Annotated in this window: 32 protein-coding genes (1 of these 32 running past the window's edge); 7 read left to right on the forward strand and 25 right to left on the reverse strand. The window is 71.0% G+C overall.

From position 1 onward, the window contains the following. The 5 genes from ABZ822_RS24445 to ABZ822_RS24465 form a co-directional block, all read right to left on the reverse strand. Positions 1-10,045, reverse strand: a 10,045-nt coding sequence (locus ABZ822_RS24445) for a type I polyketide synthase (RefSeq protein ID WP_360858073.1), incomplete at its 3' end; no start/stop codon positions are given. 393 nt (positions 10,046-10,438) lie between these two features. Then, positions 10,439-12,160, reverse strand: a complete 1,722-nt coding sequence (locus ABZ822_RS24450; RefSeq protein WP_360858076.1) for a bifunctional 3-(3-hydroxy-phenyl)propionate/3-hydroxycinnamic acid hydroxylase — start codon at positions 12,158-12,160, stop codon at positions 10,439-10,441. A 13-nt stretch (positions 12,161-12,173) separates the two neighbouring features. Then, positions 12,174-13,094, reverse strand: a complete 921-nt coding sequence (locus ABZ822_RS24455; protein ID WP_360858079.1) for a VOC family protein — start codon at positions 13,092-13,094, stop codon at positions 12,174-12,176. Between the two features lie 71 nt (positions 13,095-13,165). Further along, positions 13,166-14,041, reverse strand: a complete 876-nt coding sequence (locus ABZ822_RS24460; RefSeq protein WP_360858082.1) for a fumarylacetoacetate hydrolase family protein — start codon at positions 14,039-14,041, stop codon at positions 13,166-13,168. A gap of 561 nt (positions 14,042-14,602) precedes the next feature. Beyond that, the gene (locus ABZ822_RS24465) at positions 14,603-15,028 is read right to left on the reverse strand and encodes a YciI family protein (protein ID WP_360858085.1); all 426 of its coding nucleotides are present in this window, start codon (positions 15,026-15,028) and stop codon (positions 14,603-14,605) included. Positions 15,029-15,218: 190 nt separating this feature from the next. On the opposite strand from ABZ822_RS24465, the gene ABZ822_RS24470 reads away from it, so the two are divergent. Then, positions 15,219-16,037 carry an SAM-dependent methyltransferase gene (locus ABZ822_RS24470; protein WP_360858087.1) on the forward strand — a complete coding sequence of 273 codons (819 nt, stop codon included), beginning with the start codon at positions 15,219-15,221 and terminating at the stop codon, positions 16,035-16,037. 22 nt (positions 16,038-16,059) lie between these two features. Here the strand turns inward: ABZ822_RS24470 and ABZ822_RS24475 are convergent, their stop codons facing one another. The 3 genes from ABZ822_RS24475 to ABZ822_RS24485 all read right to left on the reverse strand — a co-directional run bounded on the left by ABZ822_RS24475 (position 16,060) and on the right by ABZ822_RS24485 (position 19,743). Continuing rightward, the gene (locus tag ABZ822_RS24475) at positions 16,060-16,506 is read right to left on the reverse strand and encodes a PaaI family thioesterase (RefSeq protein WP_360858089.1); all 447 of its coding nucleotides are present in this window, start codon (positions 16,504-16,506) and stop codon (positions 16,060-16,062) included. A gap of 232 nt (positions 16,507-16,738) precedes the next feature. Further along, on the reverse strand, positions 16,739-17,887 hold the full coding sequence (locus ABZ822_RS24480) for an IPT/TIG domain-containing protein (RefSeq protein ID WP_360858091.1): 1,149 nt from the start codon (positions 17,885-17,887) through the stop codon (positions 16,739-16,741). Positions 17,888-18,318: 431 nt separating this feature from the next. Next, positions 18,319-19,743, reverse strand: coding sequence for an amino acid permease (locus tag ABZ822_RS24485; protein WP_360858094.1), 1,425 nt, complete (start codon positions 19,741-19,743; stop codon positions 18,319-18,321). 235 nt (positions 19,744-19,978) lie between these two features. On the opposite strand from ABZ822_RS24485, the gene ABZ822_RS24490 reads away from it, so the two are divergent. Next, positions 19,979-21,121, forward strand: a complete 1,143-nt coding sequence (locus ABZ822_RS24490; protein ID WP_360858097.1) for a C45 family peptidase — start codon at positions 19,979-19,981, stop codon at positions 21,119-21,121. Positions 21,122-21,165: 44 nt separating this feature from the next. After that, positions 21,166-22,131, forward strand: coding sequence for a MurR/RpiR family transcriptional regulator (locus ABZ822_RS24495; RefSeq protein WP_360858100.1), 966 nt, complete (start codon positions 21,166-21,168; stop codon positions 22,129-22,131). 184 nt (positions 22,132-22,315) lie between these two features. Here the strand turns inward: ABZ822_RS24495 and ABZ822_RS24500 are convergent, their stop codons facing one another. Both ABZ822_RS24500 and ABZ822_RS24505 read right to left on the reverse strand, forming a co-directional pair. Next, entirely contained in the window at positions 22,316-23,569 is a 1,254-nt protein-coding gene (locus tag ABZ822_RS24500; protein WP_360858103.1) for an aminotransferase class I/II-fold pyridoxal phosphate-dependent enzyme, read from the reverse strand. A 336-nt stretch (positions 23,570-23,905) separates the two neighbouring features. Beyond that, positions 23,906-24,517, reverse strand: a complete 612-nt coding sequence (locus ABZ822_RS24505; RefSeq protein ID WP_360858425.1) for a PAS domain-containing protein — start codon at positions 24,515-24,517, stop codon at positions 23,906-23,908. A gap of 2,068 nt (positions 24,518-26,585) precedes the next feature. Here ABZ822_RS24505 and ABZ822_RS24510 point away from each other — a divergent pair. The 3 genes from ABZ822_RS24510 (at position 26,586) to ABZ822_RS24520 (ending at position 34,625) form a co-directional block, all read left to right on the forward strand. After that, the gene (locus tag ABZ822_RS24510) at positions 26,586-29,474 is read left to right on the forward strand and encodes an AAA family ATPase (protein ID WP_360858106.1); all 2,889 of its coding nucleotides are present in this window, start codon (positions 26,586-26,588) and stop codon (positions 29,472-29,474) included. A gap of 1,037 nt (positions 29,475-30,511) precedes the next feature. Then, a complete protein-coding gene (locus ABZ822_RS24515) occupies positions 30,512-31,249 on the forward strand; it encodes a PAS domain-containing protein (protein WP_360858109.1) in 738 nt (245 codons plus the stop codon). Between the two features lie 427 nt (positions 31,250-31,676). Then, positions 31,677-34,625, forward strand: coding sequence for an AAA family ATPase (locus ABZ822_RS24520; protein ID WP_360858113.1), 2,949 nt, complete (start codon positions 31,677-31,679; stop codon positions 34,623-34,625). Here the strand turns inward: ABZ822_RS24520 and ABZ822_RS24525 are convergent. From ABZ822_RS24525 to ABZ822_RS24590, 14 genes are all read right to left on the reverse strand, one after another. Further along, a complete protein-coding gene (locus ABZ822_RS24525; protein ID WP_360858116.1) occupies positions 34,574-35,368 on the reverse strand; it encodes a 4'-phosphopantetheinyl transferase superfamily protein in 795 nt (264 codons plus the stop codon). The two genes, ABZ822_RS24520 and ABZ822_RS24525, sit on opposite strands and share 52 nt — an antisense overlap. 30 nt (positions 35,369-35,398) lie before the next feature. Next, complete coding sequence (locus ABZ822_RS24530; RefSeq protein ID WP_360858119.1) at positions 35,399-37,126, reverse strand: 3-hydroxyacyl-CoA dehydrogenase family protein; 1,728 nt, start codon at positions 37,124-37,126, stop codon at positions 35,399-35,401. 260 nt (positions 37,127-37,386) lie between these two features. Next, on the reverse strand, positions 37,387-40,221 hold the full coding sequence (locus tag ABZ822_RS24535) for an AAA family ATPase (RefSeq protein WP_360858122.1): 2,835 nt from the start codon (positions 40,219-40,221) through the stop codon (positions 37,387-37,389). Between the two features lie 298 nt (positions 40,222-40,519). Then, on the reverse strand, positions 40,520-41,542 hold the full coding sequence (locus ABZ822_RS24540) for an ATP-dependent DNA ligase (RefSeq protein ID WP_360858125.1): 1,023 nt from the start codon (positions 41,540-41,542) through the stop codon (positions 40,520-40,522). An 87-nt stretch (positions 41,543-41,629) separates the two neighbouring features. Then, complete coding sequence (locus ABZ822_RS24545; protein WP_360858128.1) at positions 41,630-42,676, reverse strand: LacI family DNA-binding transcriptional regulator; 1,047 nt, start codon at positions 42,674-42,676, stop codon at positions 41,630-41,632. 215 nt (positions 42,677-42,891) lie between these two features. Beyond that, positions 42,892-44,217 carry a sugar ABC transporter substrate-binding protein gene (locus ABZ822_RS24550; protein WP_360858131.1) on the reverse strand — a complete coding sequence of 442 codons (1,326 nt, stop codon included), beginning with the start codon at positions 44,215-44,217 and terminating at the stop codon, positions 42,892-42,894. A 386-nt stretch (positions 44,218-44,603) separates the two neighbouring features. Beyond that, positions 44,604-46,085: a hypothetical protein gene (locus ABZ822_RS24555; protein WP_360858134.1), complete on the reverse strand. Its 1,482-nt coding sequence runs from the start codon at positions 46,083-46,085 to the stop codon at positions 44,604-44,606. A gap of 204 nt (positions 46,086-46,289) precedes the next feature. Further along, positions 46,290-47,114: a DUF427 domain-containing protein gene (locus tag ABZ822_RS24560; RefSeq protein WP_360858137.1), complete on the reverse strand. Its 825-nt coding sequence runs from the start codon at positions 47,112-47,114 to the stop codon at positions 46,290-46,292. Positions 47,115-47,417: 303 nt separating this feature from the next. After that, complete coding sequence (locus tag ABZ822_RS24565) at positions 47,418-48,815, reverse strand: glycoside hydrolase family 32 protein (protein WP_360858140.1); 1,398 nt, start codon at positions 48,813-48,815, stop codon at positions 47,418-47,420. A gap of 41 nt (positions 48,816-48,856) precedes the next feature. Then, positions 48,857-49,720: a carbohydrate ABC transporter permease gene (locus ABZ822_RS24570; protein WP_360858143.1), complete on the reverse strand. Its 864-nt coding sequence runs from the start codon at positions 49,718-49,720 to the stop codon at positions 48,857-48,859. Further along, positions 49,717-50,586: a sugar ABC transporter permease gene (locus tag ABZ822_RS24575; protein ID WP_360858146.1), complete on the reverse strand. Its 870-nt coding sequence runs from the start codon at positions 50,584-50,586 to the stop codon at positions 49,717-49,719. Before ABZ822_RS24575 ends, ABZ822_RS24570 begins: the two co-directional genes overlap by 4 nt. A gap of 209 nt (positions 50,587-50,795) precedes the next feature. After that, positions 50,796-52,130: a sugar ABC transporter substrate-binding protein gene (locus tag ABZ822_RS24580; protein ID WP_360858149.1), complete on the reverse strand. Its 1,335-nt coding sequence runs from the start codon at positions 52,128-52,130 to the stop codon at positions 50,796-50,798. Positions 52,131-52,261: 131 nt separating this feature from the next. Beyond that, positions 52,262-53,296, reverse strand: a complete 1,035-nt coding sequence (locus tag ABZ822_RS24585; RefSeq protein ID WP_360858152.1) for a LacI family DNA-binding transcriptional regulator — start codon at positions 53,294-53,296, stop codon at positions 52,262-52,264. Positions 53,297-53,604: 308 nt separating this feature from the next. Beyond that, on the reverse strand, positions 53,605-55,827 hold the full coding sequence (locus tag ABZ822_RS24590; RefSeq protein ID WP_360858155.1) for a family 2 encapsulin nanocompartment cargo protein terpene cyclase: 2,223 nt from the start codon (positions 55,825-55,827) through the stop codon (positions 53,605-53,607). A gap of 235 nt (positions 55,828-56,062) precedes the next feature. On the opposite strand from ABZ822_RS24590, the gene ABZ822_RS24595 reads away from it, so the two are divergent. After that, a complete protein-coding gene (locus tag ABZ822_RS24595) occupies positions 56,063-57,367 on the forward strand; it encodes an MFS transporter (protein ID WP_360858158.1) in 1,305 nt (434 codons plus the stop codon). A gap of 47 nt (positions 57,368-57,414) precedes the next feature. On the opposite strand, the gene ABZ822_RS24600 is transcribed toward ABZ822_RS24595, so the two are convergent. Then, positions 57,415-57,671: the 3' portion of a class I SAM-dependent methyltransferase gene (locus ABZ822_RS24600; protein WP_360858161.1), read on the reverse strand. It continues 625 nt past the right edge of the window; the window shows 257 of its 882 coding nt (coding positions 626-882); the start codon falls outside the window, past its right edge — the gene reads right to left on this strand; the stop codon is at positions 57,415-57,417.

A 57,671-nucleotide genomic window follows, 5' to 3' on the forward strand; every position in this document is an offset into this window, starting at 1 on the left:
CATCGGCCAACTCTGCCTCGATCTCCTCCACATGCCGGGTGTGCGAGGCGTAGTCCACCGGAACACGACGCGCCCGGATCTCCTCCGCCTCACAATGCGCCATCAACTCATCCAGCGCATCCGCGTCCCCGGCCACCACCACCGAACCCGGACCATTCACCGCAGCGACATCGATCCGGCCCACCCAACCGGACAGCAACTCCTCAACCGCAACAAGCGGAAGAGCGAGGGAGACCATGCCCCCACGCCCCGCAATCGCCCGGATCGCCTTCGAACGCAGCGCCACCACCCGCGCCCCGTCCTCCAACGACAAACCACCCGCCACCACCGCAGCCGCGATCTCCCCCTGCGAATGCCCCACCACCACCGACGGCCGCACACCACACGCACGCCACACCGCAGCCAGCGACACCATCACCGCCCACGTCACCGGCTGCACCACATCAACATCCGCCAACTCAGCCCCGTCGCGAACGACATCACTCAACGACCAGTCGACAAACGGACTCAGCGCCCGCTCACACGCCTCCATCGACTCCGCGAAGACCGGTGAGACATCCCAGAGCTCCCGGCCCATCCCCACCCACTGCGCACCCTGACCCGGAAAGACGAAACCCACCCGAACCCCGCTACCGGCCACCACACCGCGCACCACACTCCCCACACTCACGTCATCGGATGTCAATCCCCCTAGCTGTTCGGCGAGTTCACTCGGCTCTACGCCCAGGACGACCGCTCGGTCCTCGAAGGCCGTCCGTGTCGCCGCCAACGACCAGCCCACGTCCACCGGCCGCACGTCCGCACCGGCAGTGCCCACGTACGACGCCAACCGGCCCGCCTGACCGGCCAAACCGGACCCGCCACGCCCCGACACCACCCACGGCACCGGCCCCCCGGCCACGAACACCGGGGCGACGACGTCGCCGGTGGCCCCCGGCTCCGGCTCAACCTCCGGCCCAACCGGTGGCGCCTCCTCCAGCACCACATGCGCGTTCGTCCCGCTGATGCCGAACGACGACACACCGGCCCGACGCACACGCCCCTCGGAACCGGGCCACTCCACCGGCTCCGTCACCACCTGCACCGCACCGGCCGACCAATCGACGTGGGTGGAAGGCGCGTCCACGTGCAGCGTGCCGGGCACCTGCCCGTGCCGCATCGCGAGCACCATCTTCATCACGCCGGCCATGCCGGACGCGGTCTGGGTGTGCCCGATGTTGGACTTGACCGAGCCGATGAGCAGCGACCGGTCGGCCGTACGGTCCTGCCCGTACGTCGCCAGCAGGGCCTGCGCCTCGATGGGGTCGCCCAGCCGGGTGCCCGTACCGTGCGCCTCGACGACGTCCACGTCACCGCCGGTGAGGCGGGCGTCCGCCAGGGCGGCCCGGATCACCCGCTGCTGCGAAGGACCGTTGGGCGCGGTGAGACCATTGCTCGCGCCGTCCTGATTGATCGCCGAACCCCGCACCACCGCCAGTACGGGATGACCGTTGCGTCGTGCTTCCGACAGCCGCTCCAGCAGCAGCACCCCCACACCTTCCGCGAGGGAGAATCCGTCGGCGGCCTCGGCGAAGGGCTTGCAGCGGCCGTCCGGCGCGAGCCCCCGCTGCCGGCTGAATCCGACGAACGGCGCCGGGTCGGCCATGACCATCGCGGCACCGGCCAGGGCCATCGAGCATTCGCCGGACCGCAGTGCTCGTACGGCGAGGTGCAGCGCGACCAGCGACGACGAGCATGCCGTGTCGACGGTGACCGCCGGTCCCTCCAGGCCGAGCACATACGAGACGCGGCCCGATGCGACGGCCGTCGAGGCACCCGTGACGAGATAGCCCTCGGTGCCGTCGGTGCCGCACCCGAGGAGCGTGCCGTAGTTCTGGTCGGTGATGCCGGTGAAGACACCGGTGTTGCTGCCGTGCAGGGTCTTCGGGTCGATTCCGGCCCGCTCGAACGCCTCCCAGGAGGTCTCCAGCAACAGCCGCTGCTGCGGGTCCATCGCCGCCGCCTCGCGCGGGGATATCCCGAAAAAGGCCGCGTCGAACTCCCCGGCGTCGTGCAGGAATCCGCCGTGCCGGACGTAGCTGGTTCCGTGCCGGTCGGGGTCGGGGTCGTAGAGCCGCGTCGTGTCCCAGCCGCGGTCGGTGGGGAAGCCGGTGATGACGTCATCCCCGGCAGTGATCACACGCCACAGATCGTCGGGGGACGCGATGCCGCCCGGGTAGCGGCATCCCATGGCGACGATGGCGACGGGGTCGTCGTCGGCGGCATGCCCGGGTGAACCGGCCGCGGCTACGGGCAGGTTCGTGGGGTGCTGCGGCGACGTGCCGTCTCCCAGGGCCAGTTCGCGGAGACGGGAGGCGAGGGCGGCCGACGTGGGGTGGTCGAAGACCACGGTCGTCGGGATCCTGAGTCCCGTACGGGAGGTGAGGCGGTTGCGCAGCTCGACCGCCCTCACCGAGTCGAAGCCCAGCTCCTTGAAGGCATAGGCGGCGTCGACGTCATCGGCGGAGTCATGGCCGAGGACGGCGGCCGCCTCGGATCGTACGAGGTCCAGTACGAAGCGGTCGTGCTCGGCGGCCGGCAGACCGGCGAGCCGCTGGGCGAGCGTCGACACCGCTCCCCCACCCTGACCGCCCGGGCCTACGGCATGGGCCGCCCCGCCGCTCGGCCTCGGTTCCAGATCGGCGATGAGCGGGGCGGGGCGAACGGCGGTGAAGACCGGCACGAACCGGGCCCAGTCGACGTCCGCAACGGCCACGACCGTGTCGTCGTGGTCGAGGGCCGTCTGCAGGGCCACCATGGCCGGTTCCGGGTCGATGACGGGGATTCCGCGGCGGCTCAGCGGATCACGCATGTCCTCCGCGATCATGCCGCCGCCGCCCCACGGTCCCCAGGCCACCGAGAGCGCCCGCAGCCCGTGCGTCCGGCGGACACGCTCGGCGAGTGCGTCCAGGGTGGCGTTCGCCGCGGCGTACGCCGCATGGTCGGCGACGCCCCACACCCCGGAGATGGAGGAGAAGAAGATCAGCGCGTCGGTCTCGGCCGGGTCGAGGACATCGGCGAGGTGCCACGCGCCGGCGACCTTGCCGGCCGTGACCTCGGCGAATTCCGCGAGGTCAAGGCGGTCCAGCTCCCCGAGGTCGCTGACCCCGGCGGCGTGCACCACCGTCCGTACGCTCCGACCCTCCGCACGGAGAGAACCCAGCAACTCCACGAGCGCGTCGCGGTCGGCGACATCGCAGGCGGCGACCGTCAACCGGGCGCCCAGTGCGGCGACGTCGGCCTCCAGCTCCGCCAGCGCCGGGTCGTCCGTGGCACCGCGGCGACTGACCAGGACCACGTCCTCCGCCCCGCCGCGCGCCAGCCACCGGGCGACGTGTGCACCGAGCGCACCCGTACCGCCGGTCACGAGCGCGGTGCCGCGCGGCGTCCAGCGCCGCCCGGAAGACGTGCCGTCGGACGGACCCGCCGTGCCCGACAGTGCGGCCGGAACGAGCCGCCGTACGAATGTGGTGCGGGCGCGCAGGGCCACCTGATCCTCCGTGCCGCCACCGGGCGACGCCAGCACGGCGCAGAGAGCGACCGCATCCCGGCTCTCGAACCGCTCGGGAAGGTCGATCAGCCCGCCCCAGCGCTCCGGGAACTCCAGGGCGGCGACCCTCCCCAGCCCCCAGATCGCCGCCTGGGCCGGGTGGGCAACCGCCTCCTGGTCCCCGACGGCCACGGCACCCCGAGTGGCACACCACAGAGGGGCGCTCACCTCGGCCCGGCCGAGCGCCTGCACGAGGGACACGGTGAGTGCGGCACCGGTGGGCAGCACGGGATGATCGGGCAAGGGGGTCTCGTCCAGCCCGATCAGCGACAGCACACCGCTGACGGGGGCCGAAGGGTCGGCCAACGTCTCGTTGAGCGCGGCCTCCAGGACTTCGGCGTCGGCGTGGCGATGCGTGAGTTCGAGTACGCGGACGTCGGCGCCTTGGAGGGCGAGCGCGTCGGCACAGACCGTGACGAGGTCGGTGGTGCTGTGCTCGTGGGGGGTGACGAGCAGCCAGGTACCGGTGAGAGCCGTGGTCCGCGCCTCGCGGCCGACCGGCTTCCACACCACCTTGTACCGCCACCCGTCCACCGCGGAACGGGCCACCTCCCCCTTCCGCCAACTCGACAACGCGGGAAGGACACCGGCCAGTTGCTCGCTCTCCGGCAACCGCAACGTCTCCACCAGAGACTGAAGATCCCCGCGCTCGACCGCCTCCCAGAAACGCGCATCCACCTCCCCACCCGACCCCACAGCGGATCGGGCAGGCACGGTCCGCTCCAACCAGTAACGACGGCGCTGAAACGCGTAGGTGGGAAGGGCGACGGTACGGGCGCCCTGGCCCGCGAGGACCTTCGTCCAGTCGACCGGGATGCCCCGCACCCACGCCTCGGACAGCGACGTCAGGAAACGTTCCGCACCACCATCGTCACGACGGATGCTGCCCACCACCACGGCATCCGGGGCAGCCTCCTGCACGGCCATCCCCAGCACCGGATGCGAACTCACCTCGACAAAGGCGCCGTAACCCAGGCCGATCAGCCCCTGGACAGCCTCACCGAAACGCACCCGCTGACGCAGATTCCTGTACCAATACCCACCATCCAACGTGGTGGTGTCGACCAACTCCGCCTCAGTCGTCGAGAAGAACGGCACCTCACCCATGCGAGGAACAACCGGCGCCAAAGCATCGGCCAACTCTGCCTCGATCTCCTCCACATGCCGGGTGTGCGAGGCGTAGTCCACCGGAACACGACGCGCCCGGATCTCCTCCGCCTCACAACGCGCCACCAACTCATCCAGCGCATCCGCATCCCCCGCCACCACCACCGAACCCGGACCATTCACCGCAGCAACATCGATCCGACCCACCCAACCGGACAGCAACTCCTCAACCTCAACAAGCGGGAGCGCCACCGAAACCATGCCGCCACGACCGGCAATCGCCCGGATCGCCTTCGAACGCAGCGCAACCACCCGCGCCCCGTCCTCCAACGACAAACCACCCGCCACCACCGCAGCCGCGATCTCACCCTGCGAGTGACCGACCACCACCGACGGCCGCACACCACACGCACGCCACACCGCAGCCAGCGACACCATCACCGCCCACGTCACCGGCTGCACCACATCAACATCCGCCAACTCAGCCCCGTCGCGAACGACATCACTCAACGACCAGTCGACGAACGCACTCAGCGCCCGCTCACACGCCTCCATCGACTCCGCGAAAACCGGCGAGACATCCCAGAGCTCCCGCCCCATCCCCACCCACTGCGCACCCTGACCCGGAAAGACGAAACCCACCCGAACCCCGCTACCGGCCACCACACCGCGCACCACACTCCCCACACTCACGTCATCGGAAGCCAACTGCTCCAGATCCGCGCCGAGACGGCTCAGCTCCCCGCCCAGGACGACCGCACGGTTCTCCAACGCCGCACGCGTCGCCGCCAGCGACCACGCAACATCCACCGGCCGGACGCCCTCGGGAACCGACTTCACGTACGACGCCAACCGGCCGGCCTGACCGACCAGCCCGTCACCACCGCGCCCGGACACCACCCACGGCACGAGCCCTTCGGCCGTGAGCACCGGAGTGGGCATGTGCTCGGCCCCGGGCTCACACTCCAACTCGGCGTCGGGCTCAGGCGCGGGCTCAGGGGGAGGCTCTTCCAGCACCACGTGCGCGTTCGTGCCACTGATGCCGAACGACGACACACCGGCCCGACGCACACGCCCCTCGGAACCGGGCCACTCCACCGCTTCCGTCAGCAGCGACACCGCACCCGCCGACCAGTCGACGTGCGGAGTCGGCTCATCCACATGCAGCGTCCGCGGAAGAAGACCGTGCCGCATCGCCAGCACCATCTTCATCACACCCGCGACACCGGCCGCCGCCTGCGTATGCCCCACATTCGACTTCAACGACCCCAACCACAACGGCCGTTCACGATCCCGACCGTACGTGGCCAACAGAGCCTGCGCCTCGATCGGATCACCCAACGTCGTCCCCGTACCATGCGCCTCCACCGCATCCACATCCGCCGGAGACAATCCCCCGTTGCCCAGAGCCGCCCGGATCACGCGCTCCTGCGAAGGACCGTTCGGGGCCGTGAGACCGTTGCTCGCACCGTCCTGATTGATCGCCGAACCCCGCACCACCGCCAGTACCGGATGCCCATGGCGCCGCGCATCCGACAACCGCTCCAGCAGCAGCACCCCCACACCCTCGCCCCACCCCGTACCGTCAGCACCCGCCGCGAACGGCTTGCACCGACCATCAGGCGCCAACCCCCGCTGCCGACTGAACTCCACGAAGATGCCGGGCTCCGCCATCACGGTCGCCCCTCCGGCCAGCGCGAACGAGCACTCGCCGGAGCGCAGCGCCTGGACGGCCAGGTGCAGAGCGACCAGGGACGACGAGCATGCCGTGTCCACCGTGACCGCCTGTCCACGGAGACCGAGGCTGTACGCGATGCGCCCGCTGGCGACACTGCAGGAGGTGCCCGTCAGCAGAAATCCCTCGACCGATTCGGGGGCATGCTGCAGTCCGGGGCCGTACTCCTGCTGCATCAGACCGAGGAAGACTCCGGCGTCGCCGTCACGCAGAGACTCCGGGTCGATCCCGGCCCGCTCCAGCGCTTCCCAGGAGGTCTCCAGCAGCAGACGCTGCTGCGGGTCCATGGCGATGGCCTCGCGCGGCGAAATGCCGAAGAAGCCGGGATCGAAGTCCCCCGCGTCGTAGAGGAACGAGCCGGACTGCGCGTACGTCGTGCCGTGGTGCTCGGGATCGGGGTGGTACAGGTTGTCCAGATCCCAGCCGCGGTCCGCGGGGAAGGCCGAGGTCGTGTCGCCCTCCGTGGAGAGGAGTTCCCACAGCTCCTCCGGCGTGCGAACACCGCCGGGAAGACGACAGCCCATGGCCACGATGGCGATGGGGTCCGCATCGGTCGCCGGCCCCGGACCCGCAACCATCCCGGGATCCGCCCCGGTGCCGCCATTGAGCAGGCCACGCACATGACGAGCGAGTGCCTGGGGAGTGGGGTGATCGAAAAGAACGGACGCGGAGAGGGAGAGTCCGGTCTCCGCGACCAGCCGGTTCCGCAGATCGACCGAGGTCGCGGAATCGAAGCCCAGGGCCTTGAACGTGAGCGTCGCGCCGACGTCACCCGGCGAGGCGTGACCCAGGATGACGGCCGCGTGCGCACGGATCCGCTGCTCCAGGTCGTCATACAGCCCCCGGGCAACGTCCGGCCCGGCGTCGCCGCCCGTCTCGACGGGTACGGGCAAAGGGGCGGAACGACGGGAGGTACCGGCGCCGAACCAGTGACGCCGCCGCTGGAAGGCGTAGGTGGGAAGGGCGACGGTACGAGCGCCCTGGCCCGCGAGGACCTTCGTCCAGTCGACCGGGATACCGCGCACCCACGCCTCGGACAGCGACGTCAGGAAACGTTCCGCACCACCATCGTCACGGCGGATGCTGCCCACCACCACTGCATCGGGGGCGGCCTCCTGCACGGCCATCCCCAGCACCGGATGCGAACTCACCTCGACAAAGGCGCCGTAACCCCGGTCGATCAGCCCCTGGACAGCCTCACCGAAACGCACCCGCTGACGCAGATTCCTGTACCAATACCCACCATCCAACGTGGTGGTGTCGACCAACTCCGCCTCAGTCGTCGAGAAGAACGGCACCTCACCCATGCGAGGAACAACCGGCGCCAAAGCATCGGCCAACTCTGCCTCGATCTCCTCCACATGCCGGGTGTGCGAGGCGTAGTCCACCGGAACACGACGCGCCCGGACCTCCTCCGCCTCACAACGCGCCACCAACTCATCCAGCGCATCCGCATCCCCCGCCACCACCACCGAACCCGGACCATTCACCGCAGCAACATCGATCCGACCCACCCAACCGGACAGCAACTCCTCAACCTCAACAAGCGGGAGCGCCACCGAAACCATGCCGCCACGACCGGCAATCGCCCGGATCGCCTTCGAACGCAGCGCCACCACCCGCGCCCCGTCCTCCAACGACAGACCACCCGCCACCACCGCAGCCGCGATCTCCCCCTGCGAATGCCCCACCACCACCGACGGCCGCACACCACACGCACGCCACACCGCAGCCAGCGACACCATCACCGCCCACGTCACCGGCTGCACCACATCAACATCCGCCAACTCAGCCCCATCGCGAACGACTTCGCTCAGCGACCAGTCGACGAACGCACTCAGCGCCCGCTCACACGCCTCCATCGACTCCGCAAAGACCGGCGAGACATCCCAGAGCTCCCGCCCCATCCCCACCCACTGCGCACCCTGACCCGGGAACACGAACACGGCCCGACCCACATCACCGGCCACCACACCACGCACCACACCCGCGGCACTCACACCACCGGACGCCAACACACCCAGCCCGCCCGCGAGTTCACTCACGTCACAGCCGAGAACCACGGCCCGGTTCTCCAAGGCCGTACGCGTCGCCGCCAGCGACCACGCAACATCCACCGGCCGCACGCCCTCACCGGCCGACTCCACGTACGACGCCAACCGGCCCGCCTGACCCACCAGCCCCTCACCACCACGCCCCGACACCACCCACGGCACGAGCCCCCCGGCCACGAACACCGGGGCGACGACGTCGCCGGTGGCCCCCGGCTCCGGCTCAACCTCCGGCCCAACCGGTGGCGCCTCCTCCAGCACCACATGCGCATTCGTCCCGCCCATCCCGAAGGAACTCACGCCGGCGACAAGAGGCGCGTCGGAGCGGGGCCAGGGGCCGAGGTCGTCCTGCACGCGCAGGCGCAGCGTGTCGAGGGGGATCCCGGGATGAGGTGTCGCGTAGTTGAGACTCGGCGGAAGTTCGCGGTGCTGGAGCGAGAGCACCGCCTTGAGAAGCCCGGCGATTCCCGCCGCGCCTTCCAGGTGGCCCACGTTGGTCTTCACCGAACCGACGCGCAGCGGCTCGTCGTCGGCCCGTCCGGAGCCCAGAACCGCGCCGAGGGCGGTGGCCTCCACCGGGTCCCCGACCGGCGTACCGGTTCCGTGGAGTTCGACGTACTGGATGTCGTGCGGAGCCGCCCCGGCATTGCGCACGGCGCGGCGGATGACGTCTTCCTGGGCGCGAGGGTCCGGCGCGGTGAGGGTGTCACCCCCGCCGTCGTTGTTGACGGCGCTTCCGCGGATGACGGCCCGGATGGGGTCGCCGTCGGCGAGAGCCCGGTCCAGGGGCTTCAGTACGACGAGCCCGCCACCCTCGCCGCGCACATAGCCGTTGGCGCGGGCGTCGAAGGTGTAGCAGCGGCCGTCCGGTGAGAGCGCGCCGAAACGGTGGGGATAGAAGCTGCTCTCGGGCGCGAGTTGCAGGTTGACACCCCCTGCGACGGCGATGTCGCTGTCGCCGCCACGCAGGCTCTCGCAGGCGAGGTGGAGCGCGACGAGGGACGACGACTGGGCCGAGTCCAGGGTGAGGCTGGGGCCGCGCAGGCCGAGGAGGTAGGAGAGCCGGTTGGCGATCAGGGCGCGGTGGACGCCGGTGAAGGACTGGTGGGTGACGCTCTCCGGGCCGAGCGCGTGGTGCAGGGTGGCGTAGTCGTCGTGCGCGGCACCGATGAACACGCCCGTGCAGCTGTCCCCGAGCTGTCCGGGGACGATACGGGCATCCTCCAAGGCCTCCCAGGCGAGTTCCAGGACCAGCCGCTGCTGCGGGTCCATGGTGTCGGCCTCGCGGGGCGATATGCGGAAGAAACCGGCGTCGAAACCGTCGACCTCGTCGAGGAACCCACCCCAGCGGGGTGCGTCACCGGGCGAGCTCTCGGCGGATGATCCGGCAAGTCGTAGGCGGTCGGCAGGGGTTGGGCGTACGGCACTGTCCCCGGCGCGCAGGAGGCGCCACAGGGCGTCGGGGTCCGATGCCCCGGGCAGGCGGCAGGCGAGTCCGATGACGGCGATCGCGGGCTGGGGCGCGGCGCTGAGCCCATGCGGACTGCGTACTGACTCGCTCATTCCACTCCACCAGCTTGTCGGACCAGCACGCACGGACCGCTGACGTCAGGTGCGGCGTGCGTGCGGCGTACGGCACAGGTGGCGGTCCGCACCGGCCGGTCACGGGTCGGGCAGCAGAATGCGGGGCCGCCGGGCTCATCACGCTATGGGGGCATGGACTAGGGCGGCCCCTAGATCACGTCCGCGACGATGCGCAGGGCGGCGGGAGGCGTGGTCAAGGGCGTGGCCCCCCGGGGTCCGGCAGCGGCGGGGGCAGGTGTCCGCGAGAGCGCGCCGCTCGGCGCCGGAGAGCCGGAGAGCCGGAGATGATCATGGTGGCTGTGTCGCCCGGTACAGGACGTGTGGGGTGTACGAGGTGATCCTCGGGTGGGCTCCGGGAGCCGCCACCTGCCGTCAGCCCCGCAGGTGGAGCTGCGCGCGGAGGGAGGCGAGGAGCCGGGGCAGGTCCTCGAGAAGCGGTACACCGCCGAAGACGTAGTGGTCAGGGCGCACGAGGACGGCCTGCTGGCAGAGGTCCGCCAGAAAGGACCGGCAGATGCCGTCGAGGTCCTCGACTTCGTGGGGCCCGGGCGTCGTACCGGCAGGCACGACGTGGAGGAGGCGGATGCCGAGGCGCTCGCAGAAGCGCAGGTCGTCGGGGCCGAGCACGGTGCGCGGGTCCTCCATGGCCAGCAGGGTGAAGCCGGTGCCCACGAGTTGGTCCAGCAGGCCCGTACGGCCCGCATGGCGCACCCGCCCCTGGCGGCCCAGCTGCCCGGCGGGCGGAACGGGTACACCGGGTACACCCCCGCCGCCGTCACCACCACCATCGCCCCCGGCGCGGCTGTCACCCGCACCGTGCCCCCCGCCGCCCCCGTAGGACAGCACTCCCCCGGTGAGCGTCTGCGGCGGCATGCCCTTCAGGGGCTCGCCGCCTGCCCGCCGATCGGCCAGCATGCGCCGGTCACGCTCGGCGGCGGCCTCGGGGTCGGGTTCGCAGATGATCTTTCCCAGGTGTACGGACAGGGAGATCGCGTGCTGCAGATGTTGCGAGCGCTCCGTGGTGTAGCTGTCCAGGAGCCTGGGGTGGGCGGCTCCCGAGAGGACGAGGTCGAGTCTCCAGCCGAGACCGGCCGCGTCCCGGAGGCCGGAGCACAGGCCCTGTCCGGCGAACGGGGGCATCTGGTGCGCCGCATCGCCCGCGAGGAGCAGGCGTCCGTCGCGCCAGCGGTCGGCCCACCGCGCCTGGAAGGTGTAGACGGTGTTCCGCTCCAGCGTGGCGTTGTCAGGGGTCAGTCCCCATGGACGCAGGAGAGCCCAGGCCGTCTCCACCCGGTTGAGTTCCGCGATCGGTTCCCCCGGCAGGCGCATGAACTCCCAGCGGCGGCGGCCCGGTCCGCCCGAGACGGCCGTCGTCGGCCGGGCGGGATCGCAGATCTGTGCGTTGCGGGGGGACCACACGCGGCCGGTGTCGTGAGGGATGACGTCGAGGACCAACCAGTCGAAGAAGAAGCCGAGATCGGTCATGGAGGTGTTCATGCGCGACCGTACGAAGCTGCTCGCTCCGTCGCAGCCCACCACGTACTGCGCCGTGATCGTGCGGTGCTCATGGACACCGCCGCGGACACCGTCGTGCGACACCGGCCGCTCCCCCGCCGCTTCGGCGACCGTCAGCCGGGTGGCCTCCGGTTCCTGGACGAGTCCGGTGGCCTCCCAGCCGCGGAGGATGTCGATGCCGGGGACCTCGCGGGCGCGCTCCTCCAGTGCGGCCTCCAGGTGGGGCTGGGTGAAGATGTTCATGTGCGGCCAGCCGGAGTGGCTGGTGTCGTCGAAGGCGAGTCGCAGCAGGGTCTCGCCGTGGCCGTTGAGCCACTCGTAGTCGCGGGCCGGTTCGCTGATCCGCTCCAGGACGTCGGCGAGTCCCATGGCGGCAAGGATGCGGGCCGCCTCATGGTCGAACACGACGGCGCGCGGCAACGGGTAGGGACGCGGCCACCGTTCGACGACCGCGACGCGCCTGCCGCGGGTGCCGAGTTGGATCGCCGTGGCCAGCCCGACGGGGCCCGCGCCGACGACGAGGACGTCGTACGCGTCGTGCGGCGACTCCGCGTTGCGCGCCGTCCGGGGTCCGTCCATCGCCCGCTCCTCCTCAGCCCGCGTCATGGGCGCCGGTCATGAGCGCGGCGAGGTCTTCGGGTTCGAGGAACGAAGGCGGCACGGGAGGGCCCCAGGCGTAGAGGGCTCGTATGTCCTCCCAGACGCGCGGGGTCCACAGGTGGTCGTCGACGATGCAGTCCATGTCGGCGAAGTACTCGGAGAAGTTGCCCGCCGGATCCTTCAGGTACCAGAAGAAGTTCGATCCGAGATGGTGGCGGCCCAGCCCCCACACGTGGCGCTCCGGGTGCCCCTCCAGCATGCGGGTCGCTCCCCTGCCCACCTCGTCGACGTCGTCGACCTCCCATGAGGAGTGGTGCAGGAACGGGACGGGAGCGCGCTGCACCAGGACGTTGTGGTGGTCGGTCGAACAGCGCAGAAAGGCGGCGCCTGGGACGAGATCGCTGACCTGGAAGCCCAGCCCGTCCGTGAAGAAGCGCTGCGACGCCTCCTGGTCGGTGGAGCCGATGACGACGTGTCCGAGCCTCCGCGGACGTACGGGCTCCTCGCGCAGCACGCCGGGAGCCCTGCTGCCGGGTCGGCCGGTGAGACCGGGGCCGTTGAGAGGTACGGGCGGGGCCGGGTGCTGGGCGATACGGGTCCGGACCTCGACGGTGACGGCGACCTGCGTTCCGGCGTCGGTCGACCGCAGGCGGTTCCCGTCCCGGGTGAACGGCACGTCGAGCCGGTTGAGCGCGGCGGCGATGCGGCCGATGTCGTCGGGGTCGTCAGCGGCGACCACCAGCTCGTGGAGGCGCCGGCGGTCCGCGTGGACGATGCGCAGCTGCTCTCCCCCGTCGGCCGAGGAGAAACGGCCGGGGCCGAGGGCGGTGAGTCCGAAGTCGGCGTAGTACGCGTGCGTCGCGTCGACGTCGGGCACGCCCATCGTGATGCGGGCAAGGCGGTGCAAGGGCATGGTCTGCTCCTGGTGGTGGGGAGACTCCCGGTGGGACCGCTGGTTCGACGCGGTCCGGCGGCGCGTTGCGGTCAGGCGTCCGGGCCGTGGGGGTGGGTGATGCCGGCGGTCAGCGCGGTGTCGAGCGTTCCGATGCCCTCGATCCAGCTGTGCAGCACCTCGCCCGGTGCGAGGAACCGGCGCGGTTCCCGCGCTCCGCCGACGCCTGCCGGAGTTCCGGTGAAGACGAGGTCCCCGGGCAGGAGGGGGCAGACCGCCGAGATCCGGGAGATCTGGTCGGGGACGGAGAAGATCATGCGGCCGGTACGGGACTCCTGCATCGTTTCGCCGCTCACCGCACAGCCGATGGCCAGGTCGTCGGGATCCTCGACCTCGTCGGGCGTGACGAGGAAGGGCCCGGTCGGGCTGAAGCCGGGGAAGGACTTGCCCAGAGAGAACTGCGGTGCGTGCCCGCGTAGTTGAAGGCGGCGCTCGGAGAGGTCCTGACCGACGGTCAGGCCCGCGATGTGCGACCAGGCGTCCCGCACCGCCACCCGGTGGGCGCGGCGACCGATCACTGCGACCAGTTCCACCTCCCAGTCCACGAGGCGGCTGGGGAGTTCCACGGTGTCGTACGGGCCGGTGACGGAGGCGGGGAACTTGGTGAAGACCGAGAGGTGTTCAGGGATCTCGAACCCCGACTCACCGATGTGGTCGGCGTAGTTGAGCGCCACGGCGAAGATCTGGCGGGGCCGCGGCACGGGAGCCCTCAACTTCCGCTCGTCGAAGGGCACTCCGTCCTCCGATCGTGCCGCGGCTGTCGACGCCCAGTCCGTGAACGCGTCCCAGCGTTCGAAGACCGCCTGCGGATCGGAGGAGAAGAGGCGGCCCGAAGCCTTCTCCACGTCCACCGCCGTGCCGTCGTCGCGCACGAGAACGAGTCGGTCGTCGAGATTGGCTGTGCGCATGACGCACCACCTCCAGGCAGTCGGGGGTTTCCGGTTCCGGTCCGGCCACGGCCGGCGCGTACCGGTGGCCTGATGCCGCCGGTCCGCGCTCGGACCCGGTGGATCGCCGGGTGACGTCCACGCGTTCCGAGTCAACCGGGGCGACCCTGTCCCGCTCTCGGGCTCCGGGCGCAAAGAAGGGACCGGCGACTGCGCTCCCGGCCAGGCGCGGCTGCGCCGCCTGAGCGCATGGCCGAGCGGGGACGGCCTCCGGCTTGCGTCGCATGCACAGAGCGCGCGATACGAGCCCGGGCCGGTCCCGGTCCGCCGTGCGCGGAAGCCCCCGGCGGGCGAGGAGCGCGGCCGCGGCCCTCACGCACCGCCGTCCGCCAGGCGCCCCCGCTGGTGCGGCGCGTTCAGAGGCGCCGGGGCCGAGGCGCCCCGCGGTCGGCCGCGAGCGCGCCCGGCTCCCGGCCGTCCCCCAGCTCAGCGAGGCCCCTGCCGACCATGCGGAGGGCCGGGGGCCTGTGGCGGTGTCCGCGCATCAGGCCCCCGGCTCGTCGTGACGGATCTTCCGCCCGCTCAGACCTCGCATCCCGCTTCGTCGGGCTCCCCGACAGGCCGGACGATCACCGGCGGGTTGTCCGTGGTGCCTTCCGGCACGGGGCACCGGTAGGCGCGCGCCGCGATCTCGTAGGCGCGCTCGGGGCTCTTGACGTCCACGAGCCAGTACCCGGCCAGCACCTCCTTGGCCTCGCCGTAGGGGCCGTCGGAGACGACCGGCGTACCGTCCACCGCCGCGGTGACGAGCCTGGCCTGCTTCGGCTCCGCCAGGCCCTGGCCGTCCACGAGCTCGCCCCGAGCGGTGAGGTCGTCGTTGAGGGCACCCATGTGCTCGAACATCGCCTTGAGGTCACTCTCGGTCCACACGGGAGAACCCTCGGTGGCCTTGCCGTTCATGGCGTCGTAGTCGGACTGCTTACCGGTCAGCATGATGATGAACTTCATCGTCCTCACTCCCTTCACCTGAGACATCGGAACGGGACGGGCTTTCTCGACATCCGTCGGAGGGCTTTTCCCGGGTACCCAGGACCGGGGGCACCAGTGGCGCGGGGTGGCCGAAGTGCCGGGCAGGCCGCCGACCTGCCGCCCTACAATGACCGACCACACAACACTGCGGTCAGCAAGGGGAGTTGCCATGACAGACGCTGGGGTAGTGGACCCGGACAAGCCCAGCATTGCCCGCGTCTACGACTACCTTCTCGGCGGTAAGGACAACTACGAGGTCGACCGCCACATAGGTGACAAGTTCAAGCACGAACTTCCCGGCTCCGTGGTCATCGCCCACTCCAACCGTCAGGTCCTCGGTCGCGCGGTGCGGGCCATCGCCCGGGACACCGGAGTGCAGCAGTTCATCGACATGGGCAGCGGGCTGCCCACGGCCGACAACGTCCACCAGATCGCCCAGCGCCATACGCCGTCGTCACGCGTGGTCTACATCGACAACGACCCGATCGTCCTCGCTCATGGCCGGGCCCTGCTGGCGGAGAACGAGAACACCCGCGTCATCCAGGCCGACGTCCGCACGCCCGACGCCATCCGCAACCATCCCGACACCACGGCACTCATCGACTTCGACCGGCCGGTCGCCGTGATCCTCAGCGCGATCCTCCACCACATCAACGACGACGAGGACCCCATGGCCGTCGTCCGCTACTGGCAGGATCTCGTGCCGAGCGGGAGCTATGTGTTCATCTCGCACTTCCGCAGCGGCCACAACGAGGAGACCGCCGAGGCGGAGGCGATTCTCCAGCAGACCTTCGGCCGGGGGCGGTGGCGCAGCGACGACGAGATTCGCGCCCTGTTCGGGGACATGGAACTCCTGGACCCCGGCGTCGTACCGACCTCGCTGTGGCGGCCGGAGCAGAGCCCGACCGTGTTCGGCGAGGACGGCGGAACCCGGGAACTCACCGTATGGGAGCAGCTGATCGTCGCCGGGCTCGCCCGGAAGCCGTGACCGCGGCGGCGCCGCGCGGACTCTAGGGCGCGCTTGCCGCCTCGCTGAGCGGAATGACGCGGGCGGTGGCGGATGCGGTCGCGATGATCGCTTCGCCCGGGTCCAGGAGGACGCCCTCGAGGTACGCCAGATCCCCTGCGCGGTGCACCACGCGCCCCTTGCCGGTGATCCGGCCGGGGCGTGTGGAACGAAGGAAGCTGACCTTCATCTCCAACGTGGACTGGAACTCGTCGGGCGCGAGCGTGGCCAGCAGTGCCGGGCCGACGGTGTCGTAGAGCATCGCGGAGAGAAAGGCACCCAGTACGTTGCCGAGAGGATTGGTGAAGTCCTCGGTTGCCGCGAACGCGAGCTCGATCGTGGCGTTCTCCGTGTCCGCGGCGATGAACTCCAGCCCCAGCGTGGCCGCGGCAGGGGGAATGGGTGCTCGCCCCTCGACCCCGTCCCAGAACGGCCCCGATCGTGCGCCCATGCCCGGTCTCCTCTCCGCTGCCCGTACGGACTCCTGGTCATCATGCGGCAAGGGGCCGGGGTGGGAGGGGAGCGGCGGGGCGGGGCGGGCGAGGAAGCGGTAACGGGTGTCTGCGAAAGGCGCCGCGGCCGGGGACGGGCGAGGGCCCGGACAGGTTTCCGTGTCCGGGCCCTCGCGCCGGGCGGGGAGGGAATGCACCGAGGCGCATCCCCTCCGGCCGACCGGGCGACCGTCAGACGTAGGTGTAGCCGCCGGCCACGGTGGTGCTGCCACCGAGGGTGGTGACGGCGACCGTCGCGGGTCCGGCCATGCCTGCCGGGGTGAAGCCGATGATGGCCGTGCCCGCCGGATTGACCGACAGACCGGTGGCCGCGACCCCGTTGAACGTCACCGACGCACCGTTCAGGTTCGACCCGGTGATCACGAACGCCGTACCGCCCGCGGCGGTCCCCGAGGTCGGCGTGATCGCGGTGGCCACCGGCAGAGGCGGCGCGGTGTAGGTGTAGCCGCCGGGGACGGTGGCCGTGCCGAACGCAGTGGTGACGACCACCGTCGCGAGCCCGACCGCACCCGCCGGGGTGAAGCCGACGAGGGCTGTGCCCGCCGGATTGACCGACACACCGGTCGCCGCGACCCCGTTGAACGTCACCGACGCACCGTTCAGGTTCGACCCGGTGATCACGAACGCCGTACCGCCCGCGGCGGTCCCCGAGGTCGGCGTGATCGCGGTGGCCACGGGCAGCGGCGGAGGCGCCACATAGGTGAAGCCACCGGCGACGGTCGTACTGCCGAGGGGGGTGGTGACGACGACCGGGACGTTCCCGGCAGGTCCGGCCGGCGTGGTGCCGGTCAGGACCGTGCCCGTCCCGTTGATCGACACGCCGGTGGCCGAGACCCCGTTGAAGGTGACGGACGCGCCGGTGAGGTTGGTGCCGATGATGGCGAAGGCCGTGCCGCCGGCCGTGGGACCGGTGTTCGGCACGAGAGCGCTGACGGTCGGACCCACCGGCACGGCGATGTAGGTGTAGCTCAGCGCGTTGGTGGTGCCGTACGGGGTGGTGGCGACGACCGACACGGCGCCCGCGGCGTGCGGGGGCGCGGTGACCGTGACCGAGTTCCCGTACTGATTCGGAGTCACATTGGTGGCGGGGGTGCCTCCGAAGGTGACCTGGAAGGTGCCCTGCAGGTTCGCCCCGGTGAGCACCACGGTGTTGCCACCGGCCGTCGACCCCGAGTTCGGGTTGATGTCGTAGAGCCGGGGATTCCTGGGCCAGTTACCCCCTCCGTCCCCCGGCCAGTCCCCGGGCCAGTCCCCCTGTGCCGCGGTCAGCGCATTTCCCGCGGACGCCATGCTTCCTTGCTGCTGTACTGCTCCGGACATGGTTTCTCCTTGAGACAGCAGTCCCCCCGTTCGGGGCCTTGGCTGTCACCGTCATGGTTGCTGGATGAATGTGACGGTAGGGTCCGCATGAGACCGGAAGAAGGCGCATACACAGTGCCGATGATGCTTCCGTAACCAAAATGACCATATGTAAATGAGCGGTCGCCAAATGCCAGCCCCCGGCGTACGCCGGGTTCTGCTGTCGAGCCGGCTGCGGAACGCCGCGCCGAAATGCATAACTGACTGAGCATCATATTCTTTTGCTGCACCGGGAATTGATGGAACTCGTCGGTCCGGGCGCTCCGGGGTCCGTCCGTGATCCTGGCGTAGGTCATCTCGAAGCCCGGGTTCCCGCCATCAGGCCGTCGGCCGACCGGACGACGCAGCGCGACATCCGGTCGGCAGGCGCGGTGACGCCAGGGCCGTAACTCCTAGTCGGTGGAGGGGACTTCGGCCTTCGAGACGGGTTGGACCGCCACGGTCGCGCGCGACCGCTGCCGGAGGACCCCGGCGACGACGGCGACCGCGGTGACCAGCAGGGTCAGGACCAGCGAGCGGCGGCTGTCGCTGCCGGCGGCCATCCCGCCGATGACTGCGAGCAGGACGACGAGCACCGCGACATCGAGGTAGGGGTACGCCCACATCCTGACGGTCCGGTTCTCGAAGCCACCGCGGTCCAGCCGTGCGCGGCCGCGCAGATGGGTCACGACGATGCAGAGGTAGACGACGACAGCGATGGCTCCCGAGGAGTCGAGGAGGAACTCGTACACGGCCGTCGTCGGAAGGAAGTAGTTGGCGACGACGGTGAGCAGGCCGACGCTGGAGGCGGCGACGACCGCGGCTGTCGGGACGCCGGAGCGGTTGGTACGAGCCAGCAGCTTCGGGGCTTCCCCGCGCCGGGCCAGGGAGTGCAGCATCCGGGAAGAGGAGTAGATCCCGGAGTTCAGGCAGGACAGCACCGCGGTGAGCACGATGAAGTCCATGATCGTGGCGGCGTTGGGGACGCCGAGGTGGTCGAGGACGGCCGAGTACGGGCTCTGGGTGACGGCGGTGGCGTTCCACGGGAGCAGCGTGACCACGAGGGCGATCGATCCGATGTAGAAGAGCAGGATGCGCCAGACCACGCTGTTGACGCCGCGTCGGACGGCGTGGGCCGGGTCCTTGGCTTCACCCGCGGCCACGGTGACGACCTCGGTGCCGAAGAACGAGAAGAAGACGACGAGGGAAGCCTGAAGGACGGGCAGCCAGCCGTTCGGGGCGACCCCTCCCTCGCCGGTGAGGTTGGACGAGCCCGGAGCGGTCGCGCCCGGAACGGTCCCCAGGACAGCGGCCAGCCCGATGAGGAGGAAGGCCACGATCGCGGCCACCTTGATCATGGCGAACCAGAACTCGAACGTACCGAAGGACTCGACGCGCGCGAAGTTGACGGAGATCAGGGCGATCATCAGGACGAGAGCGGCGATCCAGGTGGGGATAGCCGGCAGCAGGTGGTGGGTGATGGCCGCTCCTGCGACGGCCTCGAAGCCGACGGTGATGCACCACTGATAGGCGTAGAGCCAGCCCACCGTGAGCCCGGCCCAGGGGCCCAGCTCGCGGCCGGCGTAGCTGGAGAAGGAGCCGGTCTCGGGCTGGGCCACGGCCATCTCGGCGAGCATCCGCATCACCAGCACGACCAGGGCGCCGATCGCGGCGTAGGCGACCAGGACGGCCGGGCCGGCCTGCTGGATGGCGCTGCCGCTGCCGACGAAGAGACCGGCTCCGATGACACCGCCGATCGCGATCATCGACATCTGCCGGTTGCCCAGAGCCGGGCGCAGGACGACCGACTCGTCTCTGGCCCTCGGGGACGTGTTCATGGACAGCTCCTGACCGTGACGGGGAGGGGGCGGGCGCGTGCGGGCGGACCACGTGCCGCCGGCACACGCCGACCAGGCACGCGGAGTCAGCCGCACGGGCGGCTCGCGCAATCGGGGCTCGCACGACGACCCGCGATGCAACTAGACTTGCACTCACTATTAAGCTTGCAATCTCCTTGGCGTCAAGAGGTTCGTGCGGCAGGGTTGATGACGGCGAAGGACATGGAGGGCTCGGATGACTGCGGTGGTGCGTGAACAGCGGCTGGCCGGACTGCGCTGGATCGTCGTGGGCGGAGGCCGCCGCGAGGTGTTCCGGGCCCTGGGCGAGACCGCGCGCGAGGACATCCGGGCCGTGCAGGAAGCGATGCCGGAACGCGACGCCCTGCGCCGCTGGGTGAGCACTGCCGAAGGCGGCGCCCGCCTGCAACAGGTGTTGCAGGCCACCCGGACTCGCTACGCCGCGGAGGTCGCCGAACTGGAGGCCCTCGCCGAGGGCGCGGGTGCCGACGTCGACGACCTGCTGCTCGCCAATCTGCGCGGCGACCTCGGAACGGACGACGGCACCGGCTGTACGGACCTGGCCTGGCGCCGCAGCCGGTCCTTCGTGGCCCACAACGAGGACGGCGCCCCCGCGCTGGACGGCCGCCTCATGCTGCTGACTCTGGTGATCGACGGCCTACCGCCCGTGACCGTCCAGTGGTATCCGGGCTTCCTTCCCGCCAACACGTTCACGGCCACCGGCCTCGGGCTGGTCTGGGGGATCAACCACGTGCAGGTCGTCAGGCCGTCCCCCGCAGGCGCGGGCCGCCACTTCGTGGCGCGGGCGCTGCAGTGCGCCCCCACCCTGGACGCCGCCGCGGAACACCTCAGGACGCATCCCAGCGCGGGCGGGTTCGCGTACACGATCGGCGAGCGCGGCAGCGGGCGGGTCGCGGTCGTGGAATCCGCTGCCGGCCGTGTCGCTGCGGTCGAGGCGACCGCCGAGGAACCCCTGCACTGGCACGCCAACCACCTGCGCCACCTCCGCGACGCTCCGGACGTCCCCCCGGCCCCGCGCCCCGGGTGCGAAAGCGGGCATGCGACCGCGGATCTCGGCCAGTACGAGGAGAGCCTCAGCCGTGGGCGAGCGCTGGAGAAGATGCACCTCGGCCCACGGGAGCCGTCCGGCGACTGGTTCCTGGAGGCCCTCACCTCGGCGCCGCTGCCCCATGGCGTTCACCGCACCGCCGCGGGCCCCGATCCGCTGATGACCCTCTGCACGGTCGTCGCCGACCTGACCGGCGACCGGCTGACCGTACGCGGCGCCTCGGGAGAGACGGCCGTGCTCCCGCTGACCGACTTCTCCCGGGGCATCGCGACGTCCGCGAGGGCAATCTGACCCCGGTCCGCCCCGGATCCCCCCGGAAGCGAGAGGATCAGGGCATGGCATCGGCATCACAGCGGGCCCAGCGGACGAAGAAGCCCGAGCAGGCTCCGGACACCTTCGACGCGCTCGTGGCCCTCCTCCACGAGCGCTTCGCCACGCTCACGCCCTCGCAGCGTCTGCTCGCCGACCGGGTCATGGCCGACCCCGAGGGCGTCGCGTTCATGACCGTCTCGGAGCTTGCGACAGCCGTCGGCGTCAACGAGGCCACCGTCGTCAGGTTCGCGACGGGCCTCGGACTCGGGGGCTACCCGGGGCTGACCCGCCTGTGCCGGGAGAGGCTGCGCGAACAGGCCCAGTTGCTGCGCCGGTACGACAACCTGGAGCAACTCGGCGAGGAAGGCGGCGACTTGATCGAGCGGGCCGTCGCCCAGGACCGGGCCAACATCTCCCGCACCTTCGCCCGTATCGACACCGCGAGCTGGGACACCGCGGTGCGAGCTCTGGCCGAGGCACCGCGGGTGCACGTCCTCGGCCTGCGCAAGTGTCACGCCCCGGCCTATCTCCTCGGCTACCTGCTGCGCATGGTGCGCGAGGACGTCGAGATCGTGGCCGGAGGCGCCGGCACCCTCACCGACGACCTCCGCCGGGTCCGCAGCGGCGACGCCTTCGTCGCCGTCTCCATCCACCGCTACACGGCGGAGACCGTGCGCGCCTTCGACTGGGCACGCGCCCGCGGGGCCCGGTGCATCGCGCTCACCGACAACCCGGGATCGCCGCTGGCGCCCCTGGCCGCGCAGGCATTCTTCGTGGATGCCTCCGGGCCCTCGGTGCTGCGCTCCATGACCGCGTTCACCTCACTGGTCCAGGCACTGGCCGCGGGAGTCGCGCGCGTACGGGGACACGAGGTGCGGTCGACCCTTCTGCAGGAGGAGGAACTGCTGGAGGACTTCGGCGTCTACACCGCCGAGGGTTCACGCGGCGCACCGCCCGCCCCGGACGATGCCACCCCGGAATCCGGCTGACCCGGCCAGCCACCGGCGAACGGGACAGCGGTCCGGGCCCTCCTCGCGGCGCGAGACGGCACGGCCGAGCGCAGCACGACCAGGCACACCGCGGTCGCGACCGGCGCGTCCAGGCACGAGTGTCGCGACCGGTCCGAGCACCAGTACGGCCGGGCCGCGGGCCTCGGGAGGATCCGCGGCTCGGTCAGATCCGAGGGGTCAACACGGCCAGCGCGTCGCGCAGATGGTCCAGCGACGCCGAGATCCACGGCAGAGCGGCCGGGTCATCGCTGCGCAGCGCCTCCCAGCGCTCCTGCGCGGTCTCCCCGTAGAGCAGGCTCGTGGCCACCCGGGCGCGCAGCCCACCGGCCGTGTCGCCGAAGGCCTCACCGGCCAGGACGCCCACACCGTGCCGCTCCAGCAGTGCCGAGGCCAGTTCCGCCCCGGTGGTGATGTCCTGACGGGCCAGATACGGGCGCACGGGTTCGAAGTCGGGGTAGAGGTAGAAACCCGCCTCGGGGGCACGGCACACCGCTCCGGCTCGTACGAACTCGCCGTGCACCGCGCGCGCGACGGCCGCGTGCAGCCGCCGCGCGGCAGCGATGTGTGCGGTCACGTCCGGTGGGTCCTGGAGGACGTACGCGGCCGCGGCCTGCATGGGTGCGGCGAGGCTGGACCACACCTCGCTGGCGACGCCGACCAGTTCGCGCATCAGGCGGACGCCCCACGCGTTGCCCGGCACCCGGGCGAGTCCGATCCGCCAGCCGCCCAGGGCCATGGATTTACTGAGCCCACTGGTCACCACGGTCCGCTCCGGCAGGAACGCCGCCGGGCAGGGAGCGGGCCGGCCGTTGTGACACAACTCGGCATAGATCTCGTCGGCGACGACCGCGAGGCCGTGCCGGTCGGCGATGGCGCACACCTCGCGGAGATCCTCCGGCCGGGCGACCGTTCCGGTGGGGTTGTCCGGCACCGTCAGGAGCAGCACACCGGGATTCAGGCCGGCGGCCCGTGCATCGGCCAGGGCGCCCTCGAGGAGTTCGGGGTCCGGAACGCCCCCTGACCCCGCCGGGATGGGGACGTCGACGACGCTCTTGCCGGTCAGGGACGCCTGCGCGGCATAGCTGACCCAGGCAGGACGCGGCAGGACGAGGTCGCCCGGAAGGGCCGCGAGCAGCGCGAAGAGCAGAGCCTTGCTGCCGGGGGCGAACAGCACCTGGTCCGGCTCGGTCACCAGGTTCCGGCGGGTGAACCAGCCGGCCGCGGCTTCCCGCACGTCGGACGAACCGACCACGGCGCCGTAGCCGTTGAGGCCCGCAGCTCGTGCCAGAGCCTCCGCGACCGGGTCGGGCACCGGCAGCCCGGCTTCACCGAAGCCCAGATGCAGCACCTTCTCCCCCGCCGCCTTGCGTGCCTGCAGGGTCTCGTTGATGGCCAGGGTCGCCGAATGCATCGTCACGGCGTCCACTCTCCTCAGAGGAGTCGTCGAGTAGTCGTTCAAGTGTATATGCACTCGACTACGTCGATGCAAATTTCCTTGCATTGCTGCCGCCGGGACGCCTCTCACACCAGGTGCCCCGGCCGGACTCCCGGCCGGGGCACCTGCCCCGCGACACCTGCGGCGGCCCGTGCTCGGCAATCGGCAATCGGCAACCGGCAACCGGAGCGATCCCGCCGCGTGCCGCCCCGACCGCCCGACCGCCAGACCGCCAGACCGCCCCGAGAACGACAGCGGCCGCGACGGTCCTTGTGGACCTGTCGCGGCCGGCTGATCAGCCCCGCCTCCCCGCGGGACTCACTTCACGTACTCCTCCACCACCTTGGGCGGCCACGTGCCGAACTTGAGCACGCCCATCGAGTAGGCGCGGGAGACCAGCGCGGATCGGTTGGGCACGCTCAGGCTGCGGAGCAGCCGCGTCACGTGGTACTCGACGCCCTGCCGGCTCAGGTAGAGCCGCCTGGCGAGCGGGATGGTGGGGACTCCGGCCGCGATCCCCTCGAGGATCCTGGCGTCGATCTCGCTCAGCATCTTCTTGCGGTCGGTGACGACGCCCACGCTCTCGGAGTCCTGCGTCGCCCGCATCAGCACCAGGATCGAGGCGAGTTCGGGAACGTGGCGGCCGCGTACGGCGACTGCCACCAGCGGCGCACTGAAGGCGGAGTCGGGCCCCACGGCGATGACTTCGGCGGCGAACCGGTGACGCCGGCCCTCGAGGAGCCGGGCGAACTGATGCATCAGCGGCTGCCGGCCGCTGGGGTGCACCAGGTCGCAGAAGCTGCGGCCACAGATCTCGTCCGACGAGCCTCCGAACTGCCGGAAGAACTCCTGGTTGGCCTGCCGGATGGTCAGCCTTCGGTCGAGAGTCACCATGTGCACACCGGACTTGTCGAACGACAGCTCCTCCACCCCCGACTCGGGGAGCGGGGCCTCGGAGCCGTGCGATGCGTGCGCCGCTGAATCCACCAGAACTTCTACGGAAGTAGACACTGACTCGTTCCCTTCGAAGTACGTGATACGCGCGGGGGGAACTGTGCGGGAGTCGCGGGGAAATCCCCGGGGAATCACTGAACTCGGTCGGTACTGAATGTGGGGGGTGACGATCGCCGCGGGGGCCCGATCGTCCCTGATTCCGCGAAATCGACCCTAGGCAGCGGCGTCGGACAGGGTCAATCGAGTACGAGCGCAATCGCTTAACCCTGTGGTTCCCGAGCCGAAACACTTCGGTCCCCTGCACCCTCTTGGTTCGGTGCGGTTCGGTACGGGCAAGCCCTCCACCAGGGAACTCTTCCGTACAGCGGGTCAACAACCGCTCGCCCCGGGTAATCCACCATTCCTCCGGCCGCCCCGCTCCGGCACACAGCCGTCCTACGGAACGACGCCTGGAGTGGACCGAAGCCATGGAATTTCGAAAGCCGTTGCCGCGAAGCCGGCGGAGAACACGGACCTCATCGAGAAGCCCTGTTCCGCGTCGAAGGGGACCGGATGGCCCGAGCCCTGCCCCGGAACCCCGGGAATGAGGAAGGACCCACCGCGGACCCGCACCACGCACACGCGCCGGAAAGCCCCGCAGGAGAACCGGCCGGATTGCCGGAGGAGCCTTCGTACCACTCACCGGGCAGAATTCTCCAGCCTTACGTACGCGGCGAAAGCAGGCCGGCATGCGCGGCGAAAGCGGCCTGGAGACCCACCGGACCACACGCGCGGGGCCCCCGCCGCACGGTCCGCGGCGCACCACCGGGCACAGTCCGGATCGCTCACGGCCCGCGACGGTTCACGACGGTGGAGAGCGGTCGATGAACACCGCCCCGCACCATCGGGGTCGACGGCTGCCGACCGGCCGACTCCCCGTCAGCTCCACCTGAACCGGAAGGCCGTCGACGTCACCATCCTCTCGCGCCCTGCGCCCGCACCGCTCTCGGCCGCGGCCGAGAGCCCGTGACGGTCGGTGCCCCCAACGCGCCGACCCTCCGTGACCCTGCCCCATGAAAGCAGCGCCGACTCGATGAACTCCCTAGACCTCGCGGCCACACGGGCCGATGGCGCGCCCGGAATGCCGCGGGCGGGACGGCGAGAGACCCCCCGAGTGGGGGGAGTTCACGGCGCTCCGAACGCCCGAACCGGCCCTCCGCGCCGCGTACGCACAAGTCCGAACCTCTGAACTTCCTCAAGTGCGTTGCCCCGTGACTGCGCCGAGCGCACGATCGCAGCGTCGTGTTCCGGCATGCCCGGAAGCGGCACGACCCACCTCTTCCGGATGTGCGCACCCCGACTCCGCCACGGCCGGGCGAAAGCATCGGCCAAGTCCGGAAATGGACGGGAAACACCCGAGTTCGACACAGGAGCAAGGAGTTGACGCACAGCGACGGCGATCCAGCCGACGGGTCCAGCCGCACGGCCGGGCCGAGTTCGGAGGATCACGGCGGTCCGGAAGGTATTCGCGCGAAGCACGTTCACGGTGCGCGCCGGACGGCGCGGACCGGAGCGCGACCGCGACCGCGACCGAGCAGGGCAGTCCGGACTTGTATGCGTCGCTCCACGCAGGCTGGGCAGATGGTGCTCATACGCCCGCTGACCGAGGTGCACATGCCTCCGTCCGAAGTGGGCAGCTGTCGGACCCCGGGGTGCTGGATCCCCCGCTCTTCGGGGAGGGGAGTGCACAGATGAGGCTCACCCGGCTCACGGAGCCCACCCGGTTGAGACCCTTCGGCCGACCGCCCACCGGCCCGGCCGATGTGGCGTGCGTCACTCCGCCTGGCGCGAAAATCTTCGCCGCACTTCCTGCAGAAGGCCCTGAGCAGCCACAATGGCGCCTCCACGCCGTCTTCACGGCATCTCCTCAGGAGCTCGGAGACAGCGCCGGACCCCTCTTACCCCTGTTACGCCGAGCGGTATGCGGCAAGGAGAACAGTCGTTGGACATGACCCGTCCTGAGGAGTCGACACCTGTCCGGAACGATCTCGTGGGGAGGGATCTCGTGCTGATAGACCGAGATGCCGAACTGAGCCGGTTCGCGGCGGCGCTTCGCCGCGCGCAGGCCGGCCGCGGGGCCTTCGTTCTGGTCAGCGGTCCGCTGGGGATCGGCAAGTCGGCGCTGCTCGACGAGATCGGCGAGCGCGGCGCCGGGCTGGATGCCACGGTCCTGCGGGCGGGCGCCGCTCCGATGGAGCGGGACTTCCCTCTCGGGGTCATGCGCCAGCTGCTGGAACCCGCTCTGCGCCGCGCCCCCGAGGACACTGTGGCGCGCTGGACGGCGGGAGACGCCCATGACGCCCTCTCGGCGCTGAGCGGCGACGCCTTCGGGGCGGACGACGCCCAGACGGCCGGCGACGGCGCCCAGGCGACGGACCACGCCCAGACGGCCGACGACGGCGCCCAGGCGACCGGCGACGGCGAGACGACGCTCCACAGCCGCCTGACCACACTGGTCGAGAACATCTCCCGTGACCGGCCGCTGCTGATCCTGGTCGATGATCTGCACTGGACGGATGAGGCCACGCTTCGCTGGTTGCAGCATCTGGTCATGCGGGTGGAGAGCCTGCCGATCCTGTTGGCCTGCACGATCCGCGACGGATGTCTGCTCTCCGGGCGTGCGCCCGTACGCGAGCTGGTGACACGCGCGACGCACACGCTCCGCCCCCAGCCGTTCCAGCTCCGCGCCTCGCGCGCCATGGTCCGGGTGAGCATCCCTGAACCCGCCGACGAGGAGTTCGTCGCGGCCTGTCACGCGGCGGCCGGCGGCAACCCTGCCTTCCTGTCCTCGATCGTCGAGGAATCCGCGGCGCGCGGGCTCAGTCCTCTGGCACAGAACGCCGGAGCCCTGGCCGCCCTGCGGCCCACCTCGCTGCGCCAGCGGCTGCTGCAGTGCCTGGAGGCGCAGAGTCCGCGTGTGCTGCGGCTGGCGCGCGCGCTGGCCGTGCTCGGCGACGACACCGACGTGGAGCTCCTGGGCTCGCTCGCCGCCCTGGACACGGCAGGCCGCGACGACAGCCTGCGGGTGCTGACCAGACTCGGTCTCGTCTCGTCCGACGAGCGGGCCCGCTTCGTCCACCAGGTCGTACGCGACGCGGCCCTGGAGGGCATGTCGACCGCTGACCGTACGGCGACGCACGCCCGCGCGGCCGAGCTGCTCCACCAGGTCGGACGCCCCGTCGAGCAGGTGGCCGACCAGCTGATGGCGATCAATGCGCCGCAGGACGCCTGGGCGCGGCAGGTGCTGCGCGCGGCGTCGGAGAGCGCCCTGCACAGGGGCGAGGCCGAGGCGTCGGCCCGCTACCTTCGGTGCGCGCTGCTCGACAGCTTCCCGCACGGCTCGGACCGTGGCCGCCTGCTGGTCGACCTGGCCACCGCGGAGCGCAGCTTCGCGCCGCTGGCCGCGGTGCGCCACATGTCCCAGGCGATGCCGCTGCTGGACTCGGCCGCCGACCGCGCCGACGCCATGACCAGGCTGGCCCCGATCGTGCTGGCGTCGTCCCTGCTGCCGGTGCACGACTCGCTGCGGCAGGTCGCCGACGAACTGGGCGACGAGCGGCAACTGCGCGGGCGCGAACGGGAGCTCGCGCTCCGGCTGGAGGCGCGGCTCCGCCACACCTGCACCTCGAACCCTGTGCAGCTCTCCGACTCGGTCGTACGGCTCAAGATGCTGGGCCCCGATCCCGCGATGGACACTCCCGCGGAGCGGGAACTGCTCGCGATGCTGCTCGCCTCGGCCACCTGCGCCAACGCCCTTCCGGCAGCCGAGGTGGGAGAGCTGTGCGAGCGCATCCTGAAGCGGGAACCGGCCTACCCCTCGCATGTGCACACGGCGATGCCGATGGTCGTCGCCAGCATGGTCGCGGCCGACTCGACGCATGCGCTGGGCCCCTGGCTGGAGTCGGCCCGGGAAGAGGCCGCCCGCGGTGAGAACCGGGTCGAGCAGGCCCTCATCCGCAGCGAGCAGGCCCTCGCGGCCCTCGCCCACGGCCGACTCAACGAGGCAAGACCGTTCGCGACCGAGGCATTCGAGCAGGCCGGCACGGAACACGACGGCGTCGGCGTCGTCGCGGCCGTGTCGCTCGCCCTGGTCGCGATCCAGTCCCGCGACGTCGGACTCGCCCAGCAGTTGCTCGGCGGCCGCTACCGCGCCACCAACGAGTCCTACCTCTGGGCCCTGCTCACCATCCTGGGCGGCACCCTCGCGCTCACCAAGGGCGATCCGCGGACCGCGCTCGACCACTTCTACGACGCCGGGCACCGCATGGAGCAGTACAGCTGGCGCAATCCCGCCCTGCTCCCGTGGGCCTCTCATGCCGCCGTCGTGCACTACCACTTGGGCGAGTACGAGCGTGCCGCCGCGCTCAGCCAGCAGGAAGTGGAACTCGCCCAGCTGTGGGGCGCCCCCTCCGCCCTTGGCAGGGCACTCACGGCACAAGGGCGTGTGACGGACGGCCCCGCGGGAGTGGCGATGCTGAGGGACGCGGTCGACGTGCTGGAAGGGGCCACCAATCACTTCGAGTTGTCCCGTGCGCTGCTGGCACTGGGTGACCGGCTCGGCGTCGACTCCCCGGAGGGCGAGGCCGCTCTCCGCAGGTCGCACACGCTCTCGGTGGCGTCCGGCGCCACACGGGTGGCCGACCAGGCCGCGTCCCGGCTCGGGAGCACCGTGCTCAACAGCCCCGTCCCGGTCCGCGGCCGGCTGACACCCGCCGAGCTGAAGGTGGCGAAGCTCGCCGCGGGCGGGCTCAGCAACCAGGCCATCGCCGACGATTTCGGCATCAGCTGCCGGGCCGTCGAGAAACACCTCACGAACTGCTACCGGAAATTGTCCATCACGGGCAGGTCGGTCCTCGCGAGCGCGCTTGAGGACCTCGGAAGCGAATCCGGGTGAAATTCTCCTCGGCGTGAGGAACACAACTCGGTACGACCACGGGCCGCCCCCCTTTGTCAAATCCTTGGCTACTCTTCAGTAAGCATGTGCTGTGAATGCTTCTCCGGCATCCAGGCCACTCGGCGGATGCGTTCACTCGGCTCGGGTCATCTCGCCGCGGGCGGCCTCCAACGCAAGAACTTCGCCCCAGGTGCATGTGCCACGGGGATTTTCCGGTGAACGTACGGAGCGCCGGTGACCCGCCCTACGCGGGCCGGATCCTGGCGATTCCCTGGCCGCACGTCGAAGAGTTCGACACACACGGGCGACGAGCCGTCGCCATCGGTCGGAGGGACCGGACCTGGCTTCGCGGACGATGCGGTAGGGTGCCGGTCACCGTCGACGCGACGGCCGAGACCGCAGGTGGCACGTGGTGCCAGCAGTCGGATGACACGTGAATGACTCGGGTGCGAGCCGACGCCGAACGGCGTGGGCGACCTGTACGAGCCCGGGCGCCCTCGGCGGTCAACCGCCGGTGGGGCGCAGGACGAAAGCGGATGAAGTCGCCTTCGAGTTTCCCCGCGAAGTCTTTCGAGTTGCACGAGGAAGAAGGGGTCCGGATCTCCCGGAATCACCTCTCGGAACCCTACCACCCCACCGGCGGAGTTCCGCTCGCCACCTTGCCGATATGTCCATTTAGGGCCGATTCTGCATTTCCTCGCCGCGGTTGATCCGTCACACGGATCCAAGGCCCTCAATGGCCCACGGACAAGCCGCCGGCTACTCCGCGGAACGACCGCATCACACCCAGGAGTTGCGAGGACCGTACCCACCGAACCATGGCACCACAGTGTTTTGGTTCTACGCCCATATACTCGTTGACCCACCGCCGAAAGCGTTCTTAGGCTCACGAACAGAGTTTCGCGGCATCTTCACAAATGCCGCTCGGTACATCCGAATTCCCCCAACCGGTTGTCCGTATCAGAAAGCGGTGGCTCACAATGACTGCCCCCCACTACGCCGCCCCGGTCAGCCTTCCGGCCCCAGCCCTCACTTCGGTGCCTGGTACCCAGCCGGACGGCATGCCGGCGGCGGCCCGCCAACTCGCGGGCCAGCACGTCACCTGCATGGCGAGCCTGGACCCCAGCCTGCGGATCCAAGCGGCGGACGCGGACTTCTTCCGGCAGTTCGGCCGGGAAGCCGCGGACACCTGCGGAAGGAGTCTCTATGAACTGCTGCACCCCAGCGCACCTGCTCTGCTGAGCCGGCGCTTCGCCCGCCTCGCAGAGGGCCGGCGCTCCCGGTTCGTCGAGCGCGTGGTCGCGGTGCGCGGCAACGAGGGCGTGTTCTCCGGCGAGCTCACCGGCATCGCCGTACGGAGCGAGACCGGCCGCCCGCCCTCGTATGTCGTGATATTCCGTGCGGACGAGGAGACTTCGGTCTCCAGCACGGTGGCACCGCAGCGACTGCTCTCCCAGCTCCACGCCCAGATCCTGGAGGGCGTGGCGAGCGGAGCCTCGACGGTCCAGCTCGCGGCGCGGCTCTACCTGAGCCGTCAGGGCATCGAGTACCACGTCGGCCTCATGCTGCGCCGGTTCAGGGTCCCCAACCGCGCCGCCCTGGTCGCACGGGCGAACTCCATGGGCATGCTGACGGTCGGCGTATGGCCTCCTCGTGTGCTCTCGGAGTACGTGGAGGACCGCGAGGGCCCGCGCACCAAGACCACATCCGATCCGTTCATCCCCCGGTGCCGCGCGAGCAGCGACGGACCGGCGCGGCTGGCTTCTTCCTCCTGAGGGCCGCCCGGCTTCCCCCGGGCGCCCTTCGGGGCCGCCGGCCCTCGCACAGCCCCCATACCGCGGCGCTCGCCCTCCACCACCCCCCGGGGCGAGCGCCTCCGTCCGCTCCGGTCGATTCCCCACCCGGGAGTCGTCCGGCCTCGATCGCTCCGGACGTCCCTCGCCGGGACGGACGGCGTCCACCGCTCCCCAAGCGTCCTCGACCAGGCGCGGCCGGGGCCGTGCCCTATCTGCTCGATGCGCTCGCCGCACGTCGCCCACGGGCCGTGCCACACCCCCGCTGTCCGGTTTGTCCGTACTGGTCAGTCGTCTTCCGGACGTGATTCAGCGAGGTATACCGTGTGGCCACGCACGCGTGGTGTCGGTACGGCGGGCAGGGCCCAGCGGCCCGATCGCAGCCGCACCCACAAGTGGGAGAGACCAGGTGAACGCGCGCCCCCCGCATGGCACAGCCGGAAGGAACGACGGCTGGACTCCGCTCGTCGACCGCGAGCGCGAACTGTCCGCGCTCCTCGCCCTGGTGCGCGATGCCCATCAGGGCACCGGAAACATGGTTCTGCTGGAGGGGCCCGTCGGCATCGGCAAGAGCCTGCTCCTGCGGCGCCTGGCGTGTGAAGCGGGACAGGACGGCCTGCGGGTCCTGGAGGCCCACTGCGACACGCTGGAACGGGACTTCCCGTTCGGCCTCGTACGCCACCTCTTCGGGCCCCTGTTCAGGTCACTGCACGCCCCGGAGCGGGAGCGCCTTCTGGCGGGCAACGCCCAGGCCGCGATGCAGGCGCTCAGCGCGAACGTGTTCAGCGGTGACGCCGTGACGACGACCGAGGACGTGTCGCACGCGGTGCTGCACGGTCTCTACTGGTTCACCTGCAACCTGGCCGAGGTCTCGCCCCTCGTCATCGTCGTCGACGACGCGCACAGCGCGGATGTGGCGTCCCTGCGCTTCCTGGCCCATCTCGCCCGGCGCATCGAGGGGTTGCCGATCATCCTCGCGCTCTCCCGCCGCACCGGCGACCCGGGCACCGACCCGGCCCTGTTCGAAGAGGTGGTCGGCCAGCCGCGGTGCCAGGTCCTGCGCCCCCAGCCGCTGACGGAGGAGGGGGTCGCCAGGATGGTCGAGGCGACCCTGCGCCAGCAGGCCGACGAAGAGTTCCCCGCCGCCTGCCTCGCCGCGACGGGCGGCATCCCGCTCCTCGTACGGGCGCTGCTCACGGTGATGTGGCTGCACGGAGACCTGCCGACCACCGCCGGACTCGAGTACGCGACGGCCCAGGGCGGCCAGTTCTTCCACGAAGCCGTGCTCTGCGTCCTCCGGCGGCAGCCCGAGTCGGTTCCCGCCGCCCAGGCGATGGCCGTCATGGGCGACAACGCCTCCCCCGAGGTGTGCGCGCGGCTGGCCGGCATCAGTGAGTCCGCTCTCCTCGGCGCCATGCGCAGCCTGCGGTCCAACGGGCTGCTGACGGCCTCCGACGACGGCACGGCGTGGTCGTTCAATCACGGCCAGATACGCGAGGTCGTCCTCGCCCAGATGCGTCCGGACGAGCTGGCCGACGCCCACCACCGTGCCGCACGGCTCCTCCTGGCGCTCGGGGCGCCGGCCGAACAGGTCTCGGCGCACCTGCTGATGACCGAACTCCCCGCCACCGAGGACTGGGCGGTCAGCGTCCTGCTGGAGGCGGCCCGGGAGGCGTCGTCGCGCGGCGCGCCGCGGCTCGCCGTCGACCTGCTGCGGCCCTGCCTGCGCGGGCGCATCAAGTCCTCGACCGATGTCGCCGTCCTCATCGAACTCGGCTTCGCGGAAACGGCCGTGGACGTCCACGCCAGCGTCCGGCATCTGCGTCTCGCGCTGGACCATGTCGAGGACCCCGTCCAGCGCTTCCGCGTGGTGACCGCGCTCGCCAGCAACCTGGTGCACAGCGAGTGGCCGCAGGAGGCCGTACGGGTCCTCGCCGAGCAGGCCTCGACGATCGAGGACCCGACCGGCGACCTGGCCCGCTGTCTCAAGGCCCAGCGGCTGATGGCCTCCCTCGAGGATCTGCGGACCCTGCGGGCGGCGTCCGACGAATTCCCGCTGGATCTCGGCCTCCCGGGGAACACGCCGGGCGAGCGCGCCCTGCTCGCCGCGCAGGCGAGGGTCAGCGTCGTACGCGAGGACCTGGCGGGCGCCTCGGTCTCCGCGGCCCGCCGCATGCTCGAACGCAGTGTCCCCAACACCGACTCGCCGCTCTTCCAGACCACGGCGGCGATGGTGCTGCTGTACGGCGGTTACCCCGGCGAGGCGGATACGGCATACCAGCGCATTCTGGACAGCGCCTGGCAGAGTCAGAGCCTGCTGTCCTTCAGTCTCAGCACCGGCATGCGCGCCGAGGCCGCCTACCGCCTCGGCGCACTCGCGGGAGCCCTCGCGGGCACCATGACGGCGCTCTACCTCGCCCCCAGCGACGAGTGGTGCCACTCGCTCGTCCTCCCCGTGGCCACGCAGATCCACGCCCTGCTGGAGTCCGGCGACCTCCAGGGCGCCGAGACCGTGGCGGCACAGGGTTTCCCCCCGTCGACCGCAGACAGCTGGCAGTGGAACGAGTTCATGTGCGCGCGCGGCCGGCTGCGTCTGGAGCGCGGCGACGCGCGCGGCGCCCTGTCCGACCTCCTCGAATGCAGGACACGCCAGCACCAGTGGAACCGCACCAGCCCGGCCGTCTCCTCGTGGTGGGTGTGGGCTGCCCAGGCCCACCACGCGCGGGGATCCCTCGACGAAGCCCGTGAACTGGCCGACGACGCGGTGGAACGCGCGCGGCGAGGCGGCCTGCGCGACGCCCTCGGCGCCGGACTGCGCCTCCTGGCGGAGCTGGAGGAGCCGGGCCCCCGCAAGCTCGCCCTCCTCGAGGAGGCCCTGTCCGTCCTGGAGGAGTCGCCCTCCCAGCTGGAACGTGCCCGTGTCCTCATCGACCTGGGCATCGCGCTGCACGACCGGGACAGCATCGGCCCCGCGCGCGAAGCACTGCACCGCGGGCTCGACCTGGCGCACACGATGGGTGCCCGGCCGCTGCGCTCCCGCGCCCACGAGGCGCTGCTCGCCACCGGTGCACGGCCGCGCCGGGTGATGTCGCAGGGCCTGCAGTCGCTCACGCCGAGCGAGAGCCAGGTCGCTCAGCTCGCCGCTCAGGGCGGCACCAACAGGGAGGTCGCCGAAGCCCTGTTCGTCACCCAGCGCACGGTCGAGATGCACCTCACGTCCGTCTACCGGAAGCTCGGCGTCACCGGCCGCCGCGAACTGCGCGCCTTCTTCGGCGGCACCGCCCCCGACAACGCCTCCGGAGCCGGCTACGACGACCCCCACAGTGCGGACTGGGAACGGACCGGAGCGCTCTGGTAGGAGACCACGCCCTCACGATGTACGCCGCGGCGGGCGCCCGGCACGGCGATGCACGTGAGCAGCGTTCCGTCGCCGACCACGAACCGGCCCGTGAGGCCGGAGAGCGTCCGGTCACCGAGTCGCCATGCCGGCGCCAGGATGCGTACCGAGAAGGTTCCTCCGGCCCGGGCCCCTCCGCCTGCGCTGCCCCTCCCCCCGGCCTCCGGGGCTCCGTTGTCCGGGTGGAAGGTGACGGAGGCTTCCTCGAACTCCAGACTCCGTCCCGTCAGCGGGAACCACACCTTGTAGACCGACTCCTTGGCGCTGAACAGCAGCCGGTCCCACGGCACCTGCCCTTCCCGGCCCTCGGACCGCGGCAGCCGCGCCCGCTCCTCGGGGAGCGAGACGGCGTCCAGGATCCCGGCCGGCAACGGCCTGGCGGGCTCGGCGTCCACACCGACCGCCGCGATGTCCTCCCTCCGGGCCACGACGGCCGCGCAGTACCCGTCGCAGTGCGTGATGGCGCCCACCACCCCGGCGGGCCACAGCGGTTCACCGCGCGACCCGGACAGCAGGGGTCCCGGCGGCAGGCCGAGCCCGCCGAGCGCCTGCCGGGCACAGCTCCGGCCGACCGCGAACTCCCGTCGCCGCTTGGCCACCGCATGGCCGACGACGGCCTCCTCCGCCGGGTGCAGCGCAGGAGCGGGCGGGTCCCCGAACACCTCGGCCACCGACACGGTGTCCGGTAGAAGCTGGTCGATCATGTGCGCTGACCTCTCACGTACGGCATCGGGTCAGGCGGTCGCCGCGGCGCGGCTCTCGGCGATCCGGAATCCGCTGCCCGTCTTGCGGCCCAAGTAGCCTGCCGCGACGAGCTGTTCCAGTGGCGCGGCCGGAACCGGACCCGCGTCCGGTGCGGCCTCGTTCAGCCGCCGCAGGATGGCCAGCGACACGTCGAGTCCGATGGCGTCGAGCAGGGCGAACGGGCCCGTCGGATGCCCGAACGCCGTTGTCACCGCCCTGTCGATCTCCTCCACGGTCACATCGGTGCGCACGAGCATCCGGATCGCGTCGTTGAGATACGGGAACAGCAGGGCATTGACGATGAAGCCCGCCCGGTCCGTGCACTCCACCGCGCTCCTGCCCAGCCGCCGTACGAGAGCACGCGCGGTGTCGCGCACACCGTCGGAGGTGGCCCCGGTGCGGACGACTTCCACCAGTCCGGTCGCCGGGACGGGATGGAGGAAGTGGAGGCCGATGACCTGGGAGGGACGGCTGGTGGCGCTCGCGATCTCGGCCACCGACAGGCTGGACGTGATCGTGGCGAGCGTCGCGCCCGGCTTGGCCACCCCGTCGATCCGCCCCATGACGGCGCGCTTGACGCGGAGTTCCTCGGCGACCGCCTCGATGACCAGGTCGCAGGCGGACAGCGCCGCGCAGTCGTCGGTCGCCTCGACGCGGCCGAGGACGCCGATGCGTTCCCCCTCGCTGATGCGCCCGCGCCCCTCCGCCGCGGCCAGGGACGCGTCGACGGCGGCGAACGCGGCGCTCGCCCTGTCCCGGTCGCGCGCCACGAGGGTGACCTCCAGACCCGCCCGGGCCACGACCTCGGCGATGCCGCGGGCCATCGTGCCCGACCCGACGACACCGATCCGGTCGACGCCGCGGAGTGGGCCGGTCTCCCTCCGCGGATCCTCGTCGGGAACCACCCTCCCGTCGTCGGTGTAGAGGTGGAAGCCCCGGCCCGACTTGCGGCCGAGGCGGCCCTTCTCGACCATCCGGTCGAGAAGGAGGGCTGGGAAGAGGCTCCTGTTGCCCGTACGACAGTGCAGGGTCCGCAGCGTGTCGCGTACGGTGTCGAGCCCGATGAGATCGAGGAGTTCGAGGGGCCCGTAGGGCAGACCGCAGCCGACACGTGCTGCGGTGTCCATGTCCTCCACGGTCGCGCAGTTCTGCTCCACCATCGCGACGGCGTGGTTGAGGTAGCCGTAGACCAGTTCGGTCGCCGCCTCACCGGGCCCGCCGCCGACACTCACGACATCGCTTCCGGCACGGTCCGCGACCCGCTGTGCCAGGCCCACCGCGTCGGGCGACGTCATCGACGTCCGCACCAGCTCCACGGAGCGGCCGTACGGCGGTGGCAGGAAGAACCTCATGCCCAGCACCCGCTCCGGACAGCCGGATGCGATCGCGAGTTGCGCCACGGGCAGCGTGCCGCTCACGGTCGCCAGTACGGTGCCCGGCGAGCAGGCGGATCTCAGGCGCCGCAGCACGTTCTCCTTGACGCCCAGGTCCTCCGACACGGACTCGATCACCAGATCGGCCTTCTTGAGGCCGGTGAGCTCGGTGCCCAGGCTCAGGTCGCGCGACTCCAGACGGTTCCGTACGCGGTGGACGACGCCGGGGTCGTGGTCCACACCGACGACTTGGACGTCGGGACCGCTGCCGAGCAGCGCGCGGACGATTCCCTCCCCCAGGGAACCCAGGCCCATCACGCCGACCACGAGCGTCTGACCACCCATGTGACTGATTCCTTCCTGCCTGTCGGAGACGGAATGCGACACGAGCCCCACAGGCTCATCGTTGCCGACACGTCACTAGTGAACTCACCTGAACCGGTGCCGTTTCCTCACCCCGGGTGGCGGAGGGGACACCGGACGCAGGGTCGGCGGGTGGGCACTGCCGGTTCAACGGCGGTGCGACCGGGCGGACTTGGGCCGGTCCGGCCCGTTCCGCCTTCACCCTTCGCCATCGCCCAGTGCCCGTTCCGGGCATCGGCCGGTCAGGCGGTTCTGGGCAAGTAGTTGTGCAGGTCCGCGGGGAGGTCTCTTCTGACCTTGACGTTCAACTTCCGGTACACGCGGGTGAGATGCTGCTCGATAGTGCTCGACGTGATGTACAACTTCCCCGCGATCTCACGGTTCGTGTAGCCGACGGCGGCCAGGGCCGCCACCCTCCGTTCGGCGTCCGTGAGCGACGCGATCGGATCCGCGTCCCCTCCTTCGCGCCCCCCGCTGTCGGGCCGGGTACGGCTGGGCAGCAGTTCGTCGCACAGCGGGGCCGCGTGGCACACGCTCGCCACGTGCCAGGCCCGGCGGGCGACCGTCCAGGCGCGGCGGTGCTCGCGCATGGCCCGGTGCGCACGGCTCAGGTCGCCGAGCGCCCGGGCCAGTTCGAACTGGTCACCGCAGTCCTCCAGGGCGGCCACCGCCTGATCGAGCAGATGCGGGCGGTCGTGGGCGGCGCGGCCGGCGGCGAGCAGCCGCAGGGCAGCACCGCGTGTCCGGTGTCCGCCAGGCCCCAGCCGTGCGAGCTGCTCGTCGATCAGGCGCTCGGCCTCGTCGCCGTGACCGCCGTGCAGCAGCCAGGCTTCGGCGGCGCTGGTGCGCCACGGTACGAGCCCAGGTGTGTCCATGCCCCAGTCGGTCATCAGCTCGCCGCAGGAGAGGAAGTCGGCGAGCGCCGCGTGGTGACGGCCGGTGGCGAGGTAGTACTGCCCGCGGGCGTGCAGGTAGTGCAACCCGTAGCGGGTCCGGAACATGCTGTGGGGAACGGGCTGTTCGAGGTGTGCCGCGGCTTCGTCCAGCCGGCCCATCCGGGTCGCGGCGCTGATGAGGCAGGCGCGCGGCTGGCCCACAGCGACGCCCCACGCGGTCGGGTGCATGAGCGTGAGGGCTGTCTCGGCCTGGTCGTACGCGGTCGGCAACTCGCCGCGGCGCAGGGCGATCTCCGCGCGGACGGCGGCGACCCTCGCGTGTCCCACCGCGGTCCCTTTGGCCCGGGCCTCGTCGAGGAGCTGTTCGCACCACGGCTGTGCGATGTCGAGCCGGTCCGCGTATACGAGGGTGTGCAGCGCGAGCAGGGCCGGTTCGAGGCCCCACGAGGTGCTGTCGCTCAACCGGGCGGCCTGGAGGACGTGTTCGGCGTCGGTGACAGGGCGCTCGTCGGCGTCCTCGGTGAGGACGCGCGCCAGGGCGGCCGACGCCCTGAGGAGGGGGGCGACGGTCGGGTCGACGAGCCCGCTCCACCGCTTCGCCGCCCCGGCCCGGGGTTGTACGGGACGGGCCAGCCGCGGGTGGGAACAGGTCAACCACAGCTCGGTGGAGCGGAGTTCGGCAGCCGCGTGCCCAGCTGGTTCGTGCTCCGCCCCGCGGGCGCGCTCCAGTACCTCGGCGGCGTCGTCGTCGCGGCCGTGCCAGAGCAGGGGCACGATGAGCGCCGTGACGTCCCGGTCGGCGAGATGGCCGGCGTGCATGGCCGCGACGAGGGCGGGCAGCCGGCGCGCCGCGGCGGCGGGGTTGGCACGCGATTCGGCGCGGACCAGGGTGACCCCGGTGGCGGCCCGCTGCCGCGCGTCGGTGGAGCACCGGTGGGCGAGTTCCAGGTACTGGACGGCCAGATCGATTCGCTCGTCGCGCAGGGCGTGCTCGGCCGCCTCCTTGAGGACGGGTGCCATCGAGGTGTCCTCGGCGTCGGCCAGGACGACGTAGGGCGCCACGTCCGCGGCGGGAGCGCCGTCGCCGTGCAACAGTGCCGCGGTGCGGAGGTAGAGGCTCCTCCGTTCCCGGACGGGCATGTCGTCCAGCACCGCGGAGCGGGCCTGGGCGTGCCGGAAGTGGCCCTGGTCGAGAAGTCCGGCGTCGTTCATGGTGGCAATCGCGGCGGCCACGGTTTCGGTGTCGGCGCCGATCAGCCGTCCCACCCCGCCGGGGGTCACGGGCGGCCCGTCCAGCACGGCGAGCGCGCGGGCCACCGGCAGCACGGCCGGTTCGCAGCGGTCGAGACAACTCATGAACGCCTGGCGGAAGTTGGGACCGACGGTGATTGCCCCCGCGATGTCCGCGGCGCGCCCGTCCTCCAGCAGCGCCCGGACGAGGAGCGGGTTACCGCCGCTCACCCGGTACGCGCTCGCGGCGGGCCGGTCGGGTGTCCCCGACGCCGGGGGTCCGGCGAACACGGTGGCAACGCCACGTTCCGACAGCGGTACCAGGGTGATGCGGCGGCAGTGCGGGTGGCGGAGGAGTTCGGTGTGCAGCGGCGTTCGGGCCGGTCCGGTGCCCGCCGACTCGGTCATCACCAGCAGCACCCGGGCGGAGCCGAGTCTGCGGATGAGGGAGAGCAGCCAGCTCAGCGAGGGGAGGTCGGCATGCCGTACGTCCTCCACGCCGATCAGCACGGTCCGGTCCTCCGCCAGATCGAGCATCGCCAGGCACAGGGCGTTCAGGATCCGCGCGACGGAGTACTCGCCCGGCTCTGGGGCGGCGTCGGAGTCCGCGGTCACGGCGGCCCCCGTCTCCAGGAGGGCGGCGACGTCATCGGCGATGTCGTCGGGAAGTTCCAGCGTGCGGAACAGCTGGCCGACCACACCGAACGGGAGGGCGCTCTCCGACCGGGAGCAGACGGCCTTGAGGAACGTCGCACCGGAGTTGACCGCGTGGTCGGCGAAGGCATGGAGCAGTTCGGTCTTTCCGACGGCGACCGGACCGGTCACCAGCGCCGCGCGTCCGCACCCGGTCATGGCGTCGGCCAGGTCCTTCTCGAGGCATGACCACGGCTCCTCGCGCTCGACCAGCGCCGCGGCCGGCTGAGCGCTCTCGTGGTCGGTCGTCCCCGCCATGGTCCAGAACCTCTCGCCCGATGCCCGCTCACCCGATGCCCGTGCTGCCACCGTCGACGGAGCACCCATCGTCACAGGTCGCGGGGGCCGGCTGAATCGTTCGACCGCCGAACTAGGGGATCTCCTCAACTTCCCCGGCGGCCGGGGCCACCCCTGTGCGGCGTCCTCGCAGGCGGCCGGCACGGCCGATTCCCGGCCCTCGCCGAGGAGTTGTCCCGCGGACCGGGAACGGCCTCCTGTCTTCCGCGACGAGAAGCGCCGTTCCGCGGCGAGGGGACGTCGACGGTGGGACGTTCTCTCAGCGGCGCATCCGGGCCGGGCCCGCGCCCGCACTGTGACCGTCGCCGAACCGCGGCACGTCGTCCGGCTCGATGTCGGCGCGCAGGCGCAGCGCTCGTACGGCGTGGCGCCAGCGGCCCGCGTCGACGGCCACATCGCCGAGGAACTCCATGACGTGGTCCGGCTCGACCGGGGTGAACTCGAGTTCCTCGCGCCGCCCCCAGGCCGCGGCGATGTGGGCGTCGGCCCACGGGTGCCCGGAGCCCGCGGCGGTGAGCACATGACCGACGTCCTCACGGAGCGCGGGGGTGAGCGAGGTGGACCGCGCGGCCAGGCGCAGTGTCCCGCCCTCGTCGTAGCGGCCCAGGAGCACGGTGTCCGGGGCGGCGACGGGTCCGGTGACGGCGGCGACGATGGCCTCGCCGGTCTCGCGATGGCGGACCTTGAGCCAGCCGCGGCGGCCGGGCCGGTACGGCTGGTCCCACCCCTTGGCGACCACGCCCTCGACGCCGACCGGCGACCACAGCGTCAGCCACTGCTGGGCCTGCTCGCGGTCCGCCGTCACCGGGGCCAGGGTCCACGGCGCCGTCAGGTCATGGCGGGTGAAGAGATCCTCCAGGGCGGCGCGGCGGACGCGGTACGGCTCGTGGACGAGTTCCGTGGTGCCCCGTTGCAGCAGATCGAAGGCGACGTAGTGGGCGGGCTGGACGTGGGCGAGGCGGCGGGCCGTGTGCGCCGCGCGGTTGACGCGCTGCTGGAGCGCGCCGAACTGCAGCCGTCCGTTGACCATGATCACGACTTCGCCGTCGAGCACGACGTCCTCGGGGAGTGCGGCCGCGGCCTCGGCGATCTCCGGGAAGGCGTCGTCGAGCCGTTTCCCGACGCGGGACAGCAGCTGGGTCCTTCCGCCGGAGCGGAACACGATCAGGCGGAAGCCGTCGTACTTCGGTTCCAGGGCGAGGCCGCCGGGCAGCGCGCCGGGGGCCGGCAGGGCGTCCGTGGCCGTGGCCAGCATCGGTTCGATCGGCGGAGTGAGCACCACGTAGTCAGTATCGTCAGAATTTGCCTGAATAGCGATACTTTGTCCTATTTGACCTCTCGCGGACCTGCCCCTGCACGCCGGGGGACTTCAGGCGTCCTGGGGAGTCGTGGTGGTGCCGCGGACGACCAGGCGCGTGGGTTCCGTCAGGCGGGACGGCGGCCGCGACCGGTCCTCGAGCGCCGCGAGCAGGGCGTGCGCGGCGGCCGCCCCCTGCTCGGCGACCGGTTGCGCGACGGTCGTGAGATCGACGAGGTGGCTCATGTCGTGATCATCGATGCCGATGATCGAGAGGTCGTCCGGCACCTTCACCCGGGCCTCGCGCAGCGCCCGCAGAGCTCCGAACGCCATCTCGTCCGACTCGGCGAACACCGCCGTGGGGCGTCGCTCCAGGGCGAGCAGCCGCGTCATCGCCCGCTCTCCCCCGCCGATCGTGTAGTCCGCGTCGGCTTCCAGCTCCCGGTCGTTGGCGACCCCGGCGGATTTGAGCGCGTCCCGGTACCCGGCCCGCCGCTCCATCGGGGCCGTGAAGCGCAGCGGGTCCGCCGGGCTGCCCCCGATGAGGCCGATACGGCGGTGTCCGAGCCCGGTCAGATGGGAGACGGCGTCATGGGCTGCGGCGAAGTCGTCGATCGCCACGCTGGAGAAGTCCCCCGCCCGGGATCCCAGGAGTGCGACGGGTACGTCGAGGGCCTCCAGCGCGTCGATCTCGTGCTGCTCCAGCTTCAGGCACATGATCAGCACCGCGTCGACCCTGCGGTGCAGGATGCGCTCGGCGAACAGACGGCGGCGCGCCTCCGCGCTGCCGTGCAGGCTGTGGAGCATGACATGCAGGTCGGCCTGTTGCAGCACGGACTCGAAGGCGCCGAGCGCGCGGCCGAAGAACCACCGGTCGATGTACGGCGTGACGACCGCGATGCTGCGCGTCCGCCCGCTGCGCAGACTGGCGGCGCCGGGCGAGATCGCGTACCCCAGCTCCCGCGCCACCTGGACGACCCGGGCGCGCGTGCCCTCGGAGACGCCCCCCAGGCCGCGCAGCGACCGTGAGACACTGGCGGTCGACACACCGGCCGCACGGGCGACGTCCGCGATGCTCGCGCGGACGCCGCCCGCATCGCTCCGCTCCACTCGGGGCACGCCTCCCATCCTGGCCCGCCTGCCCGGCCGGACGCGGTCAATGCGCGCCCCCGGCACGGCCGTTCACGGGTACGACAAGCGTTTGCGCTCACTCTAGCCTGCCCTCTGAGCTGGGCTTGCCGGGCCCGGAACCCCCGGCGCGATCGCTTCGCGCGGGGGCCGGAAGGAGCGCTTGCTTCCGCGTACCGGGGCGGTCACGGGGCGTCCCGGTACGTTCAGCCGCCGTCCCGGAGCTCGGTGTCGATGGTCCGTACCGCGCGGTTCAGCGCCTTCTCCGGGGCCGTCCCGTCGTCATAGACGGCCCGGAACGCCTTCTGGAACGCCCGCGTGACCACGGGATAATCGGGGGTGTTCGGCCGTGGGACCGCGACGCAGCCCTCGCTGACCGGCCCGTCGCCGCAGGTCTCCTCCAACTGCCGGGCGAAGAGTTCCAGCGGCTTGCCCGGCCCGTAGAGCTCCGACTTCTCCAGAGCCGTGCGGGTGCCGGGAATGGCGCTGTTCGCCTTGGCCATGGCGAGCACCTGCCGGTCCTCCAGGAGGTACTCCAGGAAGGTGGCGGCGGCCTTCTTGTTGTCCGACTGCTGGGTGACGGCCCAGCTCCACGACCCGGAACCGGTCTTCGTGCCGCGACCGAAGTCCGGGAGGGGCAGCACGACCAGATCGTCACCGAGGGCGCGGGAGAAGTCCGAGTAGCGCCAGTGACCGTTCCAGGAGAGGGCGGTGTCCCCAGAGGCGAGGCTCTTGCCGTCCTTGTCGGGGTCGACGTACGCCTTCCAGGCCCGGACCGTGGACAGCGCCCTGGCGACCGCGGGGGTGTTGAGCACCCCGCCGGCGTACCCGTTGTCGCTGCGGTGGACCAGATCCCCGCCGGCCGACCACACGATCGGGCTGTAGGCGTAGGTGAACCACTCGCCGACCCCGTTCGCCAGACCGAGGTCGAGGACCTGGCCGTCGGCGTCATGGAGGGCCAGCTTCTTCAGGGACGCGGTGAACTCCTCGTCCGTCCAGGCCGGTTGACCGGGTTCCGGGAGCTCGACCCCCGCCCGTTCCAGCAGGGTCCGGTTGCCGTAGAGGCCCAGTCCGGAGTCGAAGGTGCCGATCGAGTACAGCCGGCGACCGTACGTGCCCTGGGCCTCGATGCTGGCGAGCAGGCCCGCCTGCACGGCCGGGCCGATCAGCCCGGTGTCGAGCGGCGTGAGCATGCCCCGGTGCACATAGCTGCCGAGGGTCGGGCCGTCGACGTCGAGCACGTCGGGCAGCACGCCGCGGGCCGCGGCCTTCCGGACGCGCTCGTTGTAGTCCTCCTCGGGGAGCAGCGTGAGATCGACCTCGATCTCGTCGTGCGCGGCGTTGAACTGCTCGATCTGGCGTTCCAGGGTCTTCTTCTCCGGCCCCTGTCCGGTGTGGTACCAGACCGTGACGCGGCCGGTGGAGCCGTCGCCCTCGGTGTCGACCGACGCGTACGGGGAGCAGGCGCCCCCGGTGGCCAGCAGCGCTCCGGCGGCGGCGACGGCCCAGGTCCGTGGGGGGAATGCACGCATGACGTCCATCCTTCTTGCTGATGTGGTGAGGCGTCATCAACTCGTGCCGGACGCAGCGCAGTTGGCGCTGCGGGCAGGGCAAAGCCCCCTGACGGCCGAGCGGATGACGGAGGTGGCCGACAACCGTCCCCGGTCGACCGGCCGTTGACAGTAGGGGCTACGGGAGGGTCGACGCAACCGTTTGCGCACGCTCGGTGACCCGGTGGCGCCTCATCGGGAAAACCGCATGTGACAGCAGCACAGGACGGGCGCCCGGGCCGGGGCGAACAGCCTTGCGGGGAAAGCGATTTCCTGCCCGGAAGGAACGGACCGGCCCCGCCGGAGATCTCCAGCGGGGCCGGTGAGGGGCTCGAGCGCCGTACGCCCTGAGGTCTGGCGCGTGAGCTCTAGCGGTAGACGGAGTCGATGTTGACGGAACGGTCGACGGCCAGGCACTGGGTGCTGGAGCGTCCCCCGGACACGGTCAGTGCCAGGTTGTTCGGGTTGCCGCAGTTGTTGTTCTGCCGCCCCTCCTGCGCCACGTTCTGCTGGAACAGGCCGACAGCCCCGGAGCCGCCCTCGGCCTTCGCGCCGCCGCCGATCTCCTTGGTGCGGACATTGGTCGACGCGTCCACGGCACCGCATTCCGCGTCGAGCCTGCCGCCCGTCAGTTCCAGCCCGAGACCGTTGGGGTTGCCGCAGTTGCTGTTCTGCCGGCCCTCCTGCGCCACGTTCTGATCGAGGACCGTGGCGACCCCGCCGTAGCCACCGCTCGCCTCGGCACCCCCGCCCTTGGTGACCGTCTTGTGGTTGAACGACTTGTCCTTCTGCCAGCAGCGCGCCGTGGCGCGCCCTCCGGAGAGACCGGCCTCCACGCCGTTGGGGTTGGCGCAGTTGATGTTCTGCCGCCCCTCCTGCGCCACGTTCTGCTGGAAGAGCGCCTCGCCGGTGGCCGCTCCGGTGGATCCGCCGTTGGCCTTGGCCCCCTCGCCCTTGGTGAACGTCTTGTGGTTGAACGACTCGTCCTCGTTCTGGCAGCGAGCCTCCGCCCGGCCACCGGCCAGCCCGAGCTCGCCGCCCTGAGGGTTGGCGCAGTTGATGTTCTGCCGCCCCTCCTGCGCCACGCTCTGCTGAAACACCCGCCCGATGCCGCTCCCCGCGTTCGCCTCCGCGCCACCACTCACGGTCTTGGTGTGCTTGTTGAACGAGCCGTCCTTGTTGCGGCAGCGAGCCTCCAGCGTTCCGCCGACCACCTCGATGGGCGAGCTGTTGGGGTTGGCGCAGTTGGTGTTCTGCCGCCCCTCCTGCGCGGTGTTCTGGTCGTTCAGAGTCGCCGCGAGAGAGCTGCCGCCGTTCACTCTCGCGCCCTTGCCGTAGAACCGGGTGTGCTTGTTGACCGATTCGTCCTCGTCGGCGCACCAGGCCTCGGTCCGTCCACCGGTCACCGTGACGCCGACACCGTTGGGGTTGGCACAGTGGTTGTTCTGCCGTCCCTGCTGTGCCGTGTTCTGCTGCACGAGCGTGGCCGTCGCCGAACCGCCGAACGCCTCCGCGCCGCCCTTCTTGACACGGGCGTCATGGTTGACGGAGTCGTCCTTGGTCTTGCAGTGCCCCTCGGCCCGCCCGCCGTCCAGAATCAGCGGCTGGCCACCGGGGTTCGGGCTGGAACAGCGGTTGTTCTGCCGCGCCTCCTGCGCCGTGTTCTGCTGGAACAGGCCGCCGGGCCCGCTGCCACCCTCGGCGGTCGCTCCCGGCCCGTCCCCGTGACCGTGACCATGGCTGCGGCCGTGACCCTGGCCGTACCCGTCGGCGTACGCGGTTGCCGGGCCGAGGGTCACCATGCCGCCCGCCGCCAGAGCCACCAGGGTCGCGGTTGCGATTCTTTGCATATGTGCCATTCCTCCCGTTTTGGGCCGATAGCATCCACATATCGCACCCTCAACGGCACCCACCAACCACCCCGGCGCTGACGCGGTGGTAGTTCCCCTGGACGGCCTACGAACCAGGACATGGCCGATCGAGCCGCCCGGACAGGCGCGGCTCGATCGGCTCGAAGACTCGGCGGCTGCTCGAGATCGCCAGAAGGGACGGGCTCAGCGCGCGAGGGTCCTGCTGAAGACCGTGACCGGCCGCTCCAGCCGCTCGCCGTCGAGGATGATGTCGACGGCCTCGTTGTAGAAGGCCACGCGGTTCCTGATGAGACCCACGGGCGACAACGGGTCGGGGTAGCTCCACGCGATCCCGGGCGGCACGTCGCCGCCGCGCGGCCAGGACCAGTACTCCGTCGCAACTCCCTTGTACGGGCAGCGCGTTGTCAGCTCGGTGTGCATGAGGAGGTCGAGCCGGACGTCCTCGCGCGGGAAGTAGTAGCGGACGGGCAGCCCCGTCTCGAAGAGGAGGACGGGCGCGCGGGTGTCCGCGACGATCGTCTCCGCGACCTCGACCTGCACATGGCGGCTGCTGGGCAGGGCGTCGATGCGCTTGTGGGGGTCGCGGGGGTGGACGAAGATCTCTTCGTCCTCCTCGTACCAGTGCTCGAGGACGTCACGCCCGAACCATTCGAAGGAGACGTACCCGGCCAGCTCCTTGCCGGGATACGTCCAGGCGGCCCGCGGGGTGATCGATCCGCCGACCTGCAGCTCGTAGAAGACGGTGGCCCCCGCGTGGCGCCGGCGGCTGGCCGGCTCCTCCGTCCGCCGCAGCAGGTCCATGCGGACGTCCTCCTCCGGGAACGCATAGAGGGGAACGGGGCGGTCGGGCTCCCAGACCAGGAGAGCGCGGCGGCTGTCGACGACGGTGACGTCGCCCTTCGTACCGCGCACCCAGCGCTCGCTGGGCTCCCAGGTCACGCTGTCCTCGAGGTCGTGAGGGCGGCGGAGGACCGGGATGTCGTCGGACTTGTCGCTCGGGGCGGCCATGGGACTCCTCCTCGCATGCTCCCTTCACACGATGCGCGCCTTCACCGCATCCCGCAGCCCCGAAGGCCGCCGCCGAGGCTCGCGGCCTCGCGGGGCCGGCTACGCAGAGCCAGGGCCGGCCGCGCTCCGCGACCGGCCCCCAGTCCCCGCGCCTCGGCCCCCTGCATCGCGCACGATTCCCCGCGCCTCGGCCCCTGCATCGCGTACGGGCCTCGCGTCTCGGCCCGGCCGTGCGCGCGGACCGGCCCGGGGTCCCCCCGTGCCCCCGGACCGCTCCGGCGCCGCGCGCCCCCGGGGCGCCCGCTACCGGGTGTCCCCCTCCGGGGCACGCAGCGTGTGCGCCTCCAGGTCCAGCGACACCTCGTCGGACGCAAGTCCCCGGGACAGCAGGGTCCACGGCTCGTCGCCCGTCGGGTAGAAGCGCAGCGTGAGCGTCTCGCCGGACTCGGTGAAGACCTCCGTGACGGAGCGGTCCAGCAAGATCCTCAACTCGGTGCTGCGGCCCGGAGCGGCTTCCGGTACGGGCACGCGGTACGCGCCGACGTGCGCGCGTGTGTCGTGCGAGGCATGGCCGCGATCGACCGTCAACTCCCCGTCCCTCAGCACGAAGTCGAGGAATCCGGTGCCGTCGGCGTTCGTGGCGATGCGCATCCCCCAGGCCGCGTCCCGTCCGAAGCCGAGCCGTACACGCAGATCCGCGACGCCGTCGATCGCGGCGACCGCCGTGGTCTCGCCCGGCGCGACACCGCGCACCGTGCGCTGCGGGTCACCGCACCGCAGCCCGTCGAGCTCACGGGCCGGGACCTGCCGGGCGCGGCCGTCCGCGGTCAGCGTCACCTCCCGGGGGAGCGTGAGCATCCCGGCCCAGCCCGCCTCCTTGGCGCCGGTCTCGTCGCGGGCCTCCCAGCTCCAGCCCCACATCAGCCACCGCCCGTCCGGGACCTGCATCAGGGCCGGGGCGTAGAAGTCGGGGCCGTGGTCGAGGCGGAACGGATCGGAGAAGCGGTATCCGTCGCCGGAGGGCGAACCGGCCCAGGCGGCCACATGGGCCGGGCCGGTGCGCTGGTACCAGGTGCTGGTGATCAGCAGGGCGCGCCCGTCCTCGTACGTGGCGAGGTGCGGGCACTCCCATGCTTCGCCGGTCCGCAGCCCGGGCCCGGCGTCGGCCCGCCGGTGCAGCGGGCCGCGGGCGGTCCAGGTCTCCAGGTCCTCCGACTCGTACAGCAGGGCGGCTCCGCTGCCGTCCCGCATCCCGGCGCCGACGAGCATCCGCCAGCGGTCGCGGTCGCGGTCGCGCCACACAAAGGGGTCGCGGTAGGTGGTGACCCCCTCGGGCGCCTCGGCGAGGACGAGCCCGGGGCGCTTGGTGAAGGTGATGCCCTGCGGGTCGGAGTCGGCGGCCGCGACCGGCTGCCACCAGCGGTCGGCGCGGTGGGCGGAGAAGAACGCGGTGAGACGCCCGTCGTGGGACACCGCGCTGCCGGAGAAGCAGCCGTCGGCGTCGTCGCCGCCCGGGGTGGGGGTGAGCGCGAGGGGCAGGGCTTCCCAGCGCAGCAGATCGCGGCTGCGGTAGTGCCCCCAGTGCACCTGCTCATGGGTCGGGGCGTACGGGTTGTGCTGGAAGAAGACGTGGTACCAGCCGTTGTGGTGGACCAGGCCGTTGGGGTCGTTGATCCAGTTGGCCGCCGGAAGCAGATGCACGGCCGGCCTGTGCCGGTCTCGGATACCGGTATCGATGGTGCTCACTCCTTGACCGCCTGAGCGGCCACGCCTTGGACGAACGCCCGCTGGAAAATCAGGAAGACGATGAGAGTCGGGATGGTCATCATTGCGGCAAAAGCCATGATATCGCCCCAGTGGAGCGGGGGGAGCGTCTGGAAGACCGCGATGCCCACCGGCAGCGGACGCACCTCCTCGCTGCGGGTGGTCATCACCGGCCACAGCAGCTGGCCCCAGGTCATGAGGAAGCTGAGGATCGCCACCGACGCGTACGCGGGCTGGGACAGCGGCACGATGACGCTGCGGAAGGTGCGCCAGGGGCCGGCCCCGTCGATCCGCGCCGCCTCCTCGAGCTCGCGCGGCAGCGACAGGAAGAACGAGTAGAAGAGGTAGACGAAGAAGGGGTTGGCGACGAAGGGGATGATCTGGGCCTGGTAGGTGTCCAGCCAGCCCAGCTCGGTGACCATCAGCAGCAGCGGGATCGCGAGCGCCTCGAACGGGATGATGATCAGCGCCACGATGACGGCCAGCACCACGTTGCGGCCGGTCCAGCGCAGCCGGGCGAGCGCGTAGCCGAACATGCTGTTGACGACCAGGCCGAGGACCACCGTCGTACCGCACACGACGAGCGAGTTGAGCAGCAGCCGGCCGAAGTCCGAGCGCTCCCAGGCCCGTACGAAGTTGTCCAGGGTGGGGTCGGTGGGGATCAAGGCCCGCCAACTGCCGCCGTCGTCCAGCACGTTGGCGTCGGCCTTGAGGGCACCGGCGAACATGAAGACGAGCGGTACGAGCATCACGATCGCGACGCCGACGCAGATCGCGTAGTGCAGGAGCACGTTGTGCCCGGTACGGCGGCGCGTACGGGGCGCGGGGGCGGTGGAGGTCATCGGACAGCACGCTCCTCGCGGCCGAGCCTGCGCTGGATCAGCGTCACGGCGAGCACGAACAGGAAGAAGATGACGGCGATGGCGGACGCCTGGCCGATCATGCGGCGGCTGTAGCCGGTCTGCAGAAGCTGGAGCATCATCGTGCGCGTCGAGTCCAGCGGGCCGCCCGGGAACTGCGGCATCAGATAGACCTGGTCGAACAGGCGGAACGCGAAGATCGCCGTCACGTTCACCACGAAGATGAGGGTGTTGCGCAGGCCCGGCACCGTCACATGCCGGAACTGCTGCCAGGCGTTCGCCCCGTCCACACGGGCCGCCTCGTAGAGGGACTGCGGGATCGCCTGCAGCCCGGCGAGGAAGATCACCATCTGGAAGCCGACGCCCTGCCAGATGGATGTGATCACGATGGCGGGCATCGCCCAGCCCGTGCTGGAGAGCCAGCCCGGCTGGACATGGCCGAAGGAGACCGCGCCCAGCACGCCGTTGACCAGGCCGCCCTCGGGGAGCAGCAGCAGCTTCCAGATGACGGCGGCGACGGCCATGACGGTGACGGTCGGCAGGAAGTAGATCGTGCGGAACAGCACCCGGCCCGGCAGCGCCCGGTTCACGAGGACCGCGAGGCCCAGCGCGGCGGCCGTCTGCACGGGGACGACGATGACGGCGAAGAGGGTGTTGTTGCCGAACGCCTGCCAGAACTGCGGGTTGGAGAACAGGCGCGCGTAGTTCTCCAGGCCGGTGAACGACACCGGCAGCGGAGAGGAGAGCCGCTGGTCGGTGAAGGACAGCAGCACCGCTGCGACGAACGGGGCGATCAGGAAGAGGACGAGCAGGGCGACGGCCGGAGCGGAGAACAGCGCGGCCGTCACCCGCTCGCGGGTGCGCGGCGTCGCAGAGCGCCGCCGGGCCGGAGACGGCGCGCCGGGTGGCGCCGGCCTCGCGGCAGCGGGCTCAAGGACGGTGCGGGACATGGAGGTTCACCTCAGGCGGTGCGAAGAGACGTCGTACGAGAAGAAGGTGGAGCGGTGCGGCGGCGGCAGTGTGGGGGCGCGGCCGCCGCCGCACCGGGTCGGGGGGGCTACTCGACGGGCGGGTAGCCGTCGTTGTCGCGGATGTCCTGGTCGATGGCGGCGACCGCGGTGTCCAGGGCCTGCTTCACGTCCTTGCCCTGGCTGATGTCGTCGATCGCCTGCGCGAACGCCTGGGTGATCGCCGGGTACGCCGGGGTCTGCGGGCGCGGCACGGACACCTTCGGCGCCTTCTCCAGGGACTTCGTGACCAGTTCCATCGGGCCGCCGTCGGCGTAGATTCCGGCGTCGGCGAGGGCGCTCTTGCGCGACGGCGGGGCGCCGGTGGCCTTGTGCATCTTCAGCACGCCCTGCTTGGTGAGCAGATGCTCCAGGAAGGCGGCGGCCGCGTCCGGGTCCTCCGCCTTGCTGGTGATGCCGAACTGCCAGGAGCCCATACCGGTCTTGGAGCCGGTGCCGAAGTCGGGCAGCGGGATGACGGCGAGGTCCTTGCCCGCGGCCTTCTCGTAGCCCTGGGTGTAGGCCCACATGCCGTTCCAGGCGATGGGGCTCCGCTTCTTCAGGAACGGGCTGTCGTCCTGCGCCTCGGTGTCGACATACCCTTGGGAGAACCAGGACTGGAACTGCTTCAGCGCCTTGACGACCTCGGGCTTGTCGAGCACACCCTTGGCGGACGTGTAGTCCTTGCGGTCGATCAGGTCGCCGCCGGCGGACTGGACGATGGTGCTGAAGGCGTACGAGAGCCACTCGCCCTGGCGGCCGTACCACATGTGCAGGTCCAGGGGACGCTTGTAGCCCTTCTTCTGGAGCTTGCCGAGGATCTCCGCGAACTCCTGGGGCGTCCAGGCGTCCTCGACGCCCTTGGGTATGCGCGCGCCCACCTGCTTGAGGGCCGACTTGTACGCGTAGAGGACGAGACCGGAGTCGAAGGCGCCGACACCGTACAACTTCTTGTCGTAGGTGCCCTGTTGGACGATCGAGGGCAGCAGGTCCTTCTTGGTGGACGCCTTGAGGCAGCGGTCCAGCGGGATGATGTTCCGGTTCCAGGCGTAGTTGTAGAGAAGCGGCCCGTCGAAGTCGAGGATGTCGGGGAGCTTGTCGGCGGCGGCCGCGGCCTGGACGGAGTCGTTGTACGTGCCCTCGGGGACGCTCTGCACCTTGACGGTGACCTTGTCCTGGCTCTCGTTGAACTCCTTGACGATGCCCATGAACGCCTTCTTCTCCTCGCCGCCGGCGTGGTAGAAGGCCGTGATCGTCCGCTTGCCGTCGATCTTGCCGTCGCAGGTCGCGCCGCCGGCCGCGGCGTCACCGGAGCTCGTACAGCCCGTCGCCGTCAGGGCCAGCGCCGTAACGGCGCAGGTCGCGGCTAGAATGGTTCTGCGCATGGTTCGTCCGTCCTCGTGTCTGATCGCATGGGTGGAGATGAGCCTGCGGTGGGGTCGGGTGGCCGCCCGGCCCCACGTGCGTTTTTCGGTACGTCCTGCTCTCCGGTCGCTACTCCCCGGTCACCCGCGGATCACCCGCGGCAAGGACAGGCGACGGAGGACCGCCTGCGCAGCGGCATCGGCACCCGGTGCTCCCCCGCGCCCAGCGGCTCGTCGCCGAGGATCAGCTCCATGGCGACGCGACCGAGCTCGTAGTGGGGAAGCGCCAGCGTGGTGAGCGCGGGGCGCAGCCAGGAGGCGATGTCCTGGTCGTCGTAGGAGACGACGGAGACGTCGCCGGGGATGGACAGGCCCGCTTCGGTCAGCGCCTGGTAGGCACCGAAGGAGACCCTGTCGGTCGAGCACACCAGCGCGCGCGGACGGTGGCCCGCGGCGAGGATCTGGCTCACCTCGCGATAGCCGTCATCGGGACCCCACTGGCACTCCACGACGCCGTCCAGGCCGACCCCGGAGTCCCGGAGGACCTCCTGGAGCCCGCGCATCCGCTCGTTCCCCGCGAAGACGCCTCCAGGGGTGGCCGGGATCGCCCGGTGACCGCCGATCGCCCAGATGCCGGAGGTGTGCCCGGCGGCGAGCAGCGCCCGCCCCGCGGTGCGGCCCGCCTCGGTCTCGTCGGGGATGACGGACGGAGCGTCGAAGCCGGGGGCGAGGCAGTTCAGCAGGACGACGCGGCGGCCGTTCAGCTCGCTGGGCGGCGTGACGTGGCGGGTGAACATCGACGCGTAGATCACGGCGTCGACCTGCCGGTCGAGCAGCCCGTTGACCAGCCCGGACTCGGCAGCGCGATGACCGCCGGTCTCCGTGATGAACAGCAGGTGATCGCGGGCGCGGGCGGCTTCCAGCGCTCCGCGGATCACCTCTCCGGCGAACGGGGTCGTGGTGATGGTGTCCGATACGAAGCCGATGGTCTGCGTCGACTTCGTCCGCAGGCTCCGGGCGGTGACATTCGGGCGGTAGCCCAGCATCGCGGCCGCCTCGAGGACCTTGTCCCGGGAGGCCACCGAGATCCGCATGTCGGTGCGGCCGGAGAGGACGAACGACGCGGTGGTGGGCGAGACGCCCGCGCTGCGGGCGACGTCGGCCATGGTGACGCGGCGTGCGGGCATGGGTGACTCAGCTCCATCGCTTCATGACGCATCGCTAAATCGAATTAGCAGATGCCGTAGAGGATGGAGTCGAGTTTGCGTGCTGTCAACACCCCGGACATCTTTGGCCATAGGACCTAGAGAGATTGTTGAGTTATGTCCAGAATGCTGGGGAACTCCGGCGCAATCTGATAGAGGGTGACGCTCGGGAGGCGGGCTGATCTCGTCGGTGTTTCCCGGTCCCGTGCTAAACCGATTTTTCACGCACCTGGAGCCGGTTAGGCGCGGGGTGGCCACGTGGGTGACCGCCCCGCGCCCGGGGGTGCCGGTCAGTGCTGCGGCACGGGGATCCTGGCCGCCGAGGTGCCGAGGCCCGTGGGCGCGGCACCACGCCAGGCCGCCGTCGGCCCGTGGCGCAGGTCGGATTCGCCGTAGCGGCGGCACTCCTGATGCCACGTCAGGATTCCGGAGAGCCAGTTCTCCAACTCCCCGACGTAGCCGTCCAGCAGTTCGCGCGCCTCCGTGTCGAGCTTGAAGTCGTCGTAGAGTACCGGCAGTTCATGGGCAGCCACGTGCTGGAACTGCCGCATGCGCGACGTCATCAGGTCGTGGACGATGGCGAGTCCGGTCGGGTAGTCGCAGTCGAAGAAGTTCTGCACGACGAGGATCCCGTTGTGGACCTCGCCCTCGTACTCGATCTCCTTCTGGTAGGAGAACACATCGTTGAGCAGGGCCGCGTAGTCCGAGGCCGCGTTCTCCAGCGAGCGCATGGGGCCGCTGCGGTAGATCTCCTCCGGGACCCGCCGGCCGTGCGCCAGCCGGCACAGACTCATCGTCAGGTCCGAGCCGAAGGTCTTCCGCCGCATCTCGATGTAGTCGACGGGGTCGGGCATGCGGTTCTGCGCGTGGTTGGCCAGCTCCCAAAGCCAGCTCTCGATCATGTCCTCGACGGTGGTACGGAACGCACGCCGGGCCCAGTCCTCCATCGGTCCCGCCGTCCGGACCCAGAGGTCGGCCAACGCCCGTTCGAGCGCGTTGGCCGGGTCGGGGGCGGGTGAATCGTCCAGCGGCATGCAGGCGGTGAGCCGTTCGTTCTGCGCCCGGGCGCCCGCCAGGTCCCGCGGACGTCCGAAGACGGCGGGGTAGTAGTCGTCGCCGTAGGTGCCCCAGGTCAGCCACTGCGACGACAGGTCCAGCTCCTCGGGCGTCGCGTCCGGGTCCAGCCCCGCGGCGCACAGCGGGAGGTCGTAGTCGATCAGCCGCTCCTCGTTCCAGACGCCGGAGCCGGGGATGCCGGGCTGCGCCTTCAGGATGCCCATGCGGTGCGACCACTCCACGATGCTGCGGCGCGCGGTCGCCAGATGCGGGCTCAGGCGGGTGGTGAACGGCATGAAGAAGTCGGGCAGTTGCGACGGTCCGACGCGCTGGTACGGGACGTGGCTGAAGCGCCGGGCCCGCCCCGCACCGGCCTGGCCGCCGAGCTGCCGGATGACCGCGGCGGCGGTTCCGCGGCCCGTGGGCACCGGGGAGAACGACAGCGGGGATGCCTCCTCGGCCGGTCCCCCGCCGTTCATGTACCGGCTGGAGCGCATGTGCCACTCGTGGCCGCCGGCCTGCCAGTCCTGGAGCCCCTTGACGTAGAGCATCACGTCGGCGCAGGACTTCGGGTCGAGGCCGGTCTCGGCGAAGAGCGGGGGCAGTTCGGTGAGCGTGGTGTCCTCGAACTGCTGCAGACGCGAGGTGAGCAGATCGTTCACCGCGTCCGCCGCCTCCTGCGTGGTGCAGCACAGGAAGGTCTCCAACACCAGGACTCCGTTGGAGAGTTCGCCCTCCTCCTCGGTCTCACGCTGATAGGAGAACAGGTCGTTGCGCAGGTGCACCCCGTCGGAGAAGGTGTCCCGGAGGACGCGCAGCGGCCGGGACCCGGCGACGGCCGCGGGGACCTCCGCCCCGGCCGCGTACTCCACGAGCCCGGCCGACCAGGGCGCGCCGCCGACCTTGCGGCGCATCTCGATGTACTCGACCGGGTTGGGGATCCGGTCGGCGTTGATGTTGGACAGCTCCCACAGGGATTCGCCGAGGAGGTGCTCGGTGCTCTCCGCGAAGCGCGCCCGCCACTCCATCGACATGGACGGCACGGTCCGGGTCCACAGGTCGGCCAGGCCCGCCTCGACGGGGTTCGTGGGCTCCGGCATCCCGGCGGCGAGGTCCATCGGCATGAAGGCCGCGAGCCGGTCCAGGTACGCCTTGCCGCCCTCGCGGTCCTGGGTGCGCTTGAAGATCTCCAGGAAGTGGTCGTCGAAGAAGAAGACCCACACGTACCAGTCGGTGACCAGGGACAGCGCGGGACCGGAGCAGTCGGGGTGGGTGTAGGCGCACAGGAGCGCGTAGTCATGGGAGTCGAGGTCGTGCTCGTCCCAGATGCCCGAGCCCTCGAGCATCCCCATCTCGCGGGCCCATGTCTTCGAGTGCTTCCGGGCCTCCTCCAGATGGGGATTGAGTCGCGCCGGATACGGCATGTAGAAGTCCGGCAGTTCAAAGGGCTGTGTCACAGTGCCCGGCCTTTCCTGAAGTCCCGTCCCAGGTCGGCTCAGCACTACCCAGGCCATTGGGGGCTATCCGGCCCTCTGAACAGTCATATGAACGTCCCCGGACGCATACGGGCAAACGGGAATTTCCCTTCCGCGAGCGGGAGTTGGTGGCGCGGCTGCCCCTCACCCGTACGTGCGGTCCGCCGTCGACGACAATGGCTCCGGACACGATGACGCAGGGGGGGGCCGAACCGCCGTGGACACCGCGAGCAGCACCGACGACGCGAGCGCGCAGGACGAGGGCGCGCCCGGCGCGGTGCGGCGGGGCGGCCGCTGGCGGCGGTGGGCGGTCGACACCCGGCCGCTTCGGCATCCCGCGTACCGGCGGCTGTGGTCCTCGACCATCGTCACCGCGATCGGCAGTCAGCTCACGGCGGTCGCGGTGCCCAAGCAGGTGTACGACATCACGAGCTCGTCGGCCTACGTGGGCTACACTAGCTTCGTGGGCCTGGTGCCCCTGGTGGTGTTCGCCCTCTGGGGCGGGGCGATCGCCGACACCATGGACCGCCGCACACTGATGCTCATCAGCAACAGCGGGATCGCCGTCACCTCATTGCTGTTCTGGGTGCAGGCGGCCGCCGGGAACCGGTCCGTGGTGCTGCTGATGGCTCTCCTCGCGCTGCAGCAGGCGTTCTTCGGCATCAACTCCCCGACCCGCAGCGCGTCCATCGCCCGGCTCGTCCCCGCGTCCGAGCTGCCGGCCGCCAATGCCCTGGGCGCGACCGTCCTGCACACCGGGATGATCGCCGGGCCGCTGCTGGCGGGTGCCCTGATCCCGGTCATCGGGCTCGCCGAGCTGTATCTCCTCGACGCCCTGACCCTGTGCGCGGCCGTGTGGGCCGTCCGGCGGCTGCCGCGGTTGCCTCCGCTCACGGACACGGGGAAACGGCGGGCGGGATGGCGGCACGTCCGCGACGGTTTCCGCTACATGACGGCACGTCAGGTGCTGTTGCTGTCCTTGCTCGCGGATGTCGTCGCCATGGTCCTGGGCATGCCGCGGGCGCTCTTCCCTCAGCTCGCGGCCACCACGTACGCGCCCTGGGGAGAGGGGTTCGCCCTGGGGCTGCTGTTCGCTGCGATCCCGATCGGCTCGCTGGCCGGCGGACTGCTGTCGGGGACGTTCTCCCGGGCCCGCCGCCACGGCCTGATGGTGATCGGCTCGGTGGTCGCCTGGGGCGTGGCGGTCACCGGATTCGGCCTCAGCGCGAGCCTGTGGTGGGCGGTGGCCTTCCTGGCGGTGGGCGGCGTCGCGGACATGGTCTCGATGGTCTTCCGCAGCGCGATCCTGCAGTCCGCGGCCACCGACGAGATGCGCGGCCGGATGCAGGGGGTGTTCACGGTGGTGGTGGCAGGCGGCCCGCGGCTGGCCGACCTCGTCCACGGCATCGCGGGCTCGGCACTGGGTACGCGGACGGCGGTGGCGGGCGGTGGCGTCCTCGTGATCGTCACGATGCTGGCACTGGCCCTGGCCGCACCCGCCTTCCGCCGGTACGAAGCCTGAGACCTGAAGCCTCGCGAACTCCGGCCCGGACGGAGGGGATCAGGGCGTCAGGGGCCCTCCGACGGGCGGGTGGCCCGCAGCGCGTAGAGCAGCGGGACGCGCGGGGCCTCGTCGGGGAGCCGCCACCAGCCTCCGGGGGTGCGGACCATGTGCGGCCAGCGGGGCCAGGGCAGTTCGCTGCTCTCCCGCAGCCGGTCGATCCGCAGGCCCGCACCCACCAGCGCGTTGATCAGCTCGTCGAGTCCGTGCATCCACTCGTAGCTCTCCGTCGCCCCCTGCACGGCCGGGCCGTCGGTGTAGGTGT

Origin of the sequence: Streptomyces sp. NPDC047108 (assembly GCF_040643575.1) — a bacterium.
Lineage (GTDB): Bacteria > Actinomycetota > Actinomycetes > Streptomycetales > Streptomycetaceae > Streptomyces.

Excerpts from the sequence above, each read along its gene's own strand:
- ABZ822_RS24450 (WP_360858076.1), bottom strand. The coding sequence starts at position 12,160 with ATGGACGGACCCCGGACGGCGCGCAACGCGGAGTCGCCGCACGACGCG.
- ABZ822_RS24455 (WP_360858079.1), bottom strand. The coding sequence starts at position 13,094 with ATGCCCTTGCACCGCCTTGCCCGCATCACGATGGGCGTGCCCGACGTC.
- ABZ822_RS24460 (WP_360858082.1), bottom strand. The coding sequence starts at position 14,041 with ATGCGCACAGCCAATCTCGACGACCGACTCGTTCTCGTGCGCGACGAC.
- ABZ822_RS24465 (WP_360858085.1), bottom strand. The coding sequence starts at position 15,028 with ATGAAGTTCATCATCATGCTGACCGGTAAGCAGTCCGACTACGACGCC.
- ABZ822_RS24470 (WP_360858087.1), top strand. The coding sequence starts at position 15,219 with ATGACAGACGCTGGGGTAGTGGACCCGGACAAGCCCAGCATTGCCCGC.
- ABZ822_RS24475 (WP_360858089.1), bottom strand. The coding sequence starts at position 16,506 with ATGGGCGCACGATCGGGGCCGTTCTGGGACGGGGTCGAGGGGCGAGCA.
- ABZ822_RS24480 (WP_360858091.1), bottom strand. The coding sequence starts at position 17,887 with ATGTCCGGAGCAGTACAGCAGCAAGGAAGCATGGCGTCCGCGGGAAAT.
- ABZ822_RS24485 (WP_360858094.1), bottom strand. The coding sequence starts at position 19,743 with ATGAACACGTCCCCGAGGGCCAGAGACGAGTCGGTCGTCCTGCGCCCG.
- ABZ822_RS24490 (WP_360858097.1), top strand. The coding sequence starts at position 19,979 with ATGACTGCGGTGGTGCGTGAACAGCGGCTGGCCGGACTGCGCTGGATC.
- ABZ822_RS24495 (WP_360858100.1), top strand. The coding sequence starts at position 21,166 with ATGGCATCGGCATCACAGCGGGCCCAGCGGACGAAGAAGCCCGAGCAG.
- ABZ822_RS24525 (WP_360858116.1), bottom strand. The coding sequence starts at position 35,368 with ATGATCGACCAGCTTCTACCGGACACCGTGTCGGTGGCCGAGGTGTTC.
- ABZ822_RS24530 (WP_360858119.1), bottom strand. The coding sequence starts at position 37,126 with ATGGGTGGTCAGACGCTCGTGGTCGGCGTGATGGGCCTGGGTTCCCTG.
- ABZ822_RS24535 (WP_360858122.1), bottom strand. The coding sequence starts at position 40,221 with ATGGCGGGGACGACCGACCACGAGAGCGCTCAGCCGGCCGCGGCGCTG.
- ABZ822_RS24550 (WP_360858131.1), bottom strand. The coding sequence starts at position 44,217 with ATGCGTGCATTCCCCCCACGGACCTGGGCCGTCGCCGCCGCCGGAGCG.
- ABZ822_RS24555 (WP_360858134.1), bottom strand. The coding sequence starts at position 46,085 with ATGCAAAGAATCGCAACCGCGACCCTGGTGGCTCTGGCGGCGGGCGGC.
- ABZ822_RS24560 (WP_360858137.1), bottom strand. The coding sequence starts at position 47,114 with ATGGCCGCCCCGAGCGACAAGTCCGACGACATCCCGGTCCTCCGCCGC.
- ABZ822_RS24570 (WP_360858143.1), bottom strand. The coding sequence starts at position 49,720 with ATGACCTCCACCGCCCCCGCGCCCCGTACGCGCCGCCGTACCGGGCAC.
- ABZ822_RS24580 (WP_360858149.1), bottom strand. The coding sequence starts at position 52,130 with ATGCGCAGAACCATTCTAGCCGCGACCTGCGCCGTTACGGCGCTGGCC.
- ABZ822_RS24585 (WP_360858152.1), bottom strand. The coding sequence starts at position 53,296 with ATGCCCGCACGCCGCGTCACCATGGCCGACGTCGCCCGCAGCGCGGGC.